General features: G+C 63.9%; 55 protein-coding genes and 1 tRNA gene (2 of these 56 cut by a window edge). 30 read left to right on the top strand and 26 right to left on the bottom strand.

The window, feature by feature from the left end; genetic code table 11:
* Both D3242_RS18105 and D3242_RS18100 read left to right on the top strand, forming a co-directional pair.
* A protein-coding gene (locus tag D3242_RS18105) for an NrsF family protein (protein WP_019861389.1) crosses the window boundary here: on the top strand, positions 1-97 show its final stretch. 542 nt of this gene lie to the left of the window's left edge; the window shows 97 of its 639 coding nt (coding positions 543-639); its start codon lies beyond the left edge, outside the window; it ends in the stop codon at positions 95-97.
* A 150-nt stretch (positions 98-247) separates the two neighbouring features.
* A complete protein-coding gene (locus tag D3242_RS18100) occupies positions 248-2,230 on the top strand; it encodes a PAS domain S-box protein (protein WP_064981002.1) in 1,983 nt (660 codons plus the stop codon).
* Between the two features lie 9 nt (positions 2,231-2,239).
* Here the strand turns inward: D3242_RS18100 and D3242_RS18095 are convergent, their stop codons facing one another.
* From D3242_RS18095 to D3242_RS18065, 7 genes are all read right to left on the bottom strand, one after another.
* The gene (locus D3242_RS18095) at positions 2,240-3,118 is read right to left on the bottom strand and encodes a 3-hydroxybutyryl-CoA dehydrogenase (RefSeq protein WP_015315562.1); all 879 of its coding nucleotides are present in this window, start codon (positions 3,116-3,118) and stop codon (positions 2,240-2,242) included.
* 116 nt (positions 3,119-3,234) lie between these two features.
* On the bottom strand, positions 3,235-4,164 hold the full coding sequence (locus D3242_RS18090; RefSeq protein ID WP_019861387.1) for an electron transfer flavoprotein subunit alpha/FixB family protein: 930 nt from the start codon (positions 4,162-4,164) through the stop codon (positions 3,235-3,237).
* Positions 4,165-4,187: 23 nt separating this feature from the next.
* Positions 4,188-4,937: an electron transfer flavoprotein subunit beta/FixA family protein gene (locus D3242_RS18085; RefSeq protein WP_019861385.1), complete on the bottom strand. Its 750-nt coding sequence runs from the start codon at positions 4,935-4,937 to the stop codon at positions 4,188-4,190.
* A 234-nt stretch (positions 4,938-5,171) separates the two neighbouring features.
* A complete protein-coding gene (locus D3242_RS18080; RefSeq protein ID WP_019861384.1) occupies positions 5,172-5,972 on the bottom strand; it encodes a rhomboid family intramembrane serine protease in 801 nt (266 codons plus the stop codon).
* A gap of 32 nt (positions 5,973-6,004) precedes the next feature.
* Positions 6,005-6,586, bottom strand: a complete 582-nt coding sequence (locus D3242_RS18075; protein WP_038649928.1) for a cob(I)yrinic acid a,c-diamide adenosyltransferase — start codon at positions 6,584-6,586, stop codon at positions 6,005-6,007.
* Between the two features lie 18 nt (positions 6,587-6,604).
* The gene (locus tag D3242_RS18070; RefSeq protein WP_019861382.1) at positions 6,605-6,796 is read right to left on the bottom strand and encodes a twin transmembrane helix small protein; all 192 of its coding nucleotides are present in this window, start codon (positions 6,794-6,796) and stop codon (positions 6,605-6,607) included.
* Between the two features lie 25 nt (positions 6,797-6,821).
* Entirely contained in the window at positions 6,822-7,688 is an 867-nt protein-coding gene (locus tag D3242_RS18065) for an SDR family oxidoreductase (RefSeq protein ID WP_081295883.1), read from the bottom strand.
* 58 nt (positions 7,689-7,746) lie between these two features.
* Here D3242_RS18065 and D3242_RS18060 point away from each other — a divergent pair, with 58 nt between their 5' ends.
* Positions 7,747-8,598, top strand: a complete 852-nt coding sequence (locus tag D3242_RS18060) for a YihY/virulence factor BrkB family protein (protein ID WP_027047430.1) — start codon at positions 7,747-7,749, stop codon at positions 8,596-8,598.
* A gap of 119 nt (positions 8,599-8,717) precedes the next feature.
* Here the strand turns inward: D3242_RS18060 and D3242_RS18055 are convergent, their stop codons facing one another.
* Complete coding sequence (locus D3242_RS18055) at positions 8,718-9,632, bottom strand: DMT family transporter (RefSeq protein WP_019861379.1); 915 nt, start codon at positions 9,630-9,632, stop codon at positions 8,718-8,720.
* Positions 9,633-9,785: 153 nt separating this feature from the next.
* Positions 9,786-10,661 (bottom strand): tRNA glutamyl-Q(34) synthetase GluQRS, encoded by an 876-nt coding sequence (gluQRS, locus tag D3242_RS18050; RefSeq protein WP_038649926.1) that lies wholly within the window; start codon positions 10,659-10,661, stop codon positions 9,786-9,788.
* A 75-nt stretch (positions 10,662-10,736) separates the two neighbouring features.
* Here gluQRS and D3242_RS18045 point away from each other — a divergent pair, with 75 nt between their 5' ends.
* Both D3242_RS18045 and D3242_RS18040 read left to right on the top strand, forming a co-directional pair.
* Positions 10,737-11,378 carry a DNA-3-methyladenine glycosylase family protein gene (locus D3242_RS18045; protein ID WP_027047429.1) on the top strand — a complete coding sequence of 214 codons (642 nt, stop codon included), beginning with the start codon at positions 10,737-10,739 and terminating at the stop codon, positions 11,376-11,378.
* 128 nt (positions 11,379-11,506) lie between these two features.
* A complete protein-coding gene (locus tag D3242_RS18040) occupies positions 11,507-12,064 on the top strand; it encodes an HNH endonuclease (RefSeq protein WP_010911702.1) in 558 nt (185 codons plus the stop codon).
* 151 nt (positions 12,065-12,215) lie between these two features.
* Here D3242_RS18040 and D3242_RS18035 read toward each other — a convergent pair whose 3' ends face one another.
* A complete protein-coding gene (locus D3242_RS18035; protein ID WP_064981001.1) occupies positions 12,216-12,734 on the bottom strand; it encodes a disulfide bond formation protein B in 519 nt (172 codons plus the stop codon).
* 89 nt (positions 12,735-12,823) lie between these two features.
* On the bottom strand, positions 12,824-13,408 hold the full coding sequence (locus tag D3242_RS18030; RefSeq protein ID WP_064980999.1) for a YqaA family protein: 585 nt from the start codon (positions 13,406-13,408) through the stop codon (positions 12,824-12,826).
* Between the two features lie 275 nt (positions 13,409-13,683).
* Between D3242_RS18030 and D3242_RS18025 the strand changes: the two genes are divergently transcribed.
* Positions 13,684-13,768: transfer RNA gene (locus tag D3242_RS18025), tRNA-Leu, on the top strand.
* Between the two features lie 151 nt (positions 13,769-13,919).
* Here D3242_RS18025 and D3242_RS18020 read toward each other — a convergent pair.
* The 6 genes from D3242_RS18020 to secA all read right to left on the bottom strand — a co-directional run bounded on the left by D3242_RS18020 (position 13,920) and on the right by secA (position 22,443).
* A complete protein-coding gene (locus D3242_RS18020; protein WP_064980997.1) occupies positions 13,920-14,555 on the bottom strand; it encodes a TonB-dependent receptor in 636 nt (211 codons plus the stop codon).
* A 323-nt stretch (positions 14,556-14,878) separates the two neighbouring features.
* The gene (locus D3242_RS18015; RefSeq protein WP_245435301.1) at positions 14,879-15,886 is read right to left on the bottom strand and encodes a YncE family protein; all 1,008 of its coding nucleotides are present in this window, start codon (positions 15,884-15,886) and stop codon (positions 14,879-14,881) included.
* A 161-nt stretch (positions 15,887-16,047) separates the two neighbouring features.
* Positions 16,048-16,908 carry a creatininase family protein gene (locus D3242_RS18010; protein WP_019861373.1) on the bottom strand — a complete coding sequence of 287 codons (861 nt, stop codon included), beginning with the start codon at positions 16,906-16,908 and terminating at the stop codon, positions 16,048-16,050.
* Between the two features lie 3 nt (positions 16,909-16,911).
* Positions 16,912-18,192, bottom strand: coding sequence for a GNAT family N-acetyltransferase (locus D3242_RS18005; protein WP_064980995.1), 1,281 nt, complete (start codon positions 18,190-18,192; stop codon positions 16,912-16,914).
* On the bottom strand, positions 18,192-19,592 hold the full coding sequence (locus D3242_RS18000) for an oligosaccharide flippase family protein (RefSeq protein ID WP_064980993.1): 1,401 nt from the start codon (positions 19,590-19,592) through the stop codon (positions 18,192-18,194). The genes D3242_RS18005 and D3242_RS18000 overlap by 1 nt, the downstream gene beginning before the upstream one ends.
* 118 nt (positions 19,593-19,710) lie before the next feature.
* A complete protein-coding gene (secA, locus tag D3242_RS17995) occupies positions 19,711-22,443 on the bottom strand; it encodes a preprotein translocase subunit SecA (RefSeq protein WP_019861369.1) in 2,733 nt (910 codons plus the stop codon).
* 262 nt (positions 22,444-22,705) lie between these two features.
* Between secA and D3242_RS17990 the strand changes: the two genes are divergently transcribed.
* Positions 22,706-23,617, top strand: a complete 912-nt coding sequence (locus tag D3242_RS17990; RefSeq protein WP_019861368.1) for a peptidylprolyl isomerase — start codon at positions 22,706-22,708, stop codon at positions 23,615-23,617.
* Between the two features lie 67 nt (positions 23,618-23,684).
* Here D3242_RS17990 and D3242_RS17985 read toward each other — a convergent pair whose 3' ends face one another.
* The gene (locus D3242_RS17985; protein WP_064981689.1) at positions 23,685-24,284 is read right to left on the bottom strand and encodes a TetR/AcrR family transcriptional regulator; all 600 of its coding nucleotides are present in this window, start codon (positions 24,282-24,284) and stop codon (positions 23,685-23,687) included.
* A 263-nt stretch (positions 24,285-24,547) separates the two neighbouring features.
* Here D3242_RS17985 and D3242_RS17980 point away from each other — a divergent pair, with 263 nt between their 5' ends.
* Positions 24,548-25,765 carry an MFS transporter gene (locus D3242_RS17980; RefSeq protein WP_064980992.1) on the top strand — a complete coding sequence of 406 codons (1,218 nt, stop codon included), beginning with the start codon at positions 24,548-24,550 and terminating at the stop codon, positions 25,763-25,765.
* A 21-nt stretch (positions 25,766-25,786) separates the two neighbouring features.
* On the opposite strand, the gene D3242_RS17975 is transcribed toward D3242_RS17980, so the two are convergent.
* Entirely contained in the window at positions 25,787-27,022 is a 1,236-nt protein-coding gene (locus D3242_RS17975; protein WP_064981687.1) for a caspase family protein, read from the bottom strand.
* Between the two features lie 167 nt (positions 27,023-27,189).
* On the opposite strand from D3242_RS17975, the gene argJ reads away from it, so the two are divergent.
* The 5 genes from argJ to D3242_RS17950 all read left to right on the top strand — a co-directional run bounded on the left by argJ (position 27,190) and on the right by D3242_RS17950 (position 30,448).
* Entirely contained in the window at positions 27,190-28,431 is a 1,242-nt protein-coding gene (gene argJ / locus D3242_RS17970) for a bifunctional glutamate N-acetyltransferase/amino-acid acetyltransferase ArgJ (RefSeq protein WP_019861364.1), read from the top strand.
* A gap of 29 nt (positions 28,432-28,460) precedes the next feature.
* Entirely contained in the window at positions 28,461-29,213 is a 753-nt protein-coding gene (locus tag D3242_RS17965; RefSeq protein WP_019861363.1) for a GNAT family N-acetyltransferase, read from the top strand.
* An 8-nt stretch (positions 29,214-29,221) separates the two neighbouring features.
* Positions 29,222-29,644: a (deoxy)nucleoside triphosphate pyrophosphohydrolase gene (locus D3242_RS17960; protein WP_064980990.1), complete on the top strand. Its 423-nt coding sequence runs from the start codon at positions 29,222-29,224 to the stop codon at positions 29,642-29,644.
* A gap of 198 nt (positions 29,645-29,842) precedes the next feature.
* Complete coding sequence (locus tag D3242_RS17955; RefSeq protein WP_064980988.1) at positions 29,843-30,160, top strand: hypothetical protein; 318 nt, start codon at positions 29,843-29,845, stop codon at positions 30,158-30,160.
* 108 nt (positions 30,161-30,268) lie between these two features.
* Positions 30,269-30,448 carry a Flp family type IVb pilin gene (locus D3242_RS17950; RefSeq protein ID WP_019861361.1) on the top strand — a complete coding sequence of 60 codons (180 nt, stop codon included), beginning with the start codon at positions 30,269-30,271 and terminating at the stop codon, positions 30,446-30,448.
* Between the two features lie 24 nt (positions 30,449-30,472).
* Here the strand turns inward: D3242_RS17950 and D3242_RS17945 are convergent, their stop codons facing one another.
* Positions 30,473-31,345, bottom strand: coding sequence for a methyltransferase domain-containing protein (locus D3242_RS17945; protein WP_027047423.1), 873 nt, complete (start codon positions 31,343-31,345; stop codon positions 30,473-30,475).
* A gap of 65 nt (positions 31,346-31,410) precedes the next feature.
* Here D3242_RS17945 and D3242_RS17940 point away from each other — a divergent pair, with 65 nt between their 5' ends.
* The 4 genes from D3242_RS17940 to D3242_RS17925 are packed head-to-tail and all read left to right on the top strand — an operon-like array spanning position 31,411 to position 33,805.
* Complete coding sequence (locus tag D3242_RS17940) at positions 31,411-32,211, top strand: ComF family protein (protein ID WP_064980986.1); 801 nt, start codon at positions 31,411-31,413, stop codon at positions 32,209-32,211.
* A gap of 25 nt (positions 32,212-32,236) precedes the next feature.
* On the top strand, positions 32,237-32,506 hold the full coding sequence (grxC, locus tag D3242_RS17935) for a glutaredoxin 3 (protein WP_064980984.1): 270 nt from the start codon (positions 32,237-32,239) through the stop codon (positions 32,504-32,506).
* 10 nt (positions 32,507-32,516) lie between these two features.
* A complete protein-coding gene (locus tag D3242_RS17930; RefSeq protein ID WP_081295916.1) occupies positions 32,517-33,383 on the top strand; it encodes a carbon-nitrogen hydrolase family protein in 867 nt (288 codons plus the stop codon).
* Complete coding sequence (locus tag D3242_RS17925; RefSeq protein ID WP_032931815.1) at positions 33,380-33,805, top strand: DUF1178 family protein; 426 nt, start codon at positions 33,380-33,382, stop codon at positions 33,803-33,805. Before D3242_RS17930 ends, D3242_RS17925 begins: the two co-directional genes overlap by 4 nt.
* A gap of 4 nt (positions 33,806-33,809) precedes the next feature.
* Here D3242_RS17925 and D3242_RS17920 read toward each other — a convergent pair whose 3' ends face one another.
* Positions 33,810-34,295 (bottom strand): MarR family winged helix-turn-helix transcriptional regulator, encoded by a 486-nt coding sequence (locus D3242_RS17920; protein ID WP_038649901.1) that lies wholly within the window; start codon positions 34,293-34,295, stop codon positions 33,810-33,812.
* Positions 34,296-34,412: 117 nt separating this feature from the next.
* On the opposite strand from D3242_RS17920, the gene D3242_RS17915 reads away from it, so the two are divergent.
* Complete coding sequence (locus D3242_RS17915) at positions 34,413-35,321, top strand: DMT family transporter (protein ID WP_064980981.1); 909 nt, start codon at positions 34,413-34,415, stop codon at positions 35,319-35,321.
* Between the two features lie 6 nt (positions 35,322-35,327).
* On the opposite strand, the gene D3242_RS17910 is transcribed toward D3242_RS17915, so the two are convergent.
* A complete protein-coding gene (locus D3242_RS17910) occupies positions 35,328-35,924 on the bottom strand; it encodes a winged helix DNA-binding protein (RefSeq protein ID WP_064981685.1) in 597 nt (198 codons plus the stop codon).
* Positions 35,925-36,035: 111 nt separating this feature from the next.
* On the opposite strand from D3242_RS17910, the gene D3242_RS17905 reads away from it, so the two are divergent.
* Positions 36,036-37,160, top strand: a complete 1,125-nt coding sequence (locus D3242_RS17905) for an LLM class flavin-dependent oxidoreductase (protein ID WP_064980979.1) — start codon at positions 36,036-36,038, stop codon at positions 37,158-37,160.
* 24 nt (positions 37,161-37,184) lie between these two features.
* Entirely contained in the window at positions 37,185-37,685 is a 501-nt protein-coding gene (locus tag D3242_RS17900; RefSeq protein ID WP_064981684.1) for a flavin reductase family protein, read from the top strand.
* 12 nt (positions 37,686-37,697) lie between these two features.
* Here the strand turns inward: D3242_RS17900 and ubiG are convergent, their stop codons facing one another.
* Positions 37,698-38,447: a bifunctional 2-polyprenyl-6-hydroxyphenol methylase/3-demethylubiquinol 3-O-methyltransferase UbiG gene (gene ubiG / locus D3242_RS17895; protein WP_038649897.1), complete on the bottom strand. Its 750-nt coding sequence runs from the start codon at positions 38,445-38,447 to the stop codon at positions 37,698-37,700.
* A gap of 182 nt (positions 38,448-38,629) precedes the next feature.
* Here ubiG and D3242_RS17890 point away from each other — a divergent pair, with 182 nt between their 5' ends.
* Positions 38,630-39,199 carry a putative glycolipid-binding domain-containing protein gene (locus D3242_RS17890; RefSeq protein WP_064980977.1) on the top strand — a complete coding sequence of 190 codons (570 nt, stop codon included), beginning with the start codon at positions 38,630-38,632 and terminating at the stop codon, positions 39,197-39,199.
* A gap of 18 nt (positions 39,200-39,217) precedes the next feature.
* Here the strand turns inward: D3242_RS17890 and D3242_RS17885 are convergent, their stop codons facing one another.
* Positions 39,218-41,056 (bottom strand): CHASE3 domain-containing protein, encoded by a 1,839-nt coding sequence (locus tag D3242_RS17885; RefSeq protein WP_020629050.1) that lies wholly within the window; start codon positions 41,054-41,056, stop codon positions 39,218-39,220.
* A 247-nt stretch (positions 41,057-41,303) separates the two neighbouring features.
* On the opposite strand from D3242_RS17885, the gene D3242_RS17880 reads away from it, so the two are divergent.
* The 8 genes from D3242_RS17880 (at position 41,304) to D3242_RS17845 (ending at position 53,047) form a co-directional block, all read left to right on the top strand.
* The gene (locus D3242_RS17880; protein WP_064980976.1) at positions 41,304-42,557 is read left to right on the top strand and encodes an aspartate kinase; all 1,254 of its coding nucleotides are present in this window, start codon (positions 41,304-41,306) and stop codon (positions 42,555-42,557) included.
* Positions 42,558-42,638: 81 nt separating this feature from the next.
* Complete coding sequence (gene ptsP, locus D3242_RS17875; protein WP_064980974.1) at positions 42,639-44,909, top strand: phosphoenolpyruvate--protein phosphotransferase; 2,271 nt, start codon at positions 42,639-42,641, stop codon at positions 44,907-44,909.
* A 9-nt stretch (positions 44,910-44,918) separates the two neighbouring features.
* Positions 44,919-45,998: a peptide chain release factor 1 gene (gene prfA, locus D3242_RS17870; protein WP_019861344.1), complete on the top strand. Its 1,080-nt coding sequence runs from the start codon at positions 44,919-44,921 to the stop codon at positions 45,996-45,998.
* Positions 45,991-46,863, top strand: coding sequence for a peptide chain release factor N(5)-glutamine methyltransferase (gene prmC / locus D3242_RS17865; protein ID WP_064980973.1), 873 nt, complete (start codon positions 45,991-45,993; stop codon positions 46,861-46,863). Before prfA ends, prmC begins: the two co-directional genes overlap by 8 nt.
* 310 nt (positions 46,864-47,173) lie before the next feature.
* Positions 47,174-48,136 carry a DUF4167 domain-containing protein gene (locus tag D3242_RS17860; RefSeq protein ID WP_064980971.1) on the top strand — a complete coding sequence of 321 codons (963 nt, stop codon included), beginning with the start codon at positions 47,174-47,176 and terminating at the stop codon, positions 48,134-48,136.
* Between the two features lie 220 nt (positions 48,137-48,356).
* Entirely contained in the window at positions 48,357-50,963 is a 2,607-nt protein-coding gene (gene clpB / locus D3242_RS17855; protein WP_038649884.1) for an ATP-dependent chaperone ClpB, read from the top strand.
* Between the two features lie 60 nt (positions 50,964-51,023).
* Positions 51,024-51,386, top strand: a complete 363-nt coding sequence (locus D3242_RS17850) for an MmcQ/YjbR family DNA-binding protein (protein WP_019861340.1) — start codon at positions 51,024-51,026, stop codon at positions 51,384-51,386.
* A gap of 149 nt (positions 51,387-51,535) precedes the next feature.
* Positions 51,536-53,047, top strand: coding sequence for a L,D-transpeptidase family protein (locus D3242_RS17845; RefSeq protein ID WP_064980969.1), 1,512 nt, complete (start codon positions 51,536-51,538; stop codon positions 53,045-53,047).
* Here D3242_RS17845 and D3242_RS17840 read toward each other — a convergent pair.
* Positions 53,021-53,653, bottom strand: a complete 633-nt coding sequence (locus D3242_RS17840; protein WP_019861338.1) for a TMEM175 family protein — start codon at positions 53,651-53,653, stop codon at positions 53,021-53,023. The two genes, D3242_RS17845 and D3242_RS17840, sit on opposite strands and share 27 nt — an antisense overlap.
* Positions 53,654-53,805: 152 nt before the next feature.
* Here D3242_RS17840 and D3242_RS17835 point away from each other — a divergent pair, with 152 nt between their 5' ends.
* Positions 53,806-55,380: an MFS transporter gene (locus D3242_RS17835; RefSeq protein WP_038649874.1), complete on the top strand. Its 1,575-nt coding sequence runs from the start codon at positions 53,806-53,808 to the stop codon at positions 55,378-55,380.
* A gap of 150 nt (positions 55,381-55,530) precedes the next feature.
* On the opposite strand, the gene D3242_RS17830 is transcribed toward D3242_RS17835, so the two are convergent.
* Positions 55,531-55,771, bottom strand: partial view of a M23 family metallopeptidase gene (locus tag D3242_RS17830; RefSeq protein WP_027047418.1) — the final stretch only. 1,730 nt of this gene lie beyond the right edge of the window; only the last 241 of its 1,971 coding nucleotides appear in the window; its start codon lies beyond the right edge, outside the window; it ends in the stop codon at positions 55,531-55,533.

Raw genomic sequence — 55,771 nt, 5'->3', positions numbered from 1 at the left:
CGATTCGCCGCTTTTCGTCGCCACCTGGTACACGATCGCGATCGCGATTCTCGCCTTGCTCGGCGCGCTCGGCGGTCGGTTTTTCGTGCGCTGGTAGCAGGATAGAAGCGGCCACACCCCGTGCACACCGATCCTTAATCATGCCGGCGATTGTTTGCCGGTTGAGCATATCGCGGTCCCCCTACGCAACCTTTCCTTAAAATCGATCCTCCAGGGTTTTAACGGGAAAAAGCGATTGCCCACGGGGGTGGCACGGATCGTGATACTACGAGGACCGATCAGGCTCGACAAACATGCAACGCCGGCGTTGCTCGTGGCCAGCGTAGCCTCGGCCTCGGCCCTGCTGTCGAGGCTGGACCTTGGCGCTGAAGCGCTCAGATTTTGCCTTCAAGTGTCGGTCGCGTTGACAATCGGCGCGCTTTTCTTCGCCTGTCTTTTCATCGGCCGTATCTCGAAAGATCGGCGGCAGATCGCGGAGAGCGAGCAGCGCTTCCGCCGGGCGATGGAGGACTCGGCAATCGGCATCGCCGTCGTCAGCCTCGATGGGCGCATTGTGCAGACCAATCCGGCGTTCGCCTCGATGCTCGGCTACAGCCGCGAAGAGATCGAGGCGCTGACCTTTTTCCAGATCACGCACCCCGACGACCTGCATGTCGGGCGGGAAACCATGGAAGGCATCAAAGCTGGCACGGTCAACGCCTTCCAGTTCGAGAAGCGTTACCTCAAGAAGGACGGCACACCCGTCTGGGGCCATCTCGCCGGCTCCGTCATTCGAGAGGAGAAGAGCGGCCGCCCGCTCTATCTCGTTTCACAGATCGAGCACATCGACGCGCGCAAACAGGCCGAGGCGCGCATCGCCGAGGCCGAAACGCGCTGGAATTTCGCGCTTGCCGGCGCCGGCCAGGGCGTCTGGGATCTCGACATCCGCAAAGGCGGCACGACCTACTCCTCGACCTGGGTCAAGATGCTGGGTTATGCGGATGGCGAACTCGATGGCGACCCCGATCGTTGGCTGACGATGATCCATCCCGACGACCGCGAAACCGTCGCCGAGGCGGATCGCGCCCATCTCGATGGCCAGACAGAGTTCTTCGAGGCCGAGTTCAGGATGCGTCACAAGGACGGCCGCTGGATCTGGATACTCGACCGCGGCAAGGCCATAGAGCGCGACGGGGAGGGGCGTCTGATCAGGGCCATCGGCAGCCTGACCGACATCACCCGGCGCAAGGAGGCCGAAGAGCGCCTGACGGTATCGGCGGCAATGCTGGCCGACGAGAAGGAGCGGCTCCGGGTGACGCTGCAGTCGATCGGCGATGCCGTCATCTGTACCGATGCGGCGAACCGCGTTACCTTCATGAATCCGGTTGCCGAGAAGCTGACCGGCGTCTCGGGGGAGGCGGCTCTCGGCAAGACGCTCGGTCATGTCTATTGGGCGGTGGACGAGGAGACGGGACACAGGATCGGCGTGACACGGCCGGCGATCGGTGCGGAGACGCCCTCCGACCACAACAGCCGCGCCGTGCTGGTCCGCCGCGACGACACACGCTGCAGTATCCGTCAGGTCGTGTCGCCGATCATGAACGAGCGCAACGAATTCTGCGGGCTGGTCATCGTCTTCCAGGATTTTACCGATGCACGCGCCCTGCAGCGCCAGCTTGCCCACGCCGCCGCGCATGATGCGCTGACCGGCCTTGCCAATCGCTCGAGCTTCATCCGCACCATGGAGGAGCTGGTCGATCAGGCCCGCAAGGATGCCGCCGGGGTTGGCAGCAGCCGCCATCAGTTCATGTTCATCGACCTCGACCATTTCAAGCTGGTCAACGACACCGGCGGTCACGCCGCCGGAGACGCCTTGCTGAAGCGGGTCGCACAGGCCGTGCGTGGCGTACTGGGGCCTGAAGACATCGTCGCGCGCCTCGGCGGCGACGAATTCGCGGTCGTCCTGAAATCGGGCTCGACCGCCGGCGCCAGGATCGCGGCGCGCTCCATCATCGATGCGATAACGGGCTTGAACTTCACCTGGGATGGCCGGCCGCATGCCATCGGCGCCAGCATAGGTGTGGCTGCAGTCAACGCCAATTGCGGTGAGGCCGACGAGATCATCGCAAGCGCTGACGCTGCCTGCTACGCGGCCAAGGCGGCCGGCCGCGGATGCGTTCGCATGGCGCCCGACAGCACGGTCGCCGGCGACAAGTCGGAGCCGGCCGCGCCGCTTGCCGCGGCGTCGTGAACGCACGCGTCAGCGCGTCGGAACGGGGTGCTCGCCGCGATAATCGTAGAAACCGCGCCCGGTCTTGCGGCCTAGCCAGCCGGCTTCGACATATTTGACCAGCAGCGGGCAGGGGCGATACTTCGAATCCGACAGGCCGTCATGCAGCACCTGCATGATCGACAGGCAGGTGTCGAGGCCGATGAAATCGGCCAGCTGCAGCGGTCCCATCGGATGGTTGGCGCCAAGCCGCATGGCGGTGTCGATGGCGTCGACCGAGCCGACACCCTCATAGAGCGTGTAGATCGCCTCGTTGATCATCGGCAGCAGGATGCGGTTGACGATGAAGGCCGGGAAATCCTCCGAGACCGTGATCGTCTTGTCGAGCTGCTTCACATAGGTCTTGGCCGCCTCGAAGGTCTGGTCCTCGGTGGCGATGCCGCGCACCAGCTCGACCAGCTTCATCAGCGGCACCGGGTTCATGAAATGTATGCCGATGAAGCGCTCGGGCCGGTCGGTCTGGGCGGCGAGCCGCGTGATCGAGATTGACGAGGTGTTGGTCGCCAGTATGGCTTCGGGATTGAGCTGCGGGCAGAGCTGCGCGTAGATCTTGCGCTTGACCGTCTCGTCCTCTGTCGCCGCCTCGATCACCAGATCGGCGCCGGCGAGATCGGCCATCGTCGGCGCGGAGGCAATGCGCGCCATCGCCTGGTTGCGCAGCTTCTCGTCGAGCTTGCCCGAGCCTACCTGGCGGGCCATGTTGCCGCTGATGGTGGCGATGCCCTTTTCAATGCGGTCGGGCGAAATATCGTAGATCAGCACCTTGTAGCCCGATAGCGCGGAGACATGGGCGATACCCCCACCCATCTGGCCTGCGCCGATGATGCCGATCGTCTCGATCTTGCTCATTACACCGATCCCGTCCAAAGGCTTTTGCAGCCTGCTTTTTGTGCGGTGCAAACTAAAAGGGCGGGGCGACTTCGTCTACCCCACCCCAAGCATTTAATACGCTTTGCCAGAGAGCGTCAAAGCGCCTTCTGCAACTCCGGCAGAATGACGAAGAGATCGCCGACGAGGCCGTAGTCGGCAACCTGGAAGATCGGGGCCTCCTCGTCCTTGTTGATGGCGACGATGACCTTGGAATCCTTCATGCCGGCGAGATGCTGGATGGCGCCGGAAATGCCGACAGCGATGTAGAGGTCCGGAGCGACCACCTTGCCGGTCTGGCCGACCTGCCAGTCGTTCGGCGCATAGCCGGCATCGACGGCGGCGCGCGAAGCGCCTACCGCCGCACCGAGCTTGTCGGCGACCGGCAGGATGACCTCCTGGAACTTCTCCGAGGAGCCGAGCGCGCGGCCGCCGGAGATGATGATCTTGGCCGAGGTCAGTTCCGGACGGTCGGTCTCCGACAGCTTGTTCTCGACGAAGGTGGACAGGCCGGGATTGGTCGCTGCCTTGACAGTCTCAACCGCGGCCGAGCCACCCTCGGGCGCTGCCTGGAAGGAGGCGGTGCGCACGGTGATGACCTTCTTGGCGTCGGTCGACTGCACGGTCTGGATGGCGTTGCCGGCATAGATCGGCCGCTTGAAGGTATCGGGCGAAACCACTTCGATGATCTCGGACACCTGCGCGACATCGAGCAGGGCGGCGACGCGCGGCGCGACGTTCTTGCCCGACGAGGTCGCTGGCGCGATGATGGTGTCGTAACCGCCGGCGAGCGACACGACGAGGGCTGCCGTCGGTTCGGCGAGACGCTCGGCGAGTTCGTCGGCTTCGGCGAGCAGCACTTTGCTGACGCCCTTGAGCTTGGCCGCGGCGTCCGCAGCACCCTTGGCGCCCTTGCCGGCCACCAGCACATGCACGTCCGAGCCGATCTGCAGGGCCGCCGAAAGCGCCTTGGCGGTCTGGTCGGAGAGGCTGGCGTTGTCGTGTTCGGCGATGAGGAGAATTGCCATTTATCTGTTCCTTTCCCGATCGCTTACAAAACGCCGGCTTCGTTCTTGAGCTTGTCGACCAGTTCGGCGACGCTCTTGACCTTGACGCCCGCCTTGCGGCCGCCCGGCTCCTCGGTCTTGATGACCTTGAGGCGCGGCTTGACGTCGGCGCCGTAGTCGGCCGGAGTCTTTTCGTCGAGCTGCTTCTTCTTGGCCTTCATGATGTTGGGCAGCGAGGCATAGCGCGGCTGGTTGAGACGAAGGTCCGCGGTGACGATCGCCGGCATCTTCAGTTCCACCGTCTGCAGGCCGCCGTCGACTTCGCGCGTCACCTTGGCCTTGTCGCCGTCGAGCACCACCTTGGAAGCGAAGGTGCCTTGCGCCCAGCCGAGCAGGGCCGCCAGCATCTGGCCGGTCTGGTTCGAATCGTCGTCGATCGCCTGCTTGCCGAGGATGACGAGGCCGGGCTGTTCGGCATCGACCACACCCTTCAGCACCTTGGCGACGCCGAGCGGCTCGGTCTGCTCGTCGGTCTTGACGAGGATGGCGCGGTCAGCGCCCATGGCAAGCGCGGTGCGCAAGGTTTCCTGCGCCTGCTGCGGGCCGATCGAGACGACGATGATTTCTTCGGCCTTGCCGGCTTCCTTGAGCCGGATCGCCTCTTCCACCGCGATCTCGTCGAATGGGTTCATCGCCATCTTGACGTTGGCCAGTTCCACCGCCGAACCGTCGGCCTTCACGCGAACCTTGACGTTCGCATCCACAACCCGCTTCACGGGCACAAGGATCTTCATTGCCTGTCACCTCTTCACGCTAGTTGGGCGCGCTATAACAGCTTGCGCCCCTTCTGAGTTGTCGAAAGCCGACATTCCTGACTGAATTCCGGCCAGACGGAATTCTGGCCGGATGGAAATTCTGGTCTTTGCCCGTCTTGGACTGCTCCTTAACAGCCCTGGCGCTCGGACGGAGACGTTTCCGTAGTTGGGGCAACCCCTGCCGTCAATACGCTGAAAGCGGCTCAAATCGGTTCAGTTTGGGCCAGACGGGTTTCCCCGGCCCCAGCGCGTCGTGGTGGCCTGCGGTTCAGGCGCCGCTGGTTCGGCGGCAACCGGCGGCTGGTCTGATGTGGGAACCACGGCATCCTCATCTGCGCCGGCAAAAAGCGGCACGCCGCGGCTGCGCAGGACCAGAACAAGCACCGCGCCTGCAATGATGCCGCCGATATGACAGGCCCAGGAAATCTGGTCCTCGCCGCCGGTGGCGAACATGAAGACTTGGAACAGCACCCACAGGATAAGCGGGATGAAGGCCGGAATGCGCAGCGGGATGCGAGCAAAGGCCAGGACCCAGACCTTAACCCTGGGATAGAGGATCAGATAGGCGACGACCACGCCGGCGATGGCGCCTGAGGCACCGATCAGCGGCACTTGCGAATCCCAGGCGATAAGCCCCTGGAAGGCGGCGCCGGCGATGGCGCACAGGAGATAGAAGATCAGGTAGCGGATGTGGCCGAGCGCGTCCTCGACGTTGTCGCCGAACACCCACAGGAACAGCATGTTGCCACCAAGGTGGAAGATGTCGGCATGCAGAAAGGAATAGGTGAGGTAGCTCAGGCTTTCCGGAATGATGATGAACCGGGGGTCAAGCTCGGCCGTGTTGTGGACAACGGACGGAATAAAGCCGAGGCCGAGCACGGCGGCATTGGTGAAGTTCTCGCCGCCGAGTGCCGTGGCGCAATAGACCAGCGCGTTGACCACGATCAGGCCGATCGTCACATATTGCAGGCGGATGTGGCGCAGCCTGTTGGTGTCGTAAAGCGGGATGAACATGCGTGCCTGGTCCCCTCCGCTTTTCGATCCGTTCAGCGGTTCTTGCCGGGAACCCATAGCACGTCGCCATTTCCATTGTCATTGACCGCCCGGGCGGCGACAAACAGGAAATCGGAGACGCGGTTGATGTATTTCAACCCGTCGCGGTTGACGTGCTCGCCCGGGTCTTGAGCCAGCGCCACCATTAGCCGTTCGGCTCGCCGCGCCACCGTGCGGGCCAGATGCAGCGCTGCCGCCGCCGGCGTGCCACCGTTGAGCACGAAGGATTTGAGTGGCTGCAGATCCTTGTTGAGGAGGTCGATGTCCTTTTCGACGCGGTCGGTCTGCGCGGCAACGATACGCAGCGGCTCGTAGCCAAGCGGCTTGCCGTCATCGGGCACGGCGAGATCGGCGCCGAGGTCGAACAGATCGTTCTGGATGCGCGACAGCATGGCATCGATCGCCGGGTGGTTGGCTGCCGTGTGCACGCGGGCGATACCGATGCAGGCATTGGCTTCGTCGACCGTGCCGTAGGCGTCCACCCGCAGATCGGATTTCAGCCGCCGCTCACCGGTGCCGAGACCCGTCGTGCCGTCATCGCCGGTGCGGGTGTAGATCTTGTTGAGCTTGACCACATCGCCTCCCGAACGGCCTCACTTGCGGGTGAAATACACGGCCAGCAGGATCAGCGCCAGCGCCACGGCCTGCAGCATGACGCGTGCCTGCATCAGCTTGTTGGAGGTGACGCCGGAACCGCCGCGCATCATGTTGATGAGGCCTCGGATCAGCACGATCGCCACGGCGGCCATGACCAGAATGGCGAGGATATTGAAGACGGTTGCCATTGTTGCGTTTCCAGTTGTTTCGCGTTCAGGCGCGTTTGGCCATCAGGCGGTAGAGCATCGAAGCCGGCAGGATACGTTTGAGCGCCACGCCGATTTTAGCCGGCACCGTTACCACATAGTGCGGACGCGGGCGCCGCGACAGAAGGGCATGACGCAGAACCTTGTGGACTACTTCCGGCCCGGGCTTCAACGCCGATTGGCTGCCGCCGGCGCGCAGCCGCTCCAGCTGCGCGGCATAGTCCGCGCGGTGCACGGAATTCTCGATGTCGATGTTCTTCAGGAACCAGGGGAGGCCGTTGCTGGCGATCTTCGATTTCACCGGCCCCGGTTCGATCAGCGAAACATGGACGCCGCTGCCGTCCAGTTCCTGACGCTGGCAGAGCATCAGCGCCTCGAGCGCATGTTTGGATGCCGAATAGGCGCCGCGAAAGCGCACCGGCACCAGACCGAGGATCGACGAGCAATGGACGAGACGGCCGTGACCCTGGCGGCGCATCACCGGCACGAGACGGCTGGTCAGATCATGCCAGCCGAAGAAATTGACCTCGAACTGCTGCTTGAGCGCGGCCACCGACAGATCCTCGACCGCGCCGGCCTGGGCGTATGCGCCGTTGTTGAACAGGGCATCGAGCCGGCCGCCGGTGCGCTCGAACACCGCCGTCACCAGGGCGGCAATGGAGCCCGGTTCGCTGTAGTCGAGGTAGAAAGCCTCGATGCCGTCACTTTCGAGCGCGGCGATGTCCTCGGGTTTTCGGGCTGTTGCAAAGACCCGCCAGCCTTGCGCCTTGAGTGCCCGGGCGCAATATGCACCTATGCCGGACGAGGCGCCGGTGACGATGATGGTGCGCAATTCCTGCGCCGTCGGACTCGTGGTTTCGCCAAGGGTTGCCATTTGCCGCATTCACTTCCCATATTCGCGGCGTCGAGACAATCGAAGGGAACGCGGGTTCTTGTTGCGGAATATTGTCGCCCTGCGCCGCGTGCTCTACGACGCGCTCGGCCATTTCAACACCGATGACGGCTGGGCGATGGCCAGCCATCTGGCGATCACCTCGCTGATGGCGCTGTTTCCTTTCCTGATCTTCGCCACGACGCTGGGCAGCTTCCTCGGCGCCCAGGCCTTTGCCGACACGGCCGTGCACCTGGTCTTCGACACCTGGCCGGATCAGATCGCCAAGCCGATCGCGCATGAGGTGCTGAACGTGCTGACCGTCCGGCGCACCGACCTGTTGACCTATGGCGTGCTGCTTGCCGCCTATTTCGCGTCGAACGGCATAGAGGCGCTGCGCACCTCGCTCAACCGCGCCTATCGTGTCACCGAGACGCGCGGCATCATCTACCGCCGGGTGCAGAGCATCTTCTTCGTGCTGATCGCGACGGCCGGCTTCCTGGCGATCAGCGTGCTTCTGGTGTTCGCACCCCTGCTGGCGCGGCTGGCGGAAGCGCATTTCGAATGGATAAAGCCCTATACCGGCACGATCACGCTGTGGCGCTACGTCATCGCCTCGGCCGTCATCATCGGCGGGTTGTTTGCCGTGCACTACTGGCTGCCGGCCGGCAAGCGCCGCTTCGTCTCGCTGGTGCCGGGCATCGTCTTCACACTGGCCGCATGGCTCATCGGCTCGACGATGTTCGCCACATATCTCGACCATTTCTCGTCCTATGTTACGACTTACGCCGGGTTGGCCTCGATCATGATCGCGGTGGTCTTCCTCTACATCGTCTCGGCGATCTTCATCCTCGGCGGCGAGCTCAACGCCGCGATCAGCCGCTATCTCGAGGCGCGTGCCCGGGTCGGATGAGGCGGTGCCGAATTGAGGAAATGAAGAACTGGAGAATTGGAGAAATGAAGAACTGAGGAAAAAGGCGGCCATATCTGGCGCCGTGTGCTTCTTCCTCAATTCCTCAATTCCTCAATTCCTCAATTCCTCAATTCCTCAGTTCTTTTCAATCCCTCAATTCTTCCCTTGGTCTGCCGCGCCGTTGCCAGGCCGACGCCGAAGGTGGTGATCGCCATGCCGACGATCTGCAGCGCGTTGAGCTGTTCGTCGAAAAGCGCCCAGGCGATGATCGCCGTCACCGCCGGCACCAGGTAGAACAGCGAGGCGACTTTCGACATTTCGCCGTCGCGGATCATCACCATCAGCAGGAAGATGGCGCCGAGCGACAGCACCAGCACCAGCCAGGCCATGGCGAAGATCAGTTCGCCATTGATGATGACGGTGTGCGTTTCGAAGGCGAGCGCGGCCAGGATCATCAGCGAGGCGCCGCCGACATATTGCCACATGGTTGCTGCGACGAGGTCGCCGCCGGAAGCAAAACGCTTCTGCCAGATGGTGCCGGCGCTCATGCCGAGCACCGAGACCAGCGAGGCGGTCAGCGTCGCCGCGGTCACGCCGCCGCCGAGCGCGCCAAGCTTTGGCCACAGCACGATGACGATGCCGATCAGGCCGATGCCAAGGCCAAGCCAGTGGCGCGGCAGGATGGCCTCGCCCAGGAACTTGCCGGCAAGCACGGCGGTGATCAGTGGTTGCAGGCCGACGATCAGGGCCGAAAACCCGGCCGGCATGCCCCTGTGGATGGCCCAGAAGACGGCGCCGAGATAGACGCCATGCATCAGCACGCCGGCGCCGGTGGCGTGCAGCGCCTCCTTGCGGGTAGCTCGCTTCGAACCCAGAACGGGCATCAGGGCTGCCAGCAGGATGGCCGCTATGACGAAACGGGCGGCGAGGAAGGTGAACGGCTCCGCCCATGGCATGGCATAGCGCGCGCCGATGAAGCCGGTCGCCCACAGGACGACGAATGTGGCGGGGATGAACCGCTTGATGCTTTGCATTTTCCGGAGACCGCTACGCTGGTGAGAAACTGACCGTGGCGCTGCTCTAATCCCGTTCAACCCGAGGCGCAAAACGAAACGATTGATCCATGCATCACGGGAATTCAATCGGCAGTGCGTGCGGCGCGCTTTTGCCAGAGCTTTTTGCCACGCTCAGAGGCCGGCCATCCGCCTGATATCGTCCGGCGATGCGCCGGCCTCCCGCAGCTTGGCAAGGCCGGTGTCGCCAAGGCTCTTCGACAGTTTTCGCCCGTCCCGCCCGAGGATGAGCCGATGGTGGAAATAGGCCGGTTGCGGCAGCTCGAGCAATTCCTGCAGAAGGCGCTGTACGCCGGTGGCAGAAAACAGGTCCTGCCCACGCACGACATGGCTGACCCCTTGCAGCGCGTCGTCGACAATGACGGCCAGGTGGTAGCTGGTCGGGATGTCGCGGCGCGCCACGATCACGTCGCCCCAGTCCTGCGGGCGGGCTTCGACCGAGCGCGTCGCCGATAGCGTATCATCGCTGAATTCGGTCCATGCGAGGTCCCTGCCTACACGTACAACAGCGGCATCGACATCAAGCCGCCAGGCGAAGGGTTCGTTTTCAGCGATACGCCGTTTGCGTTCTTTCACCGGCAGCGCCTTGTCGACGGGGGGATAGAGCGGCACGCCATCGGGATCGCGCGGCCAGTCGCGCCCGCGCTTTTCGCTGTCGGCTATGAAGGCCCTGATCTCGCCACGGCTCATGAAGGCGGGGTAGACGAGGTCCTCGCGGATCAGCCGGTCGAGCACCGCCTGATACTCGGCGAAATGCTCGGACTGGCGGCGTACCGGCTCTTCCCAGCCAAGGCCCAGCCATTTCAGGTCGGCAAGCACGCCGGCCTCGAATTGCGGCGTGCAGCGCGTGGTGTCGATGTCCTCGATGCGCAGCAGCAGGCGGCCGTCGCGGGCCTCTGCGAGCGTCTGGTTGAGCAGCGCCGAATAGGCATGGCCGAGATGCAGTTCGCCGTTGGGGCTGGGCGCGAAGCGGAATGTCAGGAGCGTCATGTCTGAGGCGGCAATCGGGTTGTGCTGTGCTTTTGGCGGTTGCTACTTTGCTGCACATTGGTGGGCAAGGATACCATGCAACGAATCGCGACACTGAACGACATTGCCCGCGGGCTCGATGCGCTTTGCATTATCGACCCGCGCCTGGAAAAGGTGCGCGGCATGGCCGGCGAGGTGCCGCTCAGGCTTTCCGAGCCGGGATTCAGGAGCCTGGCGTCGATCATCGTCTCGCAGCAGGTGTCGCGGGCCAGCGCCGATGCGATCTTCGGGCGGCTGACGAAGCTGGTCGATCCGCTGACGCCGCAGGCGATCCTGGCCGCCGGCGAGGACATGTTTCGCGAGGCCGGCCTGTCGCGGCCCAAGCAGCGCGGCCTGATCGCGGTTGCCCAGGCCGTGGCGGACGGGCTCGACCTCCATCACCTCTGTTCGCTGGATGCTCAGGAGGCGATCACGACGATGACGACGGTGCCTGGCATCGGCCCGTGGACGGCCGAAGTGTACCTTCTATTCGCCGCCGGGCACCCCGACATTTTCCCCGCGCGTGACGTTGCGCTGCAGAGCGCGGTCGGTCACGCGCTCGGCATCGACCCGCGTCCGCCGGAGAAAACACTGATCGCATTGGCCGAATCATGGAGCCCGTGGCGAGGTGTCGCATCGCGGCTTTTCTGGTCCTATTATCGCGAAACCAGGGGGCGGGACGCAGCGCCGCCGTCCTGAATCTACAAAAAAGCATAAAAATCGGGGTTTTTTGACGCCTTGGGCAAGCGACAATCCGCTTCACATCCCTGTCATGTCGGGCTTACAGTATCCGCGCCGTTCGGGTCTAGAACCAAGGAGGTAAACACGTGACGGTTGCCGTATCTCCGGATGGGCTTCCAGCACTGGTGCTGAATGCGGATTACCGTCCGCTCAGCTACTACCCCTTGTCGCTCTGGTCCTGGCAGGACGCCATCAAGGCGGTGTTCCTCGACCGGGTGAACATCGTCGCCGAATATGAGCATGCGGTGTCCTCGCCGACCTTCTCGATGAAGCTGCCGAGCGTGGTCAGCCTGAAGGCCTATGTGAAGCCGTCCAGGCACCCGGCCTTCACCCGCTTCAACGTCTTCCTGCGCGACCGCTTCCAGTGCCAGTATTGCGGCACGCCCGACGACCTCACCTTCGACCACGTCATCCCCCGCCATCGCGGCGGTGCGACGACCTGGGAGAATGTCGTCGCGGCCTGCTCGCCCTGCAATCTGAGGAAGGGCGGCATGATGCCGGCGCATGCCAAGATGTGGCCGCTGCAGAAGCCCTATCAGCCGACCGTGCATGATCTGCACAACAACGGCCGCCTGTTCCCGCCGAACCATCTGCACGAAAGCTGGATGGATTATCTCTACTGGGACGTCGAACTCGAACCTTGAGATCGTTCGAGAATTCGGGAGGCTGGCCGCCTGAAGCGATTGTCTGCGCTTCCGGTACTCACGTACTTTAGTACGCTCCGCTCCGGTTCTCGAAAATCACTTCATCCGACTCAGCCTGCCGAATTCTTGAACGATCTCGCGCCGCGCCAGATCAGTCCTTGGCAAACGCGCCACGGAAGGCGACGGCGGCCAGGATAAGGCTGGCGATGGCGTTCCAGCCGGCCAGGGACAGGCCCAGGATGCGCAGTGCCGCCTTGTCGCAGGAGGGCGGCACGAATTTGTCGAGCGCGTCGAGCACGCCCTTGCCGCCGGTGTCGACCGGGCCGGCGCCCGCCGTGCAATCGGTCGGGCCGGCCCACCACTGCCACTCGACGCCGGAGTGATAGACGCCGAGATAGAGGCCATAGAGCATCAGCAAGCCGCCAATGCCCAGCAGGCCGCGCGTCAGCCAGGCCGGCGCGCGCAGCATCGAGGCGATCACCGCCAGCACCATCAGCGGCGCGCCGATATAATAGGGGGTGCGCTGCTCCAGGCAGAGATGGCAAGGGATGTAGCCGCCAATGTACTGGAAGCCGAGCGCCGACCCGACGGTCGCGGCCATGGCGACGGCGAGAAACAGGGCGGTCCGCGTCCGCTGGCGTCCGGTGTCGGCATTCATGGTCGCTGTCATGGGGTTTTTGTCCGTTGAGTTCGCCGGCCGTTCGCCTTTTTATCCATGTCGTTGTCCCAAAACCGCGGGGCACTTTTGGGCGACATGGACTAGAACGCGTATTTGACGACGATATAGAGCAAAATCAGGGCAGCGGCCGCGGCGCCGGCGATCAGCCCGAGGCGCTTTTCGATGAATTCGCGGATCGATTCGCCATAGCGGCGCAGCAGCCACGCCAAGAGCAGGAAGCGCGCGCCGCGAGCGACGATGGCCGAGATGATGAAGATCAACAAATTGACGTGCAGGGCGCCCGCAAGGATGGTGACGACCTTGATCGGCGGCAGGTGCGCGAGACCGGAGGTAACGAGCAGCACCAGCATCAGGCCGATGCCAGAATTCTGCCAACGCTCGAAGGTCTCCAGGCCGCCGAAATGCTCCAGGATCGGACGGGCGATGGTGTCGTAGGCGAAATAGCCGATCATCCAGCCGGCGACGCCGCCCAGCACCGAGGCGGCCGTGGCGGTCAGCGCATAGCGGTAGGCGCGGTCGGGGCGTGCCAACGCCATCGGCAGATAGAGTACATCGGCCGGCACGAAGAAGAACGAGCTTTCAATGAAGGCGATGATGGCAAGCCACCATTCCGCGGATTTCCGGGCCGCCAGCGACAAGGTCCAGTCGTAAAGTCCGCGAAGCATCGGCACTCCTATGCGTGTCGCCCAAACGGTGCGTAGCGGTTTCGGGGCAATGGCATGCACAAAACAAAGACCCAAAGCGCGCCATCCATCCGCTGGGACGCGCCTCGCTTTGATGCGCCGCCTGTCTAGAAAGATTTTCCGCGCCGCACAATGGCAGCGCGGTAACGAAATCAAAAGGCGAAGATTGGTCGCATCCCGATGATCTCGAGATTTGGCCAGTTGACGAACAGGCCTCCGACCGTATAGTCCGCGCCCATCCAGGCCACCCGGCCTGAGCCCCTATGGCGGAATTGGTAGACGCGCTCGACTCAAAATCGAGTTCCGCAAGGAGTGCTGGTTCGATCCCGGCTAGGGGCACCATTCCTTTTTTCAGGATCCATGTTGCTTGCCCGCCCATGGCCTGGGGCAAGGTCGATAAGCCACGGAGAGGGTCGGTTGCATCGGACGCGGCCGAGATGATTCAGGGCACAGGCTGGCCCTACAGCGACAGCCTGTGCCTTCTCCGATCGGATCAGAGCGAGTGCTTGTAGCCGATCCCGATGTTCCATTTGTCGCCGGCGAGATCGTTGTAGGGCGCCGAGGTCGTATCGGTCTTCTTCCAGGAATAGCCGACGCTGGCATAGACCGCGTTGGCGGAGTCGATGTTGTAGGTCACGCCGGTGGCCAGTTTGGGCGTTTCCCAGGTGGTGCTGAAGGCGTTGCGGTAGCGGAAGTTGAAGACGTTCCAGGTCCATTGCTTGGACAGCTTCCAATCGCCCGCGAGATAGAGGGCATAGTAGGGAACATTCGCGTTGGCATCGGCATCCTTGATGATGCCAGTATCGTGCCAGGTGTAGCCGAGCCCCAGGCTGGGGGTCAGGGTGAAGGCATCCGTGATCTTGATTTTGTAGCCGAGGCTCGCTTCGGCATAGTACTGCGACTTTCCGCCGGTCTTGAAGGTTGGCTGGATGAAGATCCCGCCGACGAAATTATTGTCGAAATTGTGCGAGACGCTGAGCTTGAAGTAGGTGTCGGCGAGCGACCGGGCGGTGTTGCTGCCATTGTCGATGGCGTAGAATTCCGGGTCCCCCTCGATTGCAATCGTCCAGGTCGGCGCTGCCGGCGGCGGGGCTTCGACCAGGTCGGCGGCAAAGGCCGATGTGGCCATATGGACAAGCAGACGCCCAATGGGGCGATGATGGTGCGCAAAAGCATGGTCTTTCCTCGAGATGTGGCGGCGCATCGGGGATGGAGCGGCGCGTTGGGATGTGGCGAGTGTTTAGCTAGGCGCGCGCCATTACAGTTATGTGACGATGTGCCATTCGTGTGGGCGGCTTCGCCCAGACGGCCCTCGACTGGAAACCGGCGGTGCAGTTTGGTCACACCCGCGAGGCGGGGGTGGCAACAACTCTTCGACGAGAACGGTTTTCTTGCCTTGGACGAAGCAGGCGCACCAGACGGCTCTGTCGCGCGTCTGCGCGGTTGAGATGGCTATCGCATATTGCCGGTATGGCCCTGCGAATATCTGCCGGGCTGCGGCCAGACCGTCAGGCCATGAGGCTCGACGCCGACGCGGATTTTCGTCACAGCGCCCGAGGTGGTGTCGATCATGTAGACCTCGCTGTCGAAGCGGCCGGACAACCACAATTGCCTGCCGTCGGCGCTGACATTGCCCATGTCGGGGCTGCCACCACCGGGTATGGGCCATTGCGCGACCACCAAACGGGAAGCAAAGTCGATGACCGTCACGCTGCCCGGCCCCTTTGCGCGGCCTTGCTCCATCTTGTGCGAGCCGCGATTTGAAACGTAGAGTTTTGTCCCGTCGCGGCTCACGACAAAGCCGTGCGTTCCAATGCCGGTGGCGATGAAGCCGATCTCGGAAAAGCTGTCTCCGTCGATCAGGAACACGCCGTCGTTCATCATGTCGGCGACATAGAAGACCTTGCCGTCGGGCGAAAGCCGGATGTCCTGCGGCATGCCCATCTTCGACAGAGCCAGGTGGCCGAGCACCTTCTGGTTTTTCAGGTCCACCTTCAACAGTCCGCCATCGCCGTATTCGCAGGTGAATATGGCGTAGGCATTGTCGGCGGAGAAATCGGCATGGTTGATGCCGGGGCAGGTCGGCGTCGGTATCGTCGATTTCAGCGCCATGGTCTGCGGATCGCGCAGATCAAGCCGCTGAAAGGCCTCATCGACGACGACGGCCGAACTTCCATCCGGCATGAAGTACATGTTGTAGGGGTCATCGACCGGGATTTCGTGACCCGGCCTGGCGGTCTTGGGGTCGATCGGCGTCACGCTGCCCTTGCTGGTGCCGCTGGCGTTGTTGGCGACCCAGAGCGTGCTCAGATCCCAGGACGGAACGACGTGCTGCGGCTTGCGCCCGACAGGGAACCTGTCGACCTCCTTGAGCGTCGCGGGATCGATGACCGATACGCTGTTGGACGAGCGGTTCGGAACATAGACGCGCGGCAGCGCGCCTATCGTGGCCGGGCTCAAATGATCAGAGGTTGTCTGGTCGTAGATATTGACCGGAGAGCGGGCAGGCGGCGGCTCGCTGCAATCCTCCGGGCACGAGTCGGCCCAAGCCGATGCCGGCGACAGGGCAAGCAACAAAACGAGCAGGGCGCGAAAGCTCGTGAACCGTCGATATGGCTTGATCATTTGGGCTGCTGTCTTGTGAATTCGCGGATCGCCTCGGTCGTCCCGCTGACGATCAGATCGACGCCGAGTTGACCGAATTCGGCCGACGATCGTGTTGGATCGCCACCATAGACGCCGTCGCCGGCGCCGAGCTTAGGAGCTGCCGCGAGGCGATCCTTGCGCACCATGGAAGGGTCGATGGCGAGCATCAGCGATGTGTCGGCCAATCCGGCGTGGGTTCCGATCTCGGACTGCCTCGCGCCGGCCGACAGGAGCTTGTCGACATAGGGGCCCTGGGTGACCTGATAGTATTGCAGCGCCGCAAAGACCCGGACCGGGCCTTTGCTCCATTCGGCATTCAGACGATCGGCCACATGACGCTCGTCGACTTGATAGCCGCCATGGTCGCCGATCAGCACGATGGTCTTGAAGCCGTGCAGCTTGAAGCTGCGCGCCGCGGATTCGAGCAATTGTTCGAAAATCTTGTCGCTGATGGTAATCGTTCCGGGAAATCGCATATGTGCGCTCGGCGGGTCGATGGTCCCTTCCGGGACATAGGAGATCACCGGGGCGACCAAGGCGTTGCCGAGTTGACCGGCAATCTTCTCGGCCAGGAACTTGACCCGCATATTGTGCTTGCCCAAGGCCATGGCAGGACCGCTTTGCTCGGTGCCGCCTATCGGGACGATGATCGTCGTCGTCCCGGCACTGATCCGATCGCGAAGTTCGGTCCAGGTCTGGTCTTCGAGGAAGACCGACGCATTGGCCGCGTTGGCCGCCGAGGCAAGACCAGACAGAAACCAAAGGCCGACGACAATGCATGCGCGCGTGGCGAAGGTCTCGGCATGACACCGGCGGCTGCGAGGATTCGGGATCATGGGCTACCGCCGTCTCAGCAGGCTCTTCATGCGGTTGCGCAGCAGCCGGGCCATGTTGCGGGTCTCGCGGTAGAGATGCAGCTGCGAGGCGGCCTGGCGGGCGAGGCGGTCGGCGTCCGGCGTCAGCCCGATCACCAGCGTGCCGATCGGCTTGCGCTCGGCCCAGAGCCGGCTCATCACCGGATGATCCGGCACCGCGCAGGAATCGGTCATCATGATGTTGGGATCGTCGAGATGCTGCCGGGTGACCTCGATCATCAGCAGCGTGCCCGGCGAATAGGCGGCCAGCGTCTCGTCATAGGCCGTCTTCCAGGTATAGGCGACGCCGGCCTCGACGAAGACGATCAGGCAAGCGATGGAGCGGCCGTCGAGCGTCAGCGAATGGATGCGGCACATGTCCTGTTCGGCCAGCCGGTGCACCGCCTCGCGGGCAAAGGCGGCGCGGAAGCGGTCGATCGCCATGGCGGTGCGCTCGCGGCCCTTCCAGCCGGAGGCTTCCAGCGTCAGGAAGCCCTCGATGGCGTGGCGGATCTCCTCGGGGCCGCGCGCCACCACATGTTCCAGCCTGCCGAGGTCGGCAAGGCGCCGCTTCAGGCGGCGGAACTCGCGATAATGGTGCGGGCGCAGCGAAGCCTTCAGATAGTCATCGCCGTCGAGCTCGCTCTCCAGCACGGGGCGCGGGGTCTGGCCGGTCGTGATCAGCGTCAGGCCGCGCGTCTCGGCCACGGTGTCGAGCAGGCTCGCCACGGGACCATCCAGCCTGATGTCGGGCAGCACGAAGACTTTCGGCAGCTTGAGGTGTGGGCGCGACAGCATCGAGAAGAAATCCTCGACGACGCCGACCGGATCGTCGCGGTCGATCAGCGGCGTGCCGAGCGGACCGAACGGGCTCGACCAGGTGCGCATCACCGGCACGCCGAGCGGCACCACCGGGCGTTCCACCGAGATCGGCACCAGCAGGCGCAGCCGGTTGCGGTATTCGTCGCCGTCGCGGATCACCGCCAGGCGCACCTCGCGATCCTCCAGCCGGGGCATGGCCGGCGCCAGGAAGCGCGGGTTGAAGAAGACGTTCGGCTCGATCGTGCGGGCGCACAAATAATCCAGCTCCTCGACCAGGTCGAAGCCGGCGGACGCCGGGTAGATGGCAAGCTTGCGTTCCGGCCGGTTGTTGGCGGGGATTTCGATATGGGCGGGATCGGGATCGCGCGCCAGCCCGGCAAGGCCGGACACCATGGCGCCGGCGGTGCCGCCGCTGGTTTCCTCAAGCAACGGGATGGCGGCCATCAGGCGGCTCCTTTGGCAGGCACGAAGATGGCCATGACGATGCCAAGCTTGCGCCAGACCGTGAAAGACAGCGCGCTGGCCTCGAAGATCATGGCGAACGCGGTGGCCATGGCGGCGCCCCACAGGCCGAAATGCGGGATCAGCACCACGTTGAGGCCGATGTTGAAGGCCAGTGTCATGGCATAGACGGCGGCGCAGATGTTCTGGTTGCCGCTCATGGTGAGCAGGCTTTCGCAGGGACCGACGGCGGCGCGCGCCACGACGCCGAAGACGAGCAGGAACAGCAGCGGATAGCCCGACGTGAATTCGGGGCCGAACAGCACCAGCATGGGTTTGCCCAGCGCCAGCACCAGCAGCGCCATCAGCAGCGAAGGCCAGAAGGTCCAGGACACCGTCTCGCGTGCAAAGGCGGCAAGCTTCGCCGGCTCGCCATGGGTGAACTGCGCATAGCGCTGGGCGACACCGGCCTTGACGGCGAAATAGACGAAATGCACCAGCGCCAGCGTCTTGACCGTGGCGAAATAGACGGCGACGTCGTTGGGATCCATATAGGCGCCGACCATCAGCACGTCGGCATTGGTGAGCAGGAAGAAGAAGCTTTCGACCAGGAAGATCGGCAGCGAGACGATGAACCATTGCGCGAAATGCACCTTCATCGGTCCGGCCGGGATCTGCCGTTCCATGCGGTGCGTGACGCCGATCAACTGGGCGAGGGTGGTGACATAGGTGGCGGCGATCGAGGCGAAGATCGCCGTCCTGGCATCGGCGGCGTAGCCGGCGAAAAGCATCAGCGCCATGAACAGCAGGATCAGCACCGGCCGTATCAGATAGGTCGGCGACAGGGCGAAAAGCGCCCAGCTGTTCGCCCTGGCCTGGCCCTGCAACAGGTCCGACAGCGCGATCATCGGCAGGCAGATGACGCCGAGGATGAACGGGATCACGTAATAGTTTTCGATCCACGGCGCCGCCAGCCAAACACCGAGCGCGCCAAGCCCTGCGATGATGGTGGAGGCGATCAGCACGAACAGCCGGCTGGCCACGACGATGCCGCGCAGTTCATCCATCAGGCCGCGCTCGCGGTATTCGGGGATGAAGCGGATGACCGAGGTGTGGAAGCCTAGGCAGGCGAGGTTGCCGACGATGACCATCGTCACCCAGACCAGCACGAAGATGCCGTATTCGAACGAGCCCATCCAGCGCGCCATCAGCACCTGGCTGATGAAAGCGATGACGGCGCTGACGATGCGGATGGAGAAGGCGATGACCGACATGCGGCCGGCCTCGCCACGCTCATCGGCGGTGAACAGCACGGCGTCGATGCGGCCAAGCAACGGCCCGACACGCAGCGCCAAACGCTGCGGCAAGAACCGCCCGGCAGTCGTGGCCGCGGAAAAGCGCACCCCGATCTCTCTCCGTTTTCCGCCTCTTTTTCAGGCGTTGGTGTAGCGGAGACACATTAAGAAACGGTTGGGTGAGCTTCCTTCGCCCCGTTCACGGGGAGAAGGAAAGAGCGCGTCCTTAAGCAAAGGCCCCGTGGCAGTGCTTGTATTTCTTGCCGGAGCCGCAGGGGCAGGCTTCGTTGCGGCCGACCTTGCCCCAGGTCGCCTGATTGTTCGGGTCGCGGTCTTCGGGGGCGACGACGGCGCTCTGCTCCTGGCGCACCAGGAGGGCAGTCTCGCCGCCTTCGAAATCGTTCTCGCCGGTGGTGCCGTCAATATGCGTGCCGAACATGTCGGGCGCTTCCGGGGGCGGGGCTTCGGCGGCCTGGCGGACCAGTTCGACGCGCATCAGCTGCGCGGTGACGGCCTGGCGCAGATTGCCCAGCATCGCCTGGAACAGTTCGAAGGCCTCGCCCTTGTACTCCTGCAGCGGATCACGCTGCGCGTAGCCGCGGAAGCCGACGACCGAGCGCAGATGGTCGAGATTGACGATGTGCTCGCGCCACAGATGGTCGAGCGTCTGCAGCACCACGGAGCGCTCGACATAGTTCATTACTTCGGGGCCGAAGCGCTCGGCGCGCTCCTTGGCGGCGGCATCGGCGGCGGCAGTGATGCGCTCGCGGATGTCGTCCTCGGCGATGCCTTCTTCCTTGGCCCAGTCCTCGACCGGCAGGTCGAGATTGAGGAATTCGGCGACCTCGGCCTTAAGGCCGGCGACATCCCATTGCTCCGCATAGGCGTTTTCGGGGATGGCCTTGGCGACGATCTCGTCGATGACGCCCTCGCGCATCTCGGCAATGGTTTCCGACAGGCCTTCGCCGTCCATCAGCTCGATGCGTTGTTCGAACACCACCTTGCGCTGGTCGTTGGAGACGTCGTCATATTTCAACAGGTTCTTGCGGATGTCGAAGTTGCGCGCCTCGACCTTCTTCTGCGCCTTCTCCAGCGCCTTGTTGATCCAGGGATGGATGATCGCCTCGTCTTCCTTGAGGCCGAGCTTCTGCAGCATGCCGTCCATGCGCTCGGAGCCGAAGATGCGCATCAAATCGTCCTGCAGCGACAGGAAGAATTTCGAACGGCCGGGGTCGCCCTGGCGGCCGGAACGGCCGCGCAACTGGTTGTCGATGCGGCGCGATTCATGGCGCTCGGTGGCGAGAACGTAGAGGCCGCCGGCGGCCAGCGCCTTTTCCTTCAGGCGCTCGACGTCGGCGTTGATTTCCTTTTCGCGCGCCTCGCGCTCCGGGCCCTCAGGCATGTCGCCCAGTTCGTCGGCAATGCGCATTTCGGCATTGCCGCCGAGTTTGATGTCGGTGCCGCGGCCGGCCATGTTGGTGGCGATGGTGATGGCGCCGGGCTTGCCGGCCTGGGCGACGATCGCCGCCTCGCGCTCGTGGTGGCGGGCGTTCAGCACCTCGAAATCCTTGAAACCTTCCTTGCGCAGGCGGTCCGCCAGCTGCTCGGACTTCTCGATCGAGGTGGTGCCGACCAGCGTCGGCTGGCCCTTGGCGCTGGCTTCGCGGATCTCCTTGACGATCGCCTTGTACTTCTCCTCGACCGTCCGGTAGACCTCGTCGTCCTCGTCCTTGCGGATGACCGGCAGATTGGTCGGGATTTCGGTGACTTCGAGCCCGTAGATGTTGCCGAATTCCTCGGCCTCGGTCAGCGCCGTGCCGGTCATGCCGGACAGCTTCTTGTAGAGGCGGAAATAGTTCTGGAAGGTGACGGAGGCGAGCGTCTGGTTCTCCGGCTGGATCGCCACATGCTCCTTGGCTTCCAGCGCCTGGTGCAGGCCTTCCGAATAGCGGCGGCCGGGCATCATGCGGCCGGTGAACTCGTCGATGATGACGATCTCGCCGTTGCGCACGATGTAGTCCTTGTCGCGCTGGAACAGCCGGTGCGCCTTCAGCGCGTTGTTGACATGATGGACGATGGCGACGTTCTCGACGTCATAGAGCGACTCGCCCTTCAGCAGGCCGGCATCGCGCAGCAGGTTCTCCAGCTTCTCGGTGCCTTCCTCGGTGAAGATCGAGGTCTTCTGCTTCTCGTCGATTTCATAATCCTGCGGCTGCAGCTGGATGATGAAGGTGTCGATGGTGTTGTACATTTCCGAGCGGTCCTCGAGCGGACCGGAAATGATCAGCGGCGTGCGCGCCTCGTCGACCAGGATGGAATCGACTTCGTCGACGATCGCGTAATTGTGGCCGCGCTGCACCATCTGGGCGCGCTCGTACTTCATGTTGTCGCGCAGATAGTCGAAGCCGAGCTCGTTGTTGGTGGCGTAGGTGACGTCGGACGCGTAGGCGACGCGGCGCTCCTCGTCGGACAGGCCATGGACGATGACGCCGACCGAGAGGCCGAGGAATTTGTAGACGCGGCCCATCCATTCGGAGTCGCGGGTGGCGAGATAGTCGTTGACGGTGACGACATGGACGCCGTTGCCGGCGAGCGCGTTGAGGTAGACCGGCAGTGTCGCGACCAGGGTCTTGCCCTCGCCGGTGCGCATCTCGGCGATGCCGCCATTGTGCAGCACCATGCCGCCGATCAGCTGGACGTCGAAGGGGCGCATGCCGAGCACGCGGCGTGCCGCCTCGCGCGCGGTGGCGAAGGCCGGGACCAGAAGGTCGTCAAGGCTGGCGCCATTGGCGATGTCCTGGCGGAATTTTTGCGTACGCCCCGCGAGTTCGGCGTCGGAGAGCGCTCGCATCTCGTTTTCCATGGCGTTGATCGCCTCGACACGGGGCCGGGTCGATTTGACCCGACGGTCGTTGGAGGAACCGAAAACCTTACGGGCGAGACCGCCGAGACTGACCATCCAATGGTCCTTTCGATAGAATTCTCAATCTTGAGACGGGCGCCGGCCGGCCCCATCAAATCCGCGTGATCGCACCGCATGAATACGGGCAAACACAAAAAGCGCCCGGAAAACGGTTCTGGACGCAAAGTCGTTGGACAGATAAGAGGGGGCTCAACTGATGTCAACGCCGCGCTGGCCCTGCCGGTCGTGCCAAATTCCGCCACAATCTGGCTGATCTGGAAGCCACCCCTCCTTACAATCCTTCACCGGAGTCATCCTTATGCCCTTGTTGTTCCGCCGTGCGTCGCTCGCCAGCCTTGGCCTGGCCTTCGGCCTGTCGGCTCTTTGCCTGTCGCCCGTCATGGCGCAGGAGGCCGCTCCTGCTGCCCCGGCCGCACCCGCTGCGGCGCCGGTCGACCCGAATGCCGTTGTCGCAACGGTCAACGGCCAGCCCCTGACCGAAGCCGACCTAGTGCTTGCCGAAGGCGAGCTGTCGCAGCAATTCGCGCAGTTGCCGCCCGAACAGCGCCGCGCGGCTGCCCTTTCGGCCGCCATCGAGATCCGCGTCATGGCCGCCAAGGCCGTTACCGACGGCCTCGACAAGGATCCCGACTTCCAGCGCCGCATGGCCTTCCTGCAGCAGCGCGCGCTGCATGGCGAGATGGTCGAGAAAGGCGTCGTCGACAAGGTCACCGACGCCGAGATCCGCGCCCGCTACGACCAGGAAATCGCCAACACGCCGCCGGTCAACGAGGTGCATGCCCGTCACATCCTCGTGAAGACCAAGGAAGAGGCCGAGGCGATCATCAAGCAGCTCGACGGCGGCGGCGATTTCCAGAAGCTCGCCAACGAGCACACCAGCGATCCCTCGGGCAAGTCCAATGGCGGCGATCTCGGCTGGTTCGGGCCTGGCCAGATGGTGCCGGAGTTCGACAAGGCGGCGTTCGCGCTCGATGTCGGCAAATACACCAAGGAGCCGGTGCAGACGCAGTTCGGCTGGCATGTCATCAAGCTCGAGGACAAGCGCGCCAAGCAGCCGCCGGCCTTCGACGACGTCAAGGACCAGGCCAAGCAGGCGGTCATCCGCGACAAGTATTTCGCGCTGGTCAAGTCGCTGCGCGCCGGCGCCAAGGTCGAGATCCCCGACGCCAAGCTGAAGCAGGCCGTCGATACGATGGAAGCCGGCAAGTAAGCCTGGACGATTTCTTCAAAGGGGCGCGGCAGCCAAGGGTTGCCGCGCCCTTTTTTGTTGGCCGCCGCTATCTGCCTGATGCCGCTATGCCTTGCAGGAGATAGCGGATCATCTTGCGTATCGTCGCCTCGGGCTCGTCGAGCCGGTTGGTCAGGAGATGCCGCCAGGCGTAGGAAGCGATGAGATCGGCAACGACACCCGCATCGATATCGCTGGCGATCTCGCCCCGCGCCTTGGCGCGTTCGATGATCTGGCCGGTATGGGTGCGGCGCGCTCCGGCATAGCCGGCCAGGGCCGTCGCCGCGGTTTCATCCGACTGCGCCTCGGCGATCAGCGACTTGAAAACACTGCCCGACGATGTCTCGAGCCAGTGCGTGAATAGATTGATCAGGAAGCCGACGAGATCCTCCTCCAGGCTTCCCGTATCAGGAATGTCGACGCGCTTCTGGCGCTGGTAGACCTCGAGCAGCAGTGCCGCCTTGCTCGGCCACCAGCGATAGATGGTCGGCTTGCCGGCACGGGCGCGCCGCGCCACCGCCTCGATCGAGAAGCCGGCATAGCCGGCCTCGATCAGCACGGCTTCGGCGGCCTCCAGAATGGCTTCGGCGCTGTCGGGATTGCGCCTGGCACCAATCGATTTGCGTGCCGGATCGGCGATTTCGCCCATGAGCCGTTCCTCCTGAAGCGCTTGCGTGCCGGCCGAAACGACAACCCGCCGGCAACTATTGCCTCGCCCCGTATTTTTGCCAGCCGGATGCCTGCCATCCGGAGCAAAGCCTTCGTTTTCCTTGCAGCGTTCGTGCGGACGCCAAATGAAGCCATTTGGCCGCAAAATACGCTGATGCCAAGAGATGCTCATACATCATCGCTTGACGAAACGGAACGGTTCGTTCTATTCAACGAAACGTTTCGTTCCGATGGACATCGCCCATGACGACCATTATCGCATCCGGCACCGCACCCGCCGAGACGACAATTTCGAGTTGGATGACCTTCTTGCTGGCTGCCGCCTGCGGGCTGATTGTCGCCAATATCTACTACGCGCAGCCATTGATTGGCCCGATCGGCGCTGAACTTGGCCTGCCGCCGCATGCGGCGGGCCTGATCGTTACGATGGCGCAGATCGGCTACGGGGTGGGCCTGCTGTTCATTGTGCCGCTTGGCGACCTCGTCGAGAACCGCAAGCTCGTGCTTGGCATACTCGTCGTTGCGACGCTTGCCTTGCTGGGTGCGGCGATATCAACGCAGCCGGCGGCTTTTCTGGCCGCAATGCTGTTTGTCGGTCTTGGCTCGGTCGCTGTGCAGACCCTTATCCCCTATGCGGCGCACCTGGCGCCGGAAGCTAGGCGTGGCCGCGTGGTCGGCAATGTCTCAGTGGGATTGTTGCTGGGTATAATGCTGTCACGGCCGTTTTCCTCCTTCATCACCGCGCTGTCGTCCTGGCATGTGGTTTACTTCACCTCTTGCATTGTCATGATCGTGCTGACCGTGGTTCTGCGGTTCGCGCTGCCAAGGCGCATGCCGACGGCGCGTCTGAGCTACGGCGCGCTTTTGGCGTCCATGGTGCATATAGCGCGCACGACGCCCGTGCTGCTGCGGCGGGCTCTCTACCAGGCATTCCTGTTCGCGGCCTTCAGCCTGTTCTGGACGACGACGCCGCTGCTGCTGGCTGGACCCGATTTTGGCTTGACGCAGCGCGGCATCGGCCTGTTCGCTTTGGCCGGCGTCGCCGGCGCAATCGCCGCGCCGCTCGCCGGAAGGGTCGCCGACCGCGGCTGGAGCCGCCCGGCGACAGCCTTTGCCATGCTGTGCGTCGCCGTTGCGTTTCTTGTAACCCATATCGCTCCCAGCGGCTCGACACTTTCGTTGGCGCTGCTGGTCGCCGCCGCCATCGTGCTCGACTTCGGCGTGCAGACCAACCTTGTGCTCGGCTATCGGGATCTGTTCGCGCTCGGCGCCGCGCATCGCAGCCGCCTGAACGGGCTCTACATGGCGACGTTCTTTATTGCCGGCGCAGTCGGCTCGGGCGTCGGCGGTTGGGCGTATGCCCAAGGCGGCTGGCCACTGGTGTCCTGGATCGGCCTGGCGCTGCCAGTTGCGGCACTGCTCTGTTTCGCCACCGAATTCATGTCGCGCCAAAGGGCGTGAATTCGCGCCCAGGTTAGCGCATCATTGCATCGCCTGCGAGGTTTCGGATTCGATGCGCCATCCCTCTTCGGCCTTGACCAGCCCGAGCGTAACGCGCGCCTTGCCGGTCAGCCGTGCCGCCGACTTGTCCTTCGGCACATAGTCGTAGTGCATGGCAAAGGTGGCCTCAGTGCGGTCCTCGCCATGCGGCGTGATCTCCAGGCTGCCTGGTTCCAGCCCGAGCGACCACGAAGTCCATTGCGCGAACCAGTCGGTCTTCACCTTGACGATGGCATCGGCGTCGTAGCGTGTGCCGAAAATGGTGGCCGACGCGCCGTAGATCCGCTTGACCGTTTCGGCCATCGTCCTGGTGTCCGGTGTCAGATAGTTCCGACGCAGGAATTGTTCGATCGAAGCCTTGTCGTCGCCCACGGAACGCTCCAGCGCCGCGACCTGTGGGGCCGGGGCCGGCGCCGGCTCCGCCGCCGGCTTCGGCTTCGGGGCCGGCCCTTCACCCGGGACGAATTCGAAGCGTTCGAGCAGCGAGCCCTGCTCCCAGGGGCGCTGGCCTTCGCGGGTTTGCGAAACGACGTCGCGGCGCACCGCGATCATCATGTCGTTGATGCTCTGGCCGGGCTCGCCAATGTGCCGCAAAAGGGCTGATGCAAAGGGCGAGTTGCGCCCGGTGCCGTCCATGGCGACCGCGCCCGGCGCCGTCGAGAAGGCAATGAAGGAGCCGCGCGTCGAATCGAACTGCGCCAAGCCGGCGAGCGCCGTCGCCGAGCGCGTGGTGGCGGTGCGGCTGAGGCTGCGGGCGAACGGGTTGTTACGGCAGGCATCGAGAAACACCAGACTGACCTTGGTCTGCTGTTCCATGATGTCGAGGACTTCGTCGATCGGCACGGCTTCGAGCTGCAGTTTCACCGGCATGTCGAGCCTGGCGTCGACCGGCACGATGTAGTTGCGCCCGTCGACCTGCAGGCCGTGGCCGGCATAGTAGAAAAGCCCGACGCCGGCGCCTTCGAGCGCATCGGAGAATTCGCCGATGCTGCGTTCGAGCTCGCGCTTGCCGAGGTCGTTGCCTTCGATGACCTCGAAACCGATGGAGCGCAGCTTGTCGGCGATGTCGAGGGCGTCGTTGACCGGATTGGCCAGCGTGCCGGCCTCGGCATAGGTGCCGTTGCCGATGACAAGCGCCACGCGACGCGCCGGCTCAGCGTCGGCGCTCAGCAGCAATAGTCCCAGAAATGCCCATGCGAGGATCGCAAGCCTGCCCATGGGCGCAATCATAGCGCCACAGGCCCCGGCGACGCCAACAGATTTGAAATGCAGGCTTAATCCAGCGTGGTCCGCCGCCCCGGCAGGCGCGGCGAAAACGCCCTTGCGCCCGCGCGCCGTATCGGGCAAACCGGCCTTCCCTTGCGATTTTCCCGCCCGAGGTCCCCATGTCCACGACGATTTCGCCGCTCGCGCCGAAGAAGTACCCCAAGATGCCTGTCATTGAAGGGGTGCGCATCGCCACCGCCGAAGCTGGGATAAAGTACAAGAACCGAACCGACCTGCTGGCCATGGTGTTCGATGCCGGCACCGCGGTCGCCGGCGTGTTCACCAGGTCGAAATGCCCCTCGGCGCCGGTCGATTTCTGCCGTCAGAACCTTGCCGCCGGCAAGGCGCGGGTGCTGGTCGTCAATTCCGGCAATGCCAACGCCTTCACCGGCAAGAAGGGCCGCGAATCCACCGCTCTGACCGGCGAGGCGGCGGCCAAGGCTGCCGGCTGCACGGCAGGCGAGGTCTTCCTGGCCTCGACCGGCGTCATCGGCGAGCCGCTCGACACGACCAAGTTCAGCCATCTGCTCGCCGGGCTGGTCAGCGATGGCAAGCCCGACCTGTGGACCGAGGCGGCGAAGGCCATCATGACCACGGACACCTATCCGAAAGTGGCGACGCAGACGGTCAAGCTTGGCGATACCGATGTCACCATCAACGGCATCTCCAAGGGCGCCGGCATGATCGCCCCCGACATGGCGACGATGCTGTCCTTCATCGCCACCGATGCGCCGATCGCGGCCCCCGTGCTGCAGGATCTGCTATCGCGCGGCACGGCCAAGACCTTCAACGCGGTGACCGTCGACAGCGACACCTCGACCAGCGACACGCTGCTGATCTTCGCCACCGGCAAGGCCGCCAAGCGCGGCGCGCCCGAGATCACCGACCCCAGAGATGCCCGGCTCGGCCAGTTCCGCCGGGCGCTCGGCAAGGTGCTGAAGTCGCTGGCGCTGCAGGTGGTGCGCGACGGCGAGGGCGCCCGCAAGCAGGTCGAAGTCACCGTCACCGGCGCGAAATCGGCCCGCTCGGCCAAGCGCATCGCGCTGTCGATCGCCAATTCGCCGCTGGTCAAGACGGCGGTCGCCGGCGAGGACGCCAATTGGGGCCGTGTGGTCATGGCCGTCGGGAAGGCCGGCGAACCCGCCGACCGCGACCGGCTGTCGATCTGGTTCGGCGACAACCGGCTGGCGCATGAAGGCGAGCGCGATCCGGCCTATTCGGAAGAAAAGACCTCGGCCTACATGAAGCGTGACGATATCCGCATCCGCGCCGATATCGGCATCGGCCGCGGCAAGGCGACGGTGTGGACCTGCGACCTCACCAAGGAATATGTCACCATCAACGGCGATTATCGGAGCTGACGGTTTTGGCTTCCAGGCATCCGGCAAGCATGCTTGCGATCGTGCGCCGCTACGAGGCGGCCGGCTTTCGCGCCTGGCCGGCGGCCGCCGTCCACTATGACGGCACCTGGGTGGTGCGGCTCACCGCCGGCCATCCGGCCAAGCGGCTGAATTCGGTCAACCCGCTCGATCCCGGCGACATCCAGCACATAGCCGACCGCATCGGCCGCGCCAGCCGCCGTTTCGACGCCTATGGAAGGCCGCTGACGTTCCGCATGTCGCCGCTGTCGGGTCCCGATCTTGCCGGCCATCTCGACAAGGAGGGCTGGAGTCGATTCGACGAATCGCTGGTCATGCGGCTGCCGCTGGCCGACGCCCAGCTCGATGCCGCCATGGACCAGATTCCGCTCAAGGACATCAGCCGCTTCATCGGCGCGTCGCTCAAGGTCAGCGGATCGGATGTTTCGCTGCGGCCCGGCCTGTCGGAGATCATCGGCGCCATCCAGCCAGAGGCCGGGCTGTTCGCACTGGAAGATGGGGCAGAGGCGCTGGCGACCCTGATTTGCGTGCATGACGGCGATCTCGCCGGCCTGTTCGAAGTCGCCACCGACAAGGCGGCGCGCAACAAGGGCCATGGCCGCAACCTGATCCGGTCGGCGCTGAAATGGGCGCGGCTGCGCGGCGCGCGGGAGGCCTGGCTGCAGGTCGAGGCCGGCAATGTGCCGGCGCTGGCGCTCTATCGGTCGCTCGGCTTCGAGGAAGTCTATCGCTACCATTATCGCCGGCCGCCCGGGCATGAGTGACGTCGGGCATGAATGATCCGGCCAATACCGGCAAGCGCCTGCTCCTGGTCGCGGCCTGCGCGCTGGTCGATACCGACGGCCGCGTGCTGCTTGCGCAGCGGCCCGAGGGCAAGCAGCTTGCGGGCCTGTGGGAATTTCCCGGCGGCAAGGTCGAGCACGGCGAGACGCCGGAACAATGCATCATCCGTGAATTGCATGAGGAGATCGGCATCGAGACCGAAATCCCGTGCCTGGCGCCGCTTACCTTCGCCAGCCATTCCTATGACGACTTCCATCTGTTGATGCCGCTGTTCGTCTGCCGCCGCTTCCGTGGCATCGCCCAGCCCCGGGAAGGGCAGGCGCTGAAATGGGTGCGGCCAAAGCAGATGCGTGACTATCCGATGCCGCCGGCCGACGCGCCGCTGATTCCGTTCCTGATCGATCTGCTCTGAGGATTTGTTTTGACGCAATTCCCAAGGGAAAGCGCTCCGCGCCCCGGGAAAGCCGCTTCACATTTTTCCTGGAATTGCTCTGAGGAGCGGCCACGGCCCATATCAGCCAGCGTTAATAGAAGATTTATCTCATCATGAAAAATTGATGCATGGCCGTGTCGTCGCGGCTGCGTCGCGGATTGGCTGGGGAGCGATAGGATGAGCCTGGACAGGGATTGGGATTCGATCCGGCCCGACCGCGGCTTTCGTGCCGCAGATGCGGGCATGGGCATCCTGCGCGTGACACTGCTGTTCGGCTCGGCCGCGGTGGCGCTGGCGCTGATCGCGACCCCTTTCCTCGACAGCCAGACGCGCTCGCAATCGGCGCGCGATGATTTTCCCGGTGGTCTCGACATGACGGCCACCGGCTCGATCAACCATCGAACCACCTATACGGTGCGCCGCAGCGTGCTGCAGGCGCAGCCCGGTTCGGTCTGCATCATCGGCTCCGATGGCAGAACCAGCGGCGACTGCTGACATGGTTGGAATTTGCAAGATGGTGGCGGTTTCACCGCCTGTTAAGGCTTTGCCGTTAACCTTTCTTAACAGGTCGGCGGTAAGGTCCTTGGCGAGGGGATCGAGGTGATGAAACCAGTGCTGCTGCATTTTCTGAAAGACGAAACCGGCGCCACGGCGGTCGAATATGGCTTGATCATAGCTGTGTTGTCGCTGACCATCGTCGCCGGCATCAGTCAGGTGTTCAACTCCATCACCTGGCTGTTCAGCAACAATAGCAGCCGGCTTGCGAACGCGTTCGCACCCTGATCGGGCTGTCCGCGGCTGACCCGATCATTGCCCGTCGGGAGCCTCCAGTATCGTCTTCAGCGAGACTTTGGCTGAACCCGGCTTCAGCGGTTTCTGCTGCGATGCATCGGGCGCCCAGCCGGACATCCAGACCATCGAGAAACTTGCCCGGATCCGGCCGTCGGCGTCGGAAAACCGCTCGGCATAGATTTCCGCGGCACGCGAAAACAGTCTGCGTGTGCCCGGCCGCCGGCCGCGATCGGTGAGGGCGCTGGTTTCGCCCATGGCGCGCAGATCGGCCATCAAGGCAAACAAATCGGCATAGCGCACCGTCACGGTCTCGACATCGGCGACCGGCAGGGCAAGACCGGCGCGCTGCAGCAGCGCACCGGCGTCGCGCACGTCGGTGAAGGGGATGACGCGCGGGCTGGCGCCGCCGTAAAGCTCGGTCTCGGCCGCAAGCAGGCTCTCACGCAGCTCGCCGAGCGTGCCGGCGCCGGCGAAGGCACCGAGAAAGAGCCCGTCCGGCCGAAGCGCGCGGCGGATCTGGATCAGCATGCCGGGAATGTCGTTCATCGCCTGCAGCGACAGAAGCGACACCGCCAGATCGAGGCTTGCCGGTTCGAAGGGCACGGTTTCCAGTGGTGCGACCATGCCGGCGGCACCCGTCAGGAAAACCGTGTCCGTCTCGACGCGGACGATATCCGCCACCTTGCCGCTCGCGGCGAGCACATCGGCTGCGGCCGACGTCTGGCAGAACAGCACCGCCGCCTTGCCGAACCGGCGCTCGACGGCGCCCAGCCGGTCGGCAAGGTCCTCGGCGGCGCGGTTCATCAGGAAATCGGCACCGTCGACCGGATGGCTTAGCGCGCGCCGCTTGTGCGCCAGCCACAAAGAGGTATCCATAATAGGCTGCAACGGGTGGATCCTTGTTTGTCCACGCCCTGATATACTTGGTACACTCGGTGCGGAGAACCAACCACGTGGCCGATCCGACGCCAGAGATCAAGTCCATCGGGATCAGGAACCTCGCCCGATCGGCCTTCGGCTGGCCGGCGCGCATCCTGTTTCCGCCGGTCTGTGCCGGCTGCCGCCGGCATGTCTCGCAGCCGGGCGTGCTGTGCGGCGCCTGCTGGCCGAAGCTGCGGCTCTTGGAACGGCCCTGGTGCCCGGTTATGGGCACGCCGTTCACCCACCATATGGGCGAGGGTTTTCTGTCGGCCGAGGCGATCGCCGATCCGCCGCCCTTCGAGCGGGCGCGGGCAGCCGTCGCCTATTCCGGCGTCGCCCGCCAGATGGTGCAAGGGCTGAAATACCAGGATCGCACCGATCTGGCACCTTGGATGGCGCGCTGGATGGTGCGCGCCGGCGCCGATCTCATCGCGGAAGCCGATGTGGTGGTGCCGGTGCCGCTGCACTGGCGGCGTTTCTTCCGGCGGCGCTTCAACCAGTCGGCGGAACTGGCGCGCGCGGTCTGCGAGCTCAGCGGCCTGTCTTTTGCGCCTTCCGCCATGCAGCGGGTGAAACTCACTCGCCAGCAGGTCGGGCTCGAGCGGCAGGAGCGCGAGGAGAATGTGCGGGCCGCTTTCCGCGTGCCGGCCGAGGCAGAGATCCAGATCGCCGGCCGCAGGGTGCTTCTGATCGATGACGTCTACACCACGGGCGCCACCGTGCGCGCGGCCACCAAGGCGCTGAAAAGGGGCGGTGCCGCCACCGTTGACGTGCTGACCTTCGCGCGCGTGTTGCCGGGGGACTTCCGGGCGGACGAGTCCGTGACTATATAAGTCGGCAACGAAAGCGGAATGCATCATGGTCGATGTCACGATCTATACGCGTATGATGTGCGGCTACTGCACGGCGGCCAAGCGGCTGCTGGAGCGCAAGGGCGTCGCCTATACCGAGCATGACGCTTCGTTTTCGCCGGAATTGCGCCAGGAGATGATCTCGCGCGCGCACGGCCGCACGACCTTTCCGCAGATTTTCATCGGCAACACGCATGTCGGCGGCTGCGACGAGCTCCACGAGCTGGAGGCCGAAGGCCGGCTGGACAGGCTGCTCGCCAACGGCGCGACGATTTGAGGGTATGATGATGGGTGTTTTCAAGGCTGCGGCGGTCCAGATGCGTTCCGGCGAAAGCCCCGAGCGCAATGCGGTCGATCTCGAACGGCTGGTGCGTGAAGCGGCCGGGCAGGGCGCGACCTATATCCAGACGCCGGAAATGACCGGGGCGCTGATCCGCGACAAGCAGGCGCGTGCCGCCTCCTTCACCTCCGAGGACAAGGACATCATCGTTGCGACCGCACGTGGATTGGCGCGCGAACTCGGCGTCTTCCTGCATATCGGCTCCACCGCCATCCTGCGCGCCGACGGCAAGCTCGCCAACCGGGCGCTGTTGTTTGGTCCGGACGGCGCGACGCTCGCCACCTATGACAAGATCCACATGTTCGACGTCGATCTCGACAATGGCGAAAGCTGGCGCGAATCCGCCGCCTACGAACCCGGCACCGAAGCCGTAGTGACCGAGGTTGCGGGCGCCAAGCTTGGTTTTGCGGTCTGCTACGACCTGCGTTTCCCGCAGCTGTTCCGGACCGAGGCGCTGGCCGGCGCCGATGTTTTGACCGTGCCCGCCGCCTTCACCCGACAGACCGGCGAGGCGCACTGGCATGTACTGCTCAGGGCCCGTGCCATCGAGAACGGCGCCTTTGTCGTCGCCGCCGCACAAGGCGGCCTGCATGAGGACGGCCGCGAAACCTATGGCCATTCGCTGATCGTCGACCCGTGGGGCCGCATCATCGCCGAAGCCGCGCATGACGAGCCTGCGGTGATCGTCGCCGAGATCGACCCGGCGCAGTCGCTTGCGGCGCGCAAGAAGATCCCCAATTTGAAGAATGCGCGGGATTTCACCATCAATGCCGGCGCGGTGGACGCGCCGCGTCTCAGGGGTGCTGCCTCTTGATCCGCTTTTCCCTGATCTGCGAAAACGAGCACGAGTTCGAGGGCTGGTTCCGCAGCAATGACGATTTCGACACCCAGAAGAAGCGCGGCTTTGTCGATTGCCCGAGCTGCGGCTCGCACAAGGTAGAGAAGGCCCTGATGGCGCCCGCCGTTTCCACGGCCCGCAAGCAGGAGACCATAGCGCTCGCCATGGGCGAGGCGCAGAAGCAGGCCCTGGCGCAACTCAAGGCGATGGCCGAGAAGGTGCGCGAGAATGCCGACTATGTCGGCGACAAGTTCGCCGAGGAAGCGCGAAAAATCCATTTCGGCGAGACCGACCCGCGCGGCATCTATGGCGAGGCGACGTTGGAAGAGGCCAAGGGGCTGGCCGAGGATGGCGTCGATTTCATGCCGATCCCGGTGTTTCCCGACGACCGCAACTGAACGTTCAGCTCACGCTGCCTATCAATTTCTCAAGCAGGTGCGAGAGCGTTTCCCGTTCCGCTGGCGTCAGGCCCGCAAGAATCTCGTGCTCGTTGGCGACATGAGCGGTCAGGGCCTCGTCGATCAAGGCGAGACCCTTCTCGGTAAGCTGCACGACGATGCCGCGCCGGTCGTTGGGGTGCGGGCCGCGCAGGATCAATCCGGCTTTTTCCAACCGGTCGAGCCTATTGGTCATGGCCCCGGATGTCACCATGGTCGCTTCATAGAGATCTGTCGGCGTCAGTGCGTAAGGTGAGCCTGAGCGGCGCAGCGTTGCCAGCACGTCGAACTCGCCGGCTTGCAACCCGAAACGGGCAAACAGCGGCGCCAAGCGATCACGCGCGATCAACGACGAGGCTTCGTTCAATCGCCCGAGCACGCCCATCGGCGAGACATCAAGGTCCGGCCGCTCCCGTTTCCACTGTTCGATCGCCTTTGCCGCGCGATCCATCTGTCTCACCGTTAAATATCTTGATGTTAAGAATCTTTGTGTTATCTTATCTCAAGGTACAGCACCGGCCAAGCGCCGCAAGTGCCAAATTTCACGATTGAGTGACGGGACCATCCGATGAAATTTCTCTGGGATTCGGCGCTCGGCCTGCTGGTCGTCACCGGCGGCCTGCTCGGCCTGACACTGCCCTTCGGCAAGCTCGCCACGGCAGCCGGCGTGCCGGCCATGGTCTGGGCCTTCGTCATCTCGCTCGGCGCCGGCGGCGTGCTTTTGTGCGCACTTTTGCTGCGCGGCCAGCGTATCCGGCTCACCGCGCACAAGCTGCGCTATTTCTTCGTCACGGCGGCCGTGTCCTATGCCCTCCCCAATCTCTTGATGTTCTCGGCCATACCGCATCTGGGCGCCGGCTATACCGGCATCATGTTCACGTTGTCGCCCGTCGTCACGCTGGTGTTCTCGATCCTGCTGCGCGTCCGGCGCCCGAACATGCTGGGCATATCAGGCATCGCCGTCGGTTTCGTCGGCGCCGTGATGGTGGCGGCGACGCGCGGCGAGGCCGGCCAGCCGGCCGATCTTTTCTGGGTGGTGATAGGGCTGCTGATCCCTGTCAGCCTTGCAGCCGGCAATATCTACCGCACCGTCGACTGGCCGGAAGGCACCGGCCCGATCGAGCTTGCCGTCGGCAGCCATCTGGCGGCGGCGACGCTGCTGCTCGCCGGCATTCTCGCTCTGTTCGGCATCAAGGCCTTCGCGCCGCTCGGCGGCGTTCCGCTGGTCGTCATCGCGCAGGTTGCGTCGGCGTCGGCGATGTTTGCCTTCTTCTTCCGGCTGCAGGCGGTCGGCGGCCCGGTCTATCTCAGCCAGATCGGCTATGTGGCGGCCGCGGTTGGGCTGTTTGCCGGCACGATCTTCCTTGGCGAGCACTATCAGCTGCTGACCTGGGCCGGCGCCGCCATCATCACCGCCGGCGTCTTCATCACCACGAAGGCGCAGAGCCAGGCCGTCGCGAAGCCGCAGCCCGCGTAAACGTCGTCAAAGTTTTCCGCCGCCGTCGGCGTCGCCGCCGGGCTCCGGCCTTGGATGCCGGCGGCGGTGCGTGGCGGCGGCCCGCGCCGCCTGCTCGTAGATGCCGGTCATCAGTTCGAGCGTGCGCGCGACATCTTCGAGCTTGTCGGCCATTTCGGGAATGCGCGTCACGGCATCGATAAGCAGGACGGAGCGGATGTCGGCATAGCGCTCGGTCACGCGATGCCCGAGCGGCGTCACTTCGTAGGTGACGCCTGACCTGCCGCTGCCGGTGCGGGTGATCAAACCGCCCTTCAGCAGTTTGCGCAGGCTGTACTGGATGTTGGGGATGTCGTCGCGGTTGGTCATCTGGGCAAGATCGCGCACGCTTTTCGGGCGGTCGTTCATGCGGATGATGTGGAGCAGTGCGTTCTCGGGTCCGCTGGCGGAAAACTCGATCACCGTAGCGAGGCATTCAGCCTGCCAATGGCCGAATGCCTCGTAGGAGCGCATCAGCGCGTATTCGACTTCGGTGACGTCGATCTCCAGCGGCGTGCGCGCCAGATGCCAGCCGCGATCCAGCAACTCGGCCTGTGTTTCCAAAGATTTGCGCCGTTCGTTCATCTGCCTGTCCCCTGCCATCAGCATGCGCTGATCCCGGTGATTGCGTCCACATGAATTTATGATAGACTTTCTATTATAAATTATAAGCAAAAAATGAGGAGAACACCGCCAATGAGCATGCTCGACAAGACCGCGCCTCACGCGCAGCCCTTCTTTCTCGGCACTTTCGCGTCCAATTGTTCCGGCGGCATGACCGTCACCAAGGTTCCCGAGCGCTGGGCCAGTTCCTGGGACAACAATCTGCGGCTGGCGCATCTGCTCGACGAGGCCGGCATCGACTTCATGCTGCCGATCGCACGCTGGATCGGTTATGGCGGCGAGACCAATTTCCACGGCAACGTGCTGGAGACGATCACCTGGGCGGCCGGGCTTCTGGCGCTCACCCGCAACATCACGGTTTTCGCCACCACCCATACCGCGGCCAACCATCCCGTGGTCGTTGCCAAGCAACTGGCGACCATCGACCAGATCAGCCGCGGCCGCATCGGACTCAACATCGTCGCCGGCTGGAACAAGCCGGAATATGAGGCACTTGGGCTGACGCTGCCCGATGACCATGTCACGCGCTACGGCTATGCCCAGGAATGGTTCGATATTGTCCAGGCGCTGTGGGAGCGCACGGAAGCCTTCGTCTGGGACGGCACCTGGTTCAAACTCAAGAATGTGCTTGGGGACCCGCGTCCGTCGTCACGGCCGCCGATCCTCAATGCCGCCGGGTCGGAGGAGGGCCGCAAATTCGCGGTCCGCAACGCCGATTTCCTGTTTACGCCGGCGATCGACCTGGCGCGCTCCAAGGACGAGATCATTGCGCTGAAGGAGCAGGCGAGGGCCGCCGGCAGCGATGTCGACGTGCTGACCTTTGCCCATGTCGTCTGCCGCCCGACCGAAAAGGAGGCCACGGACTATCTCGAACATTTCGGCCGCGCCAATGCCGACTGGGCGGCGGTCGACAATCTGGTCCGGCTGCAATTCGCCCATGCGCAGTCGTTCCCGCATGATCTCCTGGCGCTCATTCGCGACCGCATGGCGGCCGGCCATGGCGGCTTCCCGCTCACCGGCACGCCCGAGCAGGTCGCCGACGGGATCACCGCCTTGCATGCGGCAGGCTTTCGCGGCTCGACATTGTCCTTCGTCGATTATGTCGAGGAATTCCCCTATTTTCGCGACACCGTGCTACCCATTCTCGAAGAGAGAGGCATTCGCATCGCACCGGCCGCGATGCGGTCGGCGGCTTAGCAAAGAGGCGACGAGGCAATGTCCATGACAGAAGCTCCGGTCAGCGTCGCCGACTTCCGCGCCGCCATGCGGCTCATCGTCGGCAATGTCAGCGTCATCACCGCCGGTGCCGGCGACGACCGGTCCGGCCTTGTCGTCATTTCGGTGGTCTCGCTGTCGGCCGAACCGCCCAAGGTGATCGCTTGCGTCAACCGATCGTCATCGACCTGGCCGGTTATCGAGCGCTACCGGCATTTCGGCGTCAATTCGCTGGGGCCTCAGCATCAAGCCGTGGCGGAGCGTTTCTCCGGCTTTGGCGGCATCAAGGGCAAGGACCGCTATGACGGCGCCGAATGGGTGACGCTTAAGACCGGAGCCGCGCTGCTTTATGACGCCGTGGCCGCCTTCGACTGCAGCCTCGACGAGATGATCGACCGCGGCACGCATTCCATCGTGATCGGCTCGGTCGAGGCGGTGCGCACCCGCGATGCCGGCCAGGCGCTGATCTATTGGCGGGGCTGCTACCGACCCCTCAGCACTGAATAGCGTAAGAGCGGATCAGACGGATCCCTTCTCCGCCAGCACCATGTAGTTGACGTCCATGTCCTTCGATCGCGCCCAGCGGTCGGCAAGCGGATTGTAGGTGACCCCGGTGCGGTCGATGATCGTCAGGCCGGCGCCGCCTAGCGCCTTCTCCAGTTCTTCCGGGCGCACCAGCTTGCCGAACTGGTGGGTGCCGCGCGGCAGCCAGCGCAGCACATATTCAGCACCGATGATGGCGAGACCCAGCGCCTTCAGCGTGCGGTTGATGGTGGCCACGAACATGATGCCGCCGGGCCGGACCATCTGCCCGCATTTGGCGACGAACAGATCGATGTCGGCGACGTGCTCGACCACTTCCATGTTGAGGATGACGTCGAATGTCTCGCCGGCGTCGGCAAGATCCTCGGCCGTCGTGGCTCGGTAGTCGACGATCACATTGCCTTCGGCTGCGTGCAGTTTCGCCACTTCGATGTTTGTCTCGGAGGCGTCCGCTCCCACGACCTCGGCGCCAAGCCGCGCCATCGGCTCGCACAAAAGACCGCCGCCGCAGCCGATATCGAGGATGCGCAGCCCCTCGAACGGCCGCGCGGCACGCGGGTCACGGCCGAAGCGCGTCGCTATCTGGTCGCGGATATAGGAAAGCCGGACCGGATTGAATTTGTGCAGCGGACGAAACTTGCCGTTCGGGTTCCACCATTCGGCGGCAAGGGCGGAAAAGCGTTCCACTTCTCCGGCATCGATCGTCGATCGTCGGGGTTCTGGCATTGGTTGGTCTCCTCGAACGCTAGGAAGTCGGGCGTGGAGGCGGGAAAGTCAAGGCAACAATTTTCCTCTGCCGACAGGGCGGAGCATCCTGTCAGGGCATGTCAGCTGTCGCGTACGGCGGTGAAACACAATTGGCCCGGCGGGCGAATGAAGGGCATCGTTTGGATTCGAAGGAGTGCACGATGAAGGTCATGACGGCTTCGATCCTTAGGCGCAGGCTGGATGTGGAAGGCCACGACGCCTGCCTGCTGTCGCAAGGCGATGGCGGGCACAGCCTCCAGGGACAAGCCATCTTCGTCCAGGACGGCAAGCCATGCTGCCTTGCCTATGAGGTGATTTGCAACGCCGGCTGGCGCACGCGATCGGCGCGAGTCGACGGTTTTCTCGGCATGCGCAAGCTGCACTATGCCATTGAACGACGTGCCGACGGCGAGTGGACGCTGAACGGCGAGCCACAGCGGGACGTCACCGGCCTTGTCGATGTCGACCTCGGCTTCACGCCGGCATCGAACCTGTTGGCGATCCGGCGGTTCGACCTCGGTGTCGGCGAGACGACGCCCGCTCCAGCCGCCTATCTGAGCTTTCCAACATTCGAGATGGTGCTTCTCGAGCAAAGCTATCGGCGTCTCGACGAGACCCGCTACGCCTACACCGCGCCCATGTTCGGTTATGAAGAGATCCTTGGTGTCTCGCCGCACGGCTTCGTCGTCGACTATCCCGGCCTGTGGACAAACGTGGCTGCCTCAGGCTGAAGGAAGTCCCGGCGCGGCCTATTTCGCGTCCAGCACGTCGCGCAGCTTGGCTTCGAGTTGCTCGATGGTGAACGGCTTGGCCAGGAAGTGAACGTCATGGTCGAGCACGCCGTTATGGACGACGGCATTCCTGGTGAAACCGGTGGTGAAGATGACCTTCAGGCCGGGTTGGCGTGCGACCGCCTCCTCGGCGAGCTTGCGGCCGTTCATCGCAGGCATGACGATATCCGTGAAAAGCAGGGCGATGCCCGATGTCGCCGCCAGCTTCTGAAGGGCCTCCTGGCCACTTCCAACGTGGATGACCGTATAGCCGAGTTCGCGCATGGCGTCTGTCGTGGCGGCCCGCACGCGGGCGTCGTCCTCGACGACGAGGATCGTCTCGGTGACCTTGACGGTGCTCTTGCCGCGCCCGGCGGGTGCCGCCGGCTCCTCCGGTCCGAAAAACCGGGGCAGATAGATCCTTATCGTCGTGCCTTGGCCCGGTTCGGAGTAGATCTTGACGTGGCCGCCCGACTGCTTGACGAAGCCGAACACCTGGCTCAGCCCAAGTCCCGTGCCCTTGTTGACCGGCTTGGTCGTGAAGAAGGGTTCGAAGGCCTTGGCGATGACCTCGGGCGACATGCCGGTGCCGGTGTCGGTGACCGCGATCATCACATATTGGCCTGGCGTGACTTCGGCATGTGTCGCGGCATAGGCGTCGTCGAGGTGGCTGTTGGCGGTCTCGATGGTCAACTTGCCGTCATTGTCCATGGCGTCACGGGCGTTGACGGCAAGGTTGAGGATGGCGTTCTCGATCTGGCTGGGGTCGGCGTGGGTTTTCCACAGGCCGGCCGCCAGCACGGTTTCGACGCGTATGCCCTCGCCCAGCGCACGGTGGAGAAGGTCGGACATGCCGGTCACCAGCCGGTTGGTATCGACCACCTGCGGCGCAAGCGGCTGCAAGCGCGAGAAGGCGAGCAGCCGGGAGGTCAAATTGGCGGCACGGCCGGCTGCATCCGTCGCAGCCTCGACGAATTTCTCGATGTCATTCTCGCCACGCTTCAGCTTGCGCTGGGCAAGGTTCATGGCGCTGAGGATGACCGCCAGCATGTTGTTGAAATCGTGGGCGATGCCGCCTGTCAGTTGGCCGACCGCCTCCATCTTCTGCATCTGGCGGATCTGGGATTCGGCCTTCTCGCGCGTGTTGATCTCGTTGCCGAGCTCGATGTTCTTGCGCATCAGCTCTTCCTGGGCGGTGGCGACCTCGCGGAAGCGGCGGCGGGATTGGCGGATCGTGTAGGCACCGAGCAGGAAGATCGCGACGAGGGCCGCAAGCGAACCGACACGCAGCCAGGCCTCGACCTGGTCCGTGTGCTCGTCGCGCGCTGCGATGTCGGCGGCGCCGATGCGCCGGATGGTGTCCATGCTGGCGCGGATCTCGTCCATGGCGGCCTTGCCCTGGCCGCCGCGGACGAGTTCCAGCGCCTTCGACGCATCGCCCTTGTCGTAGAGGGCGATCGTCTCGGACAGTTCAGCCTGTTTTTGCGCCAGCGCGTCCTTGATGTGGCTGATCTGCGGGGCGAGCTGATCGTTGGATGATGTCATGGCATCGATGCGGGCAAGTTGCCCCGGGATTGCATCGACAGCCTTCTGGTACGGTTCGAGATAGGATTTCTCGCCGGTCAGCAGATAGCCGCGCTGGCCGGCCTCGGCATCCTGCGCCAATGAAAGCAGCCCTGAAAGCTGCTGCTGGTATTCAATTGTCTCGCGCGCGGCGGCACGATTGGCCCTTTGTCCCTCGACCAGCAGGGCACGGGTGCCGACGATCAATGCCAGCACGGCGAAGCCGGCGACAAGCGGCAGCGATTGCAACCGCATGGCGCGCCGAAGACGAGCAATCATCTGTTATGCCGAACCAAAAGGAATTCCCCGCGGGCAGCATTTGGTAAGCGGCGCGGACCCGGATGGCAATATGCCGTCTTGTTGAAGCCGGCATTCCGCTGCCAGCCTTGCGAAACCCAAAGCATTTGGCTAAGGAGGCCGCGCATTCAGCGGCCGGCGCCAGCCGGGCGCTTTCCTTCGTTTTCGGCTCCAGGCCGGCTTCAGTCAAAGGCATTTCGCTTCCATGGCGCGTATCGTGATGAAATTCGGCGGAACCTCCGTCGCCGACATCGCCCGCATCCGCAATGTGGCGCGTCACGTCAAACGCGAGGTCGACGCCGGCCATGAGGTGGCGGTGGTCGTCTCGGCAATGGCCGGCAAGACCAATGAACTGGTCGGCTGGACGCGCGAGGCCTCGCCGATGCACGACGCACGCGAATATGACGCGGTCGTCGCTTCCGGCGAGCAAGTCACCGCGGGTCTGCTGGCCATCACCTTGCAGAACATGGGCGTGCACGCCCGTTCCTGGCAGGGCTGGCAGATCCCGATCAAGACCGACAACGCGCATGGCGCGGCGCGCATCCTCGACATTGATGGCGCCTTCCTGATCAAGCGCTTCGGCGAGGGCCAGGTGGCCGTCATCGCCGGCTTCCAGGGCATCGGGCCGGACAACCGCATCGCGACCCTCGGCCGTGGCGGTTCCGACACCAGCGCGGTCGCCATCGCCGCTGCGGTCAAGGCCGACCGCTGCGACATCTACACCGATGTCGACGGGGTCTACACCACCGACCCGCGCATCGAGCCCAAGGCGCGGCGGCTGGCCAGGATCTCGTTCGAGGAAATGCTTGAAATGGCCTCGCTCGGCGCCAAGGTTCTGCAGGTGCGTTCGGTCGAGCTTGCCATGGTGCACAGGGTGCGTACCTTCGTGCGGTCGTCCTTCGACGATCCCGATGCGCCCGGAATGGGGGATTTGCTCAATCCTCCGGGAACGCTCATTTGCGACGAGGAAGAGATCGTGGAACAGCAGGTCGTCACCGGAATTGCCTACGCCAAGGACGAGGCCCAGATTTCGCTGCGCCGCGTCGGCGACCGCCCTGGCGTCGCCGCCGGCATTTTCGGGCCGCTGGCCGAGGCCAACATCAATGTCGACATGATCGTCCAGAACATTTCCGAGGACGGCAAGTTCACCGACATGACCTTCACCGTGCCTTCGGGTGACGTCGACAAGGCGCTGGCCGTGCTCGACCGGCTGAAGGCCGAGGTCGGCTACGATGTCGTGCAGTCGGAAGCCGGCATGTCGAAGGTTTCGGTCATCGGCATCGGCATGAGGAGCCACGCCGGTGTCGCCGCCACCGCTTTCAAGGCGCTGGCCGAGAAGGCGATCAATATCCGAGCCATCACCACCTCCGAGATCAAGATTTCGATACTGATCGACGGTCCGTACACCGAACTTGCGGTTCGCACTTTGCATTCCGTCTACGGTCTGGATAAGCAGTAGCAAGACTGAATCAGTTGTTGCGCGCATGCCGGCAGCGGCGGAAACTGCGCCGGCAAGTGTTTCATTGGAGAAAAAGCCGCGATGCGTGACCAGGCCAGTGGCCCGCGCGTTTTGCTGAAACGGCTCCGCGAGCTCATGCAAGAGCCGCTGGAGCCGCAGGAGCGGCTTGACCGGATCGTGCGCGACATCGCTTCCAACATGGTTGCGGAAGTCTGCTCGCTCTATGTGCTGCGCGCCGATTCGGTGCTTGAGCTCTACGCCACCGAGGGTCTGAACCCGAACGCCGTCCACCTGGCGCAGTTGCGGCTCGGGCAAGGCCTTGTCGGCACCATCGCCGCCAGTGCGCGGCCGCTCAATCTTTCCAATGCGCAGGAGCATCCGGCCTTCGCCTACCTGCCGGAGACCGGTGAAGAGATCTACAATTCCTTCCTCGGCGTGCCGGTGCTCAGGGCAGGGCGCACGTTGGGCGTCCTGGTCGTGCAGAACAAGACCATGCGCCACTATCGCGACGACGAGGTCGAGGCGCTGGAAACCACCGCCATGGTCATCGCCGAGATGATCGCCACCGGCGATCTGGCGCGGCTGACGCGGCCGGGCCTCGAACTCGATCTGCGCCGGCCGGTCAGTTTCACCGGCCTGTCCTTCAACGACGGCGTCGGGCTTGGCCATGTCGTGCTGCACGAGCCGCGCATCGTCGTCACCAATCTGTTCAACGAGGACAGCGAGGAAGAGGTCCGGCGGCTGGAAAGCTCGCTCGGCTCGCTGCGGCTCTCCATCGACGACATGCTGGAGCGCCGCGACGTCGCCTTCGAGGGCGAGCATCGCCAGGTGCTGGAAGCCTACCGCATGTTCGCCAATGACCGTGGCTGGGTGCGCCGGCTGGAAGAGGCCATCCGCAACGGCCTGACGGCCGAAGCGGCCGTGGAAAAGGTGCAGAGCGACATGCGCGCCCGCATGCTGCACATGACCGATCCCTATCTGCGCGAGCGGATGAGCGATTTCGACGACCTCGCCAACCGGCTCTTGCGCCAGCTGATGGGCCGCGGACCGGAAGACGTCGCGGCCTCGCTGCCGAAGGACGCCATCATCGTCGCCCGCTCGATGGGCGCGGCCGAGCTGCTGGACTATCCCAGGGAAAAAATGCGCGGGCTGGTGCTCGAGGATGGTGCTGCCACCAGCCATGTCGTCATCGTCGCGCGCGCCATGGGCATCCCGGTCGCCGGCCAGATGAAGGGTGCCGTTTCCATGGCGGAAAACGGCGATGCCATCATCGTCGACGGCGAGGAAGGCACGATCCATCTGCGGCCGCAGTCCGATCTCGAAGCCGCCTATGCCGAAAAGGTGCGGTTTCGCGCGCGCCGGCAAGAGGTCTATCGCGAGCTGCGCAAGAAGCCGTCGACGACCAGGGACGGCGTGCAGGTCGATCTCCTGATGAATGCCGGGCTTGCCGTCGACCTGCCGCAACTGGCCGAGTCCGGCGCTGCCGGCATCGGCCTGTTCCGCACCGAACTGCAATTCATGGTCGCCTCGACCTTTCCGCGCGCCGAGGCGCAGGAGAAGCTCTATCGCGACGTGCTCGAGGCCGCGCGCGGCAAACCTGTCACCTTCCGCACCATCGACATCGGCGGCGACAAGGTGCTGCCGTACTTCAAGGGCGCCATCCAGGAAGAAAACCCGGCGCTCGGCTGGCGGGCGATCCGGCTAACGCTCGACCGGCCCGGGTTGCTGCGCACCCAGATCCGCGCCCTGCTGAAGGCCAGCGGCGGGCGCGAGCTCAAGCTGATGCTGCCGATGGTGACCGAGCTTGGCGAGATCGCCCAGGCGCGCGAGATCATCGACCGCGAGGTGCGGCATCTGTCGCGTTTCGCCCATCATCTGCCGACCAGCCTCAAGCTGGGCGCGATGCTGGAAGTGCCGTCGCTGCTGTTCCAGCTCGACGAATTGATGAAGGCGGTCGATTTCGTCTCGGTCGGCTCGAACGATCTGTTCCAGTTCGTCATGGCGGTCGACCGCAGCAACACGCAACTGGCCAACCGCTTCGACACGCTGTCGGCGCCGTTCCTGCGCGTGCTCAAGCAGATCGCCGATGCCGGCATCCGCAACCACACGCCGGTGACGCTGTGCGGCGAACTCGCCGGCAAGCCGATCTCGGCGATGGCGCTGATCGGTCTGGGCTTCCGTTCGATCTCGATGTCGCCGGCCTCGATCGGCCCGGTCAAGGCGATGCTGACGGAACTGCCGCTGGATGAGCTGACGGCGTTCTTCGACGACAATCTGATGGCGCCGGCGCAGGGGTTGCCGATGCGGGCGCTGCTGCAGGCCTTCGCCGACGACCGCTCGATTCCGTTGTAGCGCCCCATCATGGTCAATCTGCCCCGCGATCGTATGGATCAAGTCGTCAAGCGTTTCGAGATGCTCGAAGCGCAGATGTCGGCCGGCCCGGCGCCGGACGCCTATGTGAAGATGGCATCGGAATATGCCGAGCTGCAGGACATGGTGGCCAAGGTCAGGCAATTGCGCTCGGCCGAGCATGAGCAGGCCGACCTTGAGGCAATGCTTGCCGACAAGGGCACCGACGCCGAGATGCGGGCGCTCGCCGAGGCGGACCTGCCCGGCGTGGAGGAGCGTATCGAAACGCTGCAGAAGGATATCCAGATCCTGCTTCTGCCCAAGGACGCCGCCGACGACAAGAATGCCATCCTCGAAATCCGTGCCGGTACCGGCGGTGACGAGGCTGCGCTCTTCGCCGGCGACCTGTTTCGCATGTATGAGCGCTATGCCGCCGAACGCGGCTGGCGGTTCGAGACGGTGTCTGCCAGCGACGGCGATGCAGGCGGGTTCAAGGAAATCATCGCCACCGTTTCGGGCAAGGGCGTGTTTGCCCATCTGAAATTCGAATCCGGCGTGCATCGCGTGCAACGCGTGCCGGCGACCGAGGCAAGTGGGCGCATTCACACCTCGGCGGCGACCGTCGCCGTGCTGCCGGAAGCGGAAGAGGTCGACATCGAAATCCGCGCCGAAGATATCCGCATCGATACGATGCGCGCTTCGGGCTCCGGTGGCCAGCATGTCAACACCACCGATTCGGCGGTGCGCATCACCCATTTGCCGACGGGCATCATGGTGGTGCAGGCGGAGAAATCGCAGCATCAGAACCGGGCAAAGGCCATGCAGATCCTGCGTGCCCGGCTCTATGATCTGGAGCGCAGCAAGGCGGACGAGGAACGCTCGGAATCGCGTAAATCGCAGGTCGGCTCCGGTGACCGTTCGGAGCGCATCCGCACCTATAATTTCCCGCAGGGCCGCGTCACCGACCATCGCATCAACCTGACGCTCTACAAGCTCGACCGGGTGATGATGGGCGAGCTCGACGAAATTGTCGACGCGCTGATCGCCGATTACCAGTCGAAGCTGCTGGCCGATATCGGCCTCGATGGCTGACCCTCTGCCCGAGGCGCTGGGGCCGCTGCTGCGGGAAGCGCGGGCCAGACTTGCCATGGCCGGGGTCGATGATCCGGCGCTCGATGCGCGGCTGATCGTCGAACATTTTTCCGGCACGACGCGCACGCAGGCCATTGCCGACCCTGAACGCTCGATGGACGGCAATGCCATCGCCGCGATCGAAGCCGCCTTAAGGCGCCGGGCTGGTGGTGAACCGGTGCATCGCATCCTCGGCTACCGCGAATTCTACGGTTTGCGGCTGTCGCTGTCGCCGGAAACGCTCGAGCCGAGGCCGGATACAGAAACGCTGGTCGAGGCGGTGCTGCCTTTTGTCGAGGCGACGGCCGCGCGCGAAGGGACCTGCCGCATCCTTGATCTCGGTACCGGGACGGGAGCCATCGCGCTGGCGCTGCTGAGTGCCGTGCCGGCCGCGACCGCCACCGGTGTCGACATTTCCGCCGGCGCGCTGGCGACGGCAGCCCGCAACGCCGGGGAACTCGGGCTTGGCCGCCGGTTCACGACGGTGCAGTCGGACTGGTTCGAAAAAGTTTCCGGCCGATACCATGTAATTGCCGCAAACCCTCCCTATATAGCTTTACGAGACATTGGAAATCTGCAGGACGAGGTCCGCGATTTCGACCCACACCTAGCCTTGGATGGCGGCGTGGATGGGCTGAACCCCTACAGGATCATCGCCGCCGAGGCGGCCCGGTTTCTAGAAGCCGAAAGCAGGATTGCGGTCGAGATCGGCCATACGCAACGCAACGAGGTTACGGATATATTCAAGGCGGCTGGTTATGCATTGGCTGCTGCCTTACGTGATCTCGGCGGAAACGACAGGGTTCTTGTCTTTCAATGGGGATAAGCCTTGACGCAGCGCGAAAAAACCGCTTGGCAATACCGGGGAATGCGGCTAGGGTCGCCTCAACCGGATGAGACGAAGCAGGCAGTGCTCTTAGCGATTCGGTCCTCCTTGGAAATAGCTGCCTTCTTGCGCAAACGACGCCCAAGCTTCGTGCGGGAATCGTCCGGCAAGTGATGTAACCGGAACAGGATGGCACGTGGCGCCAACGCAATTGATGCGGGCGAACGCCGGTGAAGAAACGAAACGGCTGGCTGCATGAGCGCCTCCGTTCGTAACGAGTTTTCGAAAATTTCAAGATGAAGAGAGTCGAATGAGGCCACAACAGCAGAACAGGCGCATGCGCGGTCGCAACAACAATGGCGGCGGCGGTGGCAACAACAATAACAACAACAACCGCAAGGGCCCTAATCCCCTGACGCGCAACTACGAGAGCAACGGCCCGGATGTGAAGATCCGTGGATCGGCTCAGCAGATCGCCGAGAAATACGCTACCCTGGCCCGTGACGCGCAAAGCTCCGGCGACCGGGTCATGGCGGAGAACTATCTCCAGCACGCCGAACACTACAATCGCATCATTGCCGCCGCGCAGGCGCAGATGCCGATCCAGAACGTCCAGCAGAACCGCGACGATTTCGACGATGACGGCGATGAAGATCGCGACGATTTCGACAATGCCGGCAACAATGGCGCCGGCAATGGCGGCAACACAGTTTCCGATCCGCAAATTCCTGTCATCAACCATGGCGCCGGTCCCCAGCCAGTGATCGAGGGCATGCCGGCCGAGGTCGCACTGAACCGTGACGGCCGCGACAATCGTGACAATAGCGGGCGCGATAATAACGGGCGCAACAATGGCGGCCGCGACAACAATGGTGGGCGTCACCGCGATCGCCGCCCCAATGGCGGCTATGGCCAGAATGGCCAGCGCGATTATGCCTCGTCGACCGAGCAAGGCGGCCAGCAGCAGCGCAACGAGGCGCCGGCACAGGCGGAGGTGCAGGTTGAGCCCGGTTCGCCGGTCGAGGCCGTTGCGGCTGCTGAGCAGGCTCCGCTGTTCGAGAGTTTTTCGCCGGCGGCTCTTGCCGCCCAGGCCGAGCTTAACGAGGCTGCCGCCGAGAGCGGTGCCGCCCGTCGCCCGCGCCGTCCGCGCCGCCCGCGCACCAATGCCGAGCAGGTCGACAGCGGTGGCGACAATGCGGATGCCGGCGAGGCGGCCGCGGCCCCGGCCGATAGCGGCAATGCCGAGCCGGTGATCGTCGACATCGACAACTGATCGAACGGCATTTCAAGGCGTTGAACGGCGGAGAGAAATCTCCGCCGTTTTCGTTTCGGCTGACGTGGAATATTATGCATTGACCGACATCAAGGCGTCTTGAGACGGCATGGCCTATGCACCATATCTCGGCTGAACGGGATCCGGCTCGAATGGGCGGGTCCGTCACCGCAATCTGATCCGGTGCCGCAAAGCGGGCCGGTGATGGAAGGAGACAGATATGAACCTTGAGAAGTACTCCGAGCGCGTGCGCGGCTTCATCCAGTCCGCGCAGACCATGGCGCTCTCCCGCAATCACCAGCAATTCACCCCCGAACACATTTTGAAGGTGCTCGTCGACGATGACGAGGGCCTGGCCGCGTCGCTGATCGAGCGCGCCGGCGGCAATGTCCGCGATGTCAAGCTCGGCGTCGAGACGGCGCTTGAGGCGATGCCGAAGGTCGAAGGCGGCAACGGCCAGCTCTATCTGGCGCAGCCGCTGGCCAAGGTGTTCTCGACGGCGGAAGAACTGGCCAAGAAGGCCGGCGACAGCTTCGTCACGGTCGAGCGGCTGCTGCAGGCGCTCACCATGGAAAAGTCGTCCAAGACCGCCGACATACTGGCAAAGGCCGGCGTCACCGCGCAGGCGCTTAACCAGGTCATCAACGATGTCCGCAAGGGCCGCACCGCCGATTCGGCGAGTGCAGAGCAAGGCTATGACGCGCTGAAGAAATACGCGCGCGACCTGACGGCGGATGCCCGCGCGGGCAAGCTCGACCCAGTGATTGGCCGTGACGACGAGATTCGCCGCACCATCCAGGTGCTGTCGCGCCGCACCAAGAACAATCCTGTGCTGATCGGCGAGCCGGGCGTCGGCAAGACGGCGATCGCCGAAGGCTTGGCGCTGCGCATCGTCAATGGCGATGTGCCGGAATCGCTGAAGGACAAGCAGCTGATGGCGCTCGACATGGGCGCACTCATCGCCGGCGCCAAATATCGCGGCGAGTTCGAGGAGCGGCTGAAGGCCGTGCTTTCCGAAGTCACCTCTGCCGCAGGCGGGATCATCCTGTTCATCGACGAGATGCATACGCTGGTCGGTGCCGGCAAGGCGGATGGCGCGATGGATGCGTCGAACCTGTTGAAGCCGGCGCTGGCGCGCGGTGAGCTGCACTGCGTCGGCGCGACCACGCTCGATGAATACAGAAAACATGTCGAGAAGGATCCCGCCCTCGCCCGCCGTTTCCAGCCGGTCTTTGTCGACGAGCCGACGGTGGAGGATACCGTCTCGATCCTGCGTGGCCTGAAGGAAAAATACGAGCAGCACCATAAGGTGCGTATCTCGGACTCGGCGCTGGTGGCGGCGGCGACGCTGTCCAACCGCTATATCGCCGACCGCTTCCTGCCGGACAAGGCGATCGACCTGGTCGACGAAGCCGCTTCGCGGCTGAGGATGCAGGTCGATTCCAAGCCCGAGGCGCTGGACGAGATCGACCGCCGCATCATGCAGCTCAAGATCGAGCGCGAGGCGCTGAAGGTCGAGACGGACGATGCCTCGAAGGACCGGCTTGCCCGCCTGGAGAAGGAGCTTGTCGGCCTCGAGGAGGAATCGACCGAGATCACAACCAAGTGGCAGGCCGAGAAACAGAAACTCGGGCTTGCGGCCGACTTGAAGAAGCAGCTCGACGAGGCACGCAACGAGCTTGCCATTGCCCAGCGCAAGGGCGAGTTCCAGCGCGCCGGCGAGCTAGCCTATGGCAAGATCCCGGAACTCGAGAAGAAGCTGAAGGAAGCCGAAGCCCAGGACGGCAAGGCCGGCATGGTCGAGGAAGTGGTCACCCCCGACCACGTCGCCCATATCGTCTCGCGCTGGACCGGCATTCCGGTCGACAAGATGCTGCAGGGCGAACGTGACAAGCTGCTGCGCATGGAAGACGAGATCGGCAAGCGGGTCGTCGGCCAGGGCGAGGCGGTGCAAGCCGTTTCCAAGGCGGTGCGGCGCGCCCGTGCCGGGCTGCAGGATCCGAACCGGCCGATCGGCTCGTTCATCTTCCTGGGACCGACGGGCGTTGGCAAGACCGAACTGACCAAGGCGCTGGCAAGCTTCCTGTTCGATGACGACAGCGCCATGGTGCGCATCGACATGTCGGAGTTCATGGAGAAGCACTCGGTCGCCCGGCTGATCGGCGCACCTCCCGGCTATGTCGGCTATGAGGAAGGCGGCGCGCTGACCGAAGCGGTGCGGCGCCGGCCCTATCAGGTCGTGCTGTTCGACGAGATCGAGAAGGCGCATCCCGATGTGTTCAACGTGCTCTTGCAGGTGCTCGACGACGGCCGGCTCACCGACGGGCAGGGCCGCACGGTCGATTTCCGCAACACGCTGATCATCATGACGTCGAACCTCGGCGCCGAATACCTGGTCAATCTCGGCGAGGACCAGGATGTCGACGCCGTGCGCGACGAGGTGATGGGCGTGGTCAGGGCATCGTTCCGGCCGGAATTCCTCAACCGCGTCGACGAGGTGATCCTGTTCCACCGGCTGCGCCGCAAGGACATGGACCGCATCGTCGAGATCCAGCTCAAGCGGCTGGAAAGCCTGCTCGTCGATCGCAAGATCACGCTGTCGCTGGATCATGAGGCGATCGAGTGGCTGGCGGCCAAGGGCTACGATCCGGCCTATGGCGCGCGGCCGCTGAAGCGGGTGATGCAGAAGGAACTCCAGGATCCGCTGGCGGAGAAGATCCTGCTCGGCGAGATTCTAGACGGTTCGACCGTCAAGGTCACGTCCGGTTCCGACCGGCTGAACTTCCGCTCGAAGCCGACGGTCGTCGCGACCGAAGCGGCGGCCTGATTTCAACGCCGCGCGTCCACCCTGGACGCGCGGCGTTTTCATATTGAGGGTGGGGGGCGGATGACGCTGGACGACTACAACGGCTTCTGCGCCTCATTGCCCGCGGCAAACCACGTCATCCAGTGGGGCGGTGCCCATGTCTGGAAGGTCGGGGCCAAGGTGTTTGCGATCGGCGGCTGGGATCAAGGCCAGCAGCTCTTCGTCACCTTCAAATGCTCCGACATCGCCTATGATGTGCTGAAGGAGCAGCCGGGCTTGCGGCCCGCGCCCTACCTTGCCTCGCGCGGCATGAAGTGGATCCAGCGTCGGACAAGCCAGAGCATGGATGATGCCGCGCTGAAGGACTATTTGCGCGAGAGCCATCGCCTTGTCGCCCTGAAGCTGACCAAGCAGGCGCGCAAGGAATTGGGGCTCGCGAGCTAGCGAGTATTCGTCGGTACGCCGAAAAACCGCCATCTTCATGCCCGGTTCATATTGGAACCATAGGGTGGGGTAACTGGTTTGCTGGCGAAGGGGTTCGCCCAGTGAACAATGCCGGGCGGCGGCAATTACGGACCGGAGAGTTGGCCACGATGTTCCGCACGATCTTTGCCCTTTCGGCGCTCGCCACCGGGCTTGTGACTTTCGGTGCGCTCGCCGCGCCGACGCAGGACAGTGCACCAAGGGTTGCCCGCGCCGCCAATGATGGCGGCATTCTTGTGGCCCAGGACGGAAATCTGGACATCTACTACGACGCGCGTGGCAACCGTGTCATCGTCGATGCCGACACCGGCAAGGTCATCGCCATACAGCCGCCGCAGACACGGCTTGACCGGCGCGCGCTGCGCCGCGAGACAAGGCTGCGCGAATTGGGCCGTGCCCCTGCCGATGATGATCGCTACTATCTCGATGATCCCGAGGACATGGCCCGCTTCCGCCGCAAGCAGTTGGAAGAGGAAGGCCGGGTCATCCCGCCGCCGGCGGATGAATACGACCCCAATGGCGACAATTCGGTCGAAGCCTATCCGCCGGCGCCGCAGGACGACGGCAATTACGACAACAGCTATCCCGATGCACCGGCAAGGCCGGGCACCATCAAGCGCCAGCCGCTGAACGAGGCCGCGATAGACCCTGCGCAGCCCGACGTAGAGCAGGTCAATCCGGATACGCAGGCTTCCCTGCCGCCGGATACTGGCGGCAAGGCCGCCGTCGATCCGTCGCTGTCGCTCGGCGTGCGCCAGGACGTGGCGGCGCTGCAGGTGCTGCTCGACCGCGGCGGCGCTTCGCCGGGCGTGATCGACGGGCGTTTTGGCTCGAATGTCGATAAGGCCCTGGCCGCCTATAACCAGATCACCGGCAGCAATCTGAAATCGACGGACACAGTCGGCATCCAGGCGGCGCTCGCGCAATCGGGCGGCGATGCTTTCGCCAGCTACACCATCACAGCGCAAGATGCTGCTGGCCCCTATGTCGCCTCGATCCCGGAAGATTACGGCCAGAAGGCACAGCTCAACTGCATGTGCTACACCTCCGTCACGGAGGCGCTGGCGGAGCGCTTCCACATGGACGAGAACTATCTCAAGTCGATCAACAAGGGTCTCGACTTCAATCGCCCCGGCACGATCATCAAGGTCGCCAATTTCGGCAAGTTGGTGTCAACGCCAGTGGCGCGCATCGTCGCCGACAAGACCAAGAAGGAAGTGTACGCCTATGATGCCGGCGGCAAGCTGGTCGCTGCCTATCCCGCGACCATCGGCTCTGCCGACACGCCGTCGCCCACCGGCATCCACGCCGTGTCGCGCATCGCGCTCGACCCGAACTACACCTACAATCCGAACATCAACTTCAAGCAGGGCCAGAACGACAAGATCCTGACCATTCCGCCAGGCCCCAACGGCCCCGTCGGCTCGGTGTGGATCGCCCTGGACAAGCCGACTTACGGCATCCACGGAACGCCCGAGCCGTCGAAGATCGGCAAGACCGAAAGCCATGGCTGCGTTCGCCTGACCAACTGGGACGCGCGCGAACTCGCCAAGCTGGTGTCGCCAGGCGTCACCGTGGAGTTTGTCGGCGGACCTTCAGCCGATGACTTTGCGCAGCAATGAGCCGCGCAGCGCGGTGGCATAGATCAGCTGCACCACCAGGATGAAGCCGACGCTGAGCAATGGCGTGACCAGGCAGAGTAGCGCACCGATCGCCCACAGGATCTGTGCCTTGACGATGCGCAGATAGACCGTGCGCTTCGTTTCGGCATCGACGTCTTCGGCGACAAAGCCGTTCTTTTCCGCGTAGCGCCAGCTGGCGAACAGCGTGACGCCGAGCATCAGCAGGTTGAGCCAGTAGACCAGCACCGCGGTCCTGAATTCGAGGAAGTCCGCCAGAAGGTCGGTCGAGAACGGCAAGAGCGCAATGAAGGCGAGAAAGCAGAGATTCAGCGTGGCAAGCCGCCTGTCGGATTTGGCTATCAGCCCGTGCTGAGCCTGCTGGCCGAACCAGAAGATGGTCAGCGTCAGGAAGCTCAAGGCATAAGTCAGGAAGCGCGGTGCCAGTGCGGCAATGGCGACCAGCAGATCGTGCTCGGAATGCACGGTCTCATGCGCCGGCACCCTGATCTCGAGCACGATGAGCGTGAGCGCGATGGCAAAGACGCCGTCGGTGATGCCGACAATGCGGCCGCGTCCCTCCGCCGACGCTTCAAGTGGTCGTTTCATCAATTTTCCCCGGCTGCCGTCTTCCGGAAAACTTAGCATGACTGCCGGCGTTTGCATCGATACAGGACGCATCCTGGCCAATTGGCTGGTTTCAAGGACTGCAAGCTGCTGGCCGGTTGTTGCCGGTGCGCTCGGGGTCTAAGCAAGGTGCCATGCATTCGCCAAATGAAGCTGCCGCCGCCCCGCTGACCAGCCCGGTCACAAACGGAACCTTTTGTCCGCAATCACAACGGCGATTCGTCTTGATCGCGGCGATCCTGGCCTCCGCGCTTGGCTTCATCGACGGCTCTATCCTGGCCATCGCCATGCCGGCGATCCGTGTCAACCTCGGCGCCAGCCTTGCCGAGGCGCAGTGGATCTCCAATGCCTATGCATTGACGCTTTCGGCGCTGATCCTTGCCGGCGGCGCCGCCGGCGACCGGTTCGGGCTGCGCCGTGCCTTCGTGGCCGGCATCGCGCTGTTCATCGTTGCCTCGCTCGCCTGTGCGCTGGCGCCGAATGCCGTCGTGCTGATCGCGTTTCGCGCTGTCCAGGGTATTGGTGCTGCGATCATGGTGCCGGGGAGCCTCGCCATCATCGCCAAGGCCTATCCGAAAAAGGAGCGGGGCCGTGCAATCGGCATCTGGGCGGCCGCCTCGGCGCTGACCACAGCCCTTGGGCCGGTGCTCGGCGGCCTTGTGCTGTCGGCTTTCGGCGACGGCATCTGGCGGGCGATCTTCGCCGTCAACCTGCCGCTCGGCCTGATCTCGATCTACCTGCTGCTCGTCAAGATTCCGGCCGATGCGGCGACGGAAAAACGCAGCCTCGACCTCGGCGGTGGCGCGCTCGCGACATTGGCGTTCGGCGCACTCGCCTATGGGCTGACCTCGATGAGTTCGAGCGGCGAGGGCCATATGGCGGGGCCGAGCATTGCCGCCGGCGCGGTGCTGCTTGTCGTCTTCATCCTGTTCGAACTACGCCAGCGCGAGCCGATGATAGACCTCAGCCTGTTTCGCATCGGCGCTTTTGCCGGTGCCAATGTGGCGACCTTCTTCCTCTATTTCGCACTGTCGGCCAATCTTTTCTATCTGCCGATGCTGCTGATCGCCGGCTGGGGACTGAGCACGGCCGAGGTCGGCTTCATCTTCCTGCCGTTGTCGGCATCGATCGCCCTTCTGTCGGGACCCGTCGGCCAGTTGTCGGACCGGATCGGACCGCGTTTCCCGATCGCCTGCGGCAGCCTGATCGTGGCTCTCGCCTTCGCCGGACTTGCCTTGCTCAGCCGTGCCGGCATCCACCATTTCTGGACCGGAATATTTCCGCTGATGGCGCTGATGGGCCTCGGCATGGCGCTGGTCGTCTCACCACTGTCCACCGCGATCATGACGGCGGTGGAAGACAAGGATACAGGGGCTGCCTCCGGCATCAACAATGCCGTCTCGCGCATTGGCGGCCTGATCGCGGTGGCGGCAATGGGCTCGCTTGCCACCTGGGTCTATTCAACGATGCTCGACACCAGGGTCAGGCCGGGCATTCCAGGTTTTGGCGAACCGGTATCGACAGGCCTGCCGCCCGAACTTGAAGCAACACGCCTTGCTGCCAGCGACATGGCCTTTTCAGCCATATCCTTGACGACGGCCGTGCTCTGCCTGCTTGCCGCGATCATCGCCTGGATGACCGTTTCGGGTCAGGCGCTGCCCTGGCCGCGCCGCGCCGATGAATCGTCAACAGATTCGTCGCGAAACTGATTCGCCGATGCCGGATTGGTCAAGGTTCAGAGCAATTCCTGGAGAAGCGCGAGCGGTTTTCCCGGGTAGGCGCGTAGCGCTTTCCCTCGGGATTGCGTCAAAACAAAGAGTTAGAGAGGTTCGCCGTTTCCGGGAAGCGGTGAAATCGATCTAGCCGTCGATCTTGGCGCTCGCGACCTTCAGCGAATTGCCTTCTTCCTGCTTCAGCAGGTCATCGATGCGCTCGCGCTCGCGCTTGAAGGCGACGAGGTCGTCGCCCTTCAACACCTTGCCGACCGGCAGCCGAACACGCATCGAATCGACTTTGGTGCCGTTGACGATCAGCTCGTAGTGGAGATGCGGACCGGTGGAAAGACCGGTCTGGCCGAGATAGCCAATGACCTGGCCCTGG

It is taken from the genome of Mesorhizobium jarvisii, from assembly GCF_003601985.1.
In the GTDB taxonomy this organism is placed as follows: Bacteria; Pseudomonadota; Alphaproteobacteria; order Rhizobiales; family Rhizobiaceae; genus Mesorhizobium; species Mesorhizobium jarvisii.
Note: the sequence above shows the minus strand (reverse complement) of the source record. Positions and strands in the feature narration are given on the sequence as shown.

What these genes read in the sequence shown, in the direction of transcription:
- D3242_RS18095 (WP_015315562.1), bottom strand. Translation starts at nt 3,118, where the DNA reads ATGAGCAAGATCGAGACGATCGGCATCATCGGCGCAGGCCAGATGGGT.
- D3242_RS18090 (WP_019861387.1), bottom strand. Translation starts at nt 4,164, where the DNA reads ATGGCAATTCTCCTCATCGCCGAACACGACAACGCCAGCCTCTCCGAC.
- D3242_RS18085 (WP_019861385.1), bottom strand. Translation starts at nt 4,937, where the DNA reads ATGAAGATCCTTGTGCCCGTGAAGCGGGTTGTGGATGCGAACGTCAAG.
- D3242_RS18080 (WP_019861384.1), bottom strand. Translation starts at nt 5,972, where the DNA reads ATGTTCATCCCGCTTTACGACACCAACAGGCTGCGCCACATCCGCCTG.
- D3242_RS18070 (WP_019861382.1), bottom strand. Translation starts at nt 6,796, where the DNA reads ATGGCAACCGTCTTCAATATCCTCGCCATTCTGGTCATGGCCGCCGTG.
- D3242_RS18065 (WP_081295883.1), bottom strand. Translation starts at nt 7,688, where the DNA reads ATGGCAACCCTTGGCGAAACCACGAGTCCGACGGCGCAGGAATTGCGC.
- D3242_RS18055 (WP_019861379.1), bottom strand. Translation starts at nt 9,632, where the DNA reads ATGCAAAGCATCAAGCGGTTCATCCCCGCCACATTCGTCGTCCTGTGG.
- gluQRS (WP_038649926.1), bottom strand. Translation starts at nt 10,661, where the DNA reads ATGACGCTCCTGACATTCCGCTTCGCGCCCAGCCCCAACGGCGAACTG.
- D3242_RS18045 (WP_027047429.1), top strand. Translation starts at nt 10,737, where the DNA reads ATGCAACGAATCGCGACACTGAACGACATTGCCCGCGGGCTCGATGCG.
- D3242_RS18035 (WP_064981001.1), bottom strand. Translation starts at nt 12,734, where the DNA reads ATGACAGCGACCATGAATGCCGACACCGGACGCCAGCGGACGCGGACC.
- D3242_RS18030 (WP_064980999.1), bottom strand. Translation starts at nt 13,408, where the DNA reads ATGCTTCGCGGACTTTACGACTGGACCTTGTCGCTGGCGGCCCGGAAA.
- D3242_RS18020 (WP_064980997.1), bottom strand. Translation starts at nt 14,555, where the DNA reads ATGGCCACATCGGCCTTTGCCGCCGACCTGGTCGAAGCCCCGCCGCCG.
- D3242_RS18010 (WP_019861373.1), bottom strand. Translation starts at nt 16,908, where the DNA reads ATGATCCCGAATCCTCGCAGCCGCCGGTGTCATGCCGAGACCTTCGCC.
- D3242_RS18005 (WP_064980995.1), bottom strand. Translation starts at nt 18,192, where the DNA reads ATGGCCGCCATCCCGTTGCTTGAGGAAACCAGCGGCGGCACCGCCGGC.
- secA (WP_019861369.1), bottom strand. Translation starts at nt 22,443, where the DNA reads ATGGTCAGTCTCGGCGGTCTCGCCCGTAAGGTTTTCGGTTCCTCCAAC.
- D3242_RS17990 (WP_019861368.1), top strand. Translation starts at nt 22,706, where the DNA reads ATGCCCTTGTTGTTCCGCCGTGCGTCGCTCGCCAGCCTTGGCCTGGCC.
- D3242_RS17985 (WP_064981689.1), bottom strand. Translation starts at nt 24,284, where the DNA reads ATGGGCGAAATCGCCGATCCGGCACGCAAATCGATTGGTGCCAGGCGC.
- D3242_RS17980 (WP_064980992.1), top strand. Translation starts at nt 24,548, where the DNA reads ATGACGACCATTATCGCATCCGGCACCGCACCCGCCGAGACGACAATT.
- D3242_RS17975 (WP_064981687.1), bottom strand. Translation starts at nt 27,022, where the DNA reads ATGGGCAGGCTTGCGATCCTCGCATGGGCATTTCTGGGACTATTGCTG.
- argJ (WP_019861364.1), top strand. Translation starts at nt 27,190, where the DNA reads ATGTCCACGACGATTTCGCCGCTCGCGCCGAAGAAGTACCCCAAGATG.
- D3242_RS17965 (WP_019861363.1), top strand. Translation starts at nt 28,461, where the DNA reads ATGCTTGCGATCGTGCGCCGCTACGAGGCGGCCGGCTTTCGCGCCTGG.
- D3242_RS17960 (WP_064980990.1), top strand. Translation starts at nt 29,222, where the DNA reads ATGAATGATCCGGCCAATACCGGCAAGCGCCTGCTCCTGGTCGCGGCC.
- D3242_RS17955 (WP_064980988.1), top strand. Translation starts at nt 29,843, where the DNA reads ATGAGCCTGGACAGGGATTGGGATTCGATCCGGCCCGACCGCGGCTTT.
- D3242_RS17950 (WP_019861361.1), top strand. Translation starts at nt 30,269, where the DNA reads ATGAAACCAGTGCTGCTGCATTTTCTGAAAGACGAAACCGGCGCCACG.
- grxC (WP_064980984.1), top strand. Translation starts at nt 32,237, where the DNA reads ATGGTCGATGTCACGATCTATACGCGTATGATGTGCGGCTACTGCACG.
- D3242_RS17930 (WP_081295916.1), top strand. Translation starts at nt 32,517, where the DNA reads ATGGGTGTTTTCAAGGCTGCGGCGGTCCAGATGCGTTCCGGCGAAAGC.
- D3242_RS17920 (WP_038649901.1), bottom strand. Translation starts at nt 34,295, where the DNA reads ATGGATCGCGCGGCAAAGGCGATCGAACAGTGGAAACGGGAGCGGCCG.
- D3242_RS17915 (WP_064980981.1), top strand. Translation starts at nt 34,413, where the DNA reads ATGAAATTTCTCTGGGATTCGGCGCTCGGCCTGCTGGTCGTCACCGGC.
- D3242_RS17910 (WP_064981685.1), bottom strand. Translation starts at nt 35,924, where the DNA reads ATGAACGAACGGCGCAAATCTTTGGAAACACAGGCCGAGTTGCTGGAT.
- D3242_RS17905 (WP_064980979.1), top strand. Translation starts at nt 36,036, where the DNA reads ATGAGCATGCTCGACAAGACCGCGCCTCACGCGCAGCCCTTCTTTCTC.
- D3242_RS17900 (WP_064981684.1), top strand. Translation starts at nt 37,185, where the DNA reads ATGACAGAAGCTCCGGTCAGCGTCGCCGACTTCCGCGCCGCCATGCGG.
- ubiG (WP_038649897.1), bottom strand. Translation starts at nt 38,447, where the DNA reads ATGCCAGAACCCCGACGATCGACGATCGATGCCGGAGAAGTGGAACGC.
- D3242_RS17890 (WP_064980977.1), top strand. Translation starts at nt 38,630, where the DNA reads ATGAAGGTCATGACGGCTTCGATCCTTAGGCGCAGGCTGGATGTGGAA.
- D3242_RS17885 (WP_020629050.1), bottom strand. Translation starts at nt 41,056, where the DNA reads ATGCGGTTGCAATCGCTGCCGCTTGTCGCCGGCTTCGCCGTGCTGGCA.
- D3242_RS17880 (WP_064980976.1), top strand. Translation starts at nt 41,304, where the DNA reads ATGGCGCGTATCGTGATGAAATTCGGCGGAACCTCCGTCGCCGACATC.
- ptsP (WP_064980974.1), top strand. Translation starts at nt 42,639, where the DNA reads ATGCGTGACCAGGCCAGTGGCCCGCGCGTTTTGCTGAAACGGCTCCGC.
- prfA (WP_019861344.1), top strand. Translation starts at nt 44,919, where the DNA reads ATGGTCAATCTGCCCCGCGATCGTATGGATCAAGTCGTCAAGCGTTTC.
- prmC (WP_064980973.1), top strand. Translation starts at nt 45,991, where the DNA reads ATGGCTGACCCTCTGCCCGAGGCGCTGGGGCCGCTGCTGCGGGAAGCG.
- D3242_RS17860 (WP_064980971.1), top strand. Translation starts at nt 47,174, where the DNA reads ATGAGGCCACAACAGCAGAACAGGCGCATGCGCGGTCGCAACAACAAT.
- clpB (WP_038649884.1), top strand. Translation starts at nt 48,357, where the DNA reads ATGAACCTTGAGAAGTACTCCGAGCGCGTGCGCGGCTTCATCCAGTCC.
- D3242_RS17850 (WP_019861340.1), top strand. Translation starts at nt 51,024, where the DNA reads ATGACGCTGGACGACTACAACGGCTTCTGCGCCTCATTGCCCGCGGCA.
- D3242_RS17845 (WP_064980969.1), top strand. Translation starts at nt 51,536, where the DNA reads ATGTTCCGCACGATCTTTGCCCTTTCGGCGCTCGCCACCGGGCTTGTG.
- D3242_RS17840 (WP_019861338.1), bottom strand. Translation starts at nt 53,653, where the DNA reads ATGAAACGACCACTTGAAGCGTCGGCGGAGGGACGCGGCCGCATTGTC.
- D3242_RS17835 (WP_038649874.1), top strand. Translation starts at nt 53,806, where the DNA reads ATGCATTCGCCAAATGAAGCTGCCGCCGCCCCGCTGACCAGCCCGGTC.